We start from the raw sequence: 57,671 nt of genomic DNA, 5'->3' as shown, positions 1-57,671 counted from the left end.
CAGGGTGGTCGTCAACGGCTTCCACTTCGTGCAGGTCAGCGGGCGCGTCCCCGGCTGACGGCCGACGGGGGCCGGTCGCCGGCCGGTCCGCGCCCGCCGGATCCGGGTCGAGGTGGACCGGGCCGCAACAAAGAATTTACAATGGTCACTGTTAGCGCTCACAAACCGTCCCGTGCCGAGGCGGCGCCGACCATGCCGACGTGGCTGCCGGCGTGTCCCGGCCGGACCCGGCAACCGATGGCCGCCGGGTTCGGCCGCCCACCCCCGGACGTGCCGCCGGCCCACCCCGGCGGCCGTCCGCCCGGCCCTCGTCCTCGGCCAGCTCCACCGATCCAGGGAGAGAACCATGCGAACGAGGACAAGATGGCTCGCGGCGCTCGCCGCGTTCGGTGTGCTGGTCACCGGAGTGGTGACCCCCACCGGCCCGGCCCGGGCGGAATCCAACGGCGGGACGCGGGTGATGCCGCTCGGCGACTCCATCACCGAGGGCACCCAGGTGCCGGGCGGCTACCGGATCGGCCTCTGGCAGCGGCTGGCCGGCGGCCGGTACACCGTGGACTTCGTCGGCTCGCAGTTCAACGGACCGGCCAGCCTGGGCGACCACGACCACCAGGGGCACCCCGGCTGGCGCATCGACCAGATCGACGCGAACATCGTCGGCTGGCTGAACACCCAACGGCCGCAGAGCGTCCTGCTGCACATCGGCACCAACGACATCCTCCAGAACTACAACGTGAGCACCGCGCCGAACCGGCTCTCCACCCTGATCGACCGGATCACCACCACCGCGCCCACCGCCGAGGTGTTCGTCGCGCAGATCATCACGCTGTCCAACAGCAACCAGGCGGCAGCCGCGCGCACCTTCAACGCGGCGATCCCGGGCATCGTGCAGAGCAAGGTGAACGCCGGCAAGCGGGTGCACCTGGTCGACATGCAGAGCGCCCTCACCACCGGTGACCTGATCGACGGCATCCACCCCACCGCCGGCGGCTACGACAAGATGGCCGCCCGCTGGTACAGCGCCCTGCAGGCGGTGCCCGGCAGCATCGGCAACCCCGGCAGCGGCGACGGCAGCGGCCAGGCCACCGCGATCGTGGGCACCCGGTCGGGCAGGTGCGTGGACGTGCCCGGCTCCGCCACCACCAACGGCCTCCAGCTGCAGCTGTGGGACTGCCACGGCGGCACCAACCAGCAGTGGACCTACACGTCCGGCCGGGCGCTGACCGTCTACGGCAACAAGTGCCTCGACGCCGCCGGCTACGGCACCACCCCCGGCACCCAGGTCACCATCTACGACTGCCACGGCGGCACCAACCAGCAGTGGACCGTCAACGCCAACGGGACCATCACCGGCGTGCAGTCCGGACTCTGCCTTGACCCCTACAACCAGGGCACCGCCAACGGCACGAAGCTCGTCCTGTGGACCTGCACCGGTCAGGCCAACCAGCAGTGGAGTCGTCGGTAGCCACCCGGCCGGCGACGGCCCGCCCGCCGGCTACGGCCCGGCTGATCGAAGGAGAAACGCGACATGAACGTACCGACAGCGCGTCCCCCGGCACCGGGGGACGCACCCCGGACGCGGTCCGTCCGCCGGACCGGCCCGGCCCGGTGGCTGACCGCCGGACTGGCGGTGGTCCTCGGCCTGACGGTGTCCGCGACGACGCCGCACGCGGCGGTGGCGGACAGCCCGTACCAGCGCGGTCCGGACCCGACCCTGGCCAGCGTGGCCGCCACCCGGGGGCCGTTCGCCACGACGCAGGCGACAGTGCCGGCGGGCAACGGCTTCAACGGCGGGTTCGTCTACTACCCGACCGACACCAGCCTCGGCACCTGGGGGGCGGTGGCGATCGTCCCCGGCTACTCCGCCCTGTTCGCCAACGAGGAGGCCTGGATGGGCCCCTGGCTGGCGTCCTTCGGCTTCGTGGTGCTCGGGATCGAGACCAACAGCCGTACCGACGGGGCCGACGCCCGCGCCACCCAGCTCCTCGCCGGGCTCGACTACCTCACCCGGACCAGCCCGGTGCGCAGCCGGGTGGACGCCAACCGGCTCGGCGTGATGGGCCACTCCGCGGGCGGGGCCGGGACGCTCCTGGCGGCGCTCCGGCGGCCGTCGCTGAAGACCGCGGTCGGCCTCGCCCCCGGCACACCCGGCAACAACCTGAACATGTCCACCACCCAGGTCCCCACCCTGCTGCTGTCGGGCCAGAACGACGGCACCGTCACGCCCTCCTACGTGCAGGGCATCTACAACACCCTGCCCGCCAACGTGGAACACGCCTGGGCGGAGCTGGCCGGCAACGACCACCTCTCGTTCACCCGGTCGAACCCGACCGAGATGCGGCTGCTGATCCCCTGGCTCAAGATCTTCCTGGACAGCGACACCCGCTACACGCAGTTCCTCTGCCCACTGGCGGACAGCACCGGTGTCTCGCGGTACAGCTCCACCTGCCCCCTGGTGCCGTCGGGCGGGCCGACCCCGCCGCCCACCACCACCCCGCCGCCGCCCACCACGACCCCGCCGCCCACCAGCACGCCGCCGCCGCCCACCACCACCCCGCCGCCGCCCACGACCACCCCGCCCGCCGGTACCGCGTGCACCGCGACCTACCGCACCGTCAACTCGTGGTCCGGCGGCTTCCAGGCCGAGGTCACGGTGACCGCCGGCACCACCGCCACCGACGGCTGGACCGTCCGCTGGAACCTGGGCGCCGGCCAGAGCGTCAGCCAGGTCTGGAACGGCACACTGAGCACCAGCGGCACGACCGCGACCGTCCGTAACGCCGCCTACAACGGCACGCTCGCCCCGGGTACCTCGACGACGTTCGGGTTCCTCGGCACCGGAACCCCGAGCAGCCCGTCGCCGACCTGCACCAGCCCCTGACCGCAGGCCGCCGGTCGACCACCGACGGGAGGCCGTCCACCTGGCGCAGGTCAGGTGGACGGCCTCCCCGGCGTCGGGCGGGTAGCCGCAGGCGTCGGGCTGGCCGGCGTCGTGCCCGCGGGACCGTCGTGCCCGAAGTGACGCCGCAGGATGCGTCGCCAGCGTGCGGCGGGCAGCTCCGGGTCGAGGGCGGCCAGCCCGGTCGCGTACTTCGAGATCGCCACCGGGCGGTGACCCCGACGCCAGAGCATCCGGTCGACGTGCGAGGCGGTGGAGCCCGTCTTCGTCTCGACGATGGCCAGTTGGGGCAGTTCCAGTCGGCGACCGCCAGGGTCCTCCCAGTGCAGCGCGACGTCGATGGTCGCCCGGCTCCCGGTCGCCGGCAGGTAGAGCGTGCTGCGCAGGTAGCGGGTGGTGAGGGTGGGCGCGAACGCCAGCTCGGGGCCGGTGCGCAGGGGCGCGAGCACGCCGTCGACGAACGACCGCCCGGGGGTGAGGGTGCCGCTGTCGTCGGGACGGTAGGGCAGCCGCTCCTTGACGGTGCCGCCGCGGGTGCCCTCCGTCTTGACCTCCAGCCAGCAGAGGCCGGAGTCGAGGTACGTCCGAGTCCTGATCTTGAATCGGCGTCGCCGCCGTCGGGCGGTGAGCCGGAAGCTGACCAGGTCGGCGGTGTCGAAGTAGATCGACTCGTAGCGGAAGGTCCGTCGACCGTCGATCTCCAGCACCTGGTCGCCCCGGCCGAGCCCGGCGATCAGGTACGGCACCTCGGCGAGTGGGAGCAGGTACTTGCGGTCGAACCGGGTCTGCAGGCCGGCGCGCTCGGTCAGCTCCGCGAGGCCGATCGGCGTCAGGTGGGCCAGCGTCGTACCGGGAGGGGTCATCGGGCGGAACCCGTGTCGGCCGGGCGTCGCCCGCCGGTGGCGGTGACCCTCGGCCGTGAGTAGCGGACGTCCACCACCGTCGTGTCGTTGACCAGGTCGACCCGCTCGACGTTGACGTTGTGCACCCGCGCACCGAGCAACTGCTCCAGATGGGCGGTCAGGGCGACCGAGTCGGTGACCGCGCTGTCCAGCACGATGACGTGCCGGCGGTACCGGCGCAGCAGCCGGGGATGGTCCCCGACGAACATCACGGCGAGGATCAGCGCCGTCAGCGCGCCGACCATCCAGACCGAGGTGCCGGAGAGCGGACCGAGGATGCCCAGCGCGAGGGCGGAGAAGTAGTACGCCACCTCGTGCTGGTCGAGCTCGGTGGAGCGGAGCCGGATGATCGACAGTACGCCGAAGAGACCCAGCCCGAGGCCGGCGCCGACGGTGCTGCTGCTGAGCGAACTGGCCACGGCGAAGACGCCGACGTTGACGCCGAGGTAGGCCACCACGAGGTCCCGCCGCCGGTGGCGCGGAAAGTACAGCGCGAAGACGAGCAGGACCACGGCGACCAGGTCCATTCCGGCCAGTACCAAGCGCGTCATTATCTGCTCCTTCGGGTGGCCCTCCGCCGGCTCTCCCGCCATACGGCGTTCGACGGACGGGCCTCGGGTCGACGATGGTGCGTGCACGGGTCCGGTGCCGCCGGTGGGGGCCGCGGTGGCCCCGACCGGCGGCACCGGAGGCTCAGAACCGCCCGTACCGGCCGGCGGTGACGCCGGTCAGCACCCGGGTGGCGCCGGTGATGCTGCCGCCGGAGTAGAGACCACCCACGTTGGTGCCGCTCACGCTGCCGCCGGTGTAGATGTCGTACCGCTGGCCGTTGACGATCCGGTTCGACGAGAAGACGACCTCCCGGACGGTGGCCGAGGTGCGGTACGAGGCCAGCACCGTGCTGCCGGAGACGACGTGCACGGTGGTGTTGGCGGCCAGGTTGGCGTTGAACCGGGGGGCGACCCAGCCCTGGCCGTTGTTCGGCACCGCCTGGAAGACGGCCAGCGAGGTCAGCGCGGCGCCCACCACCGTGCCACCGGTGAAGGCGATCGGGCCGTCGGCGTCGATCGCGCCCTCGCCGCCACCCCGGGTGCTGGAGCCGCGGGCCACCACGGTGCCCCCGGCGAAGGTGAGCGACCCGTTGGAGTCGAAGCCGTCGGTGCCGCCGGTGGCCACGACCGTGCCGCCGGTGACCTTGATGAACGCGATCGCGGAGGGCTCCATGTGGCCGAGCCCCTCCTCGGCGGCGTTGACCGCGTCGTCGCTGGCCACGACGGTGATGTTGCCGCCGCTGATGGTGGTCCGGAGCCCCTCCAGCGCCTCGTACGACCGGGTGACGTTGATGGTGCCGCCGGAGATGTTCAGTACGTTCTCGCCCTTGACGGCGTCGTCGGCGACCGAGGCCGTGATCGTGCCGTTGGTGATGGTGAGCACGCCCTTGCCGGCCTCGGTCTCGTTGGACTTGAGCCCGTCGCCGCCGGAGGAGGTCACGTTGATCGTGCCGCCGTTGACGGTGAGCGAGTCCTTGCCCCGGATCGCGTCGTCCACCGCGGTGACGGTGATGGTGCCGGACTGGATGACCAGGTCGTCCTTGCTGACGATGCCGTCGGCGTGGTTGGCGCGTACGGTCAACGCCCCGGTGCCGGCGATGGTCAGGTCGGCGGCGCTGAACAGCGCGGAGTCCGGCTCGCCGGCGTTGGTGTAGGTCGCCGCGTCGGTGAGGGTGTTGCTGGTCCCGGCGGCGAGCGTCACGGTGACCGCGTCGGCGTCGGTGACGTAGAGCGGCGACGAGGTCGAGTTGGTGATCGAGGTGCCGGCGAGGATGAGTTCCACGGTGCCGGCGGCGGCGCTGTCCACCCTGACGTAGCCGTTGTTCAGCGTGCCCCTGATCTCGTACGAACCGGGGGCGGTGATGGTGACGGCGCTGCCGGCGACGGTGACGTTGCTGCCGGAGACGCTCGCTCCGGTGCCGTTGAGGGTGATCGTGGCGGTCGGCGCGGCGGCGACGGCGGCGACCGCGAGCGGGCCGGTCAGCAGGGTGGCGGTGAGCCCGGCCAGGACGGCGGTACGGCGTGCGGTGGCTTTCATGGCGGTCCTGCTCCTGTTCCTCGGTGCGGGCGGGTGGGGTGCACGGAGCCCGGGTGCGGTGCGGGTGCCTCGAAGGCCGGCCGTCGACGAGGTGAACGGCGGATGAACGAGACCTTGCATTGACGATGTTAAATGAGAGTCGCCTTTCGTCAACAGTGCTGGAGCGCGAAATCGAAGCGCTTCCGCTATTGACAGCTCATTGACAGTTGATATTGGGAGACTTCCCACCGAGGGCTGTCGAATGGCTGGCGGGTCCGCCGGACCGTCGGTGGGTCAGATGATGACGACCACCTTCGCGCGGGCGTGTCCGCCCTCGACGTGGGCGATGGCCCGGGCCGCCTCGTGCAGCGGATAGGTCCGGTCGACGATCGGGGTGACGCGGCCGGCCTCGGCGTGGGCGCGCAGCGTGTCGAGCTGTGCCCGGTCGGGGGCCGCGGTGGGGGCGAGGATGCGGTGCCGGACGAAGGGCGCCAGCAGCCGCCCCCGCAGGAGGAGCCGGACCGGTCCGAGGAGACTTCCGCCGTGGTACCCGCCACCGCCGGAGAGCACCAGCGTCCCGGTGGGGGTCAGCGCCCGGCGGAGCGCGGTCAGGGAACGGTTGCCGACCAGGTCGAACACGACGTCGTGGCGGGGGCCGCGGGTGAAGTCCGCCCGGGTGTAGTCGACGACGTGGTCGGCGCCGAGCGAGCGGACCAGCTCGACGTTGCGGGTGCTGCACACCCCGGTCACGGTCGCGCCGAGCGCCCTGGCGAGCTGGACGGCCAGCGTGCCGACACCCCCGGCCGCGCCGTTGACGAGGACCCGGTGCCCGGGGCCGACCCGGCCGGCGTCGCAGAGCCCCACCAGGGCGGTGCTGCCGGCCAGCGGCAGGGCGGCGGCCTGCTGTGCGGTCAGGTTCGCCGGCCTCGGCGCGACCCGGGTGGCCGGCGCGCAGACGTACTCGGCGAACGCCCCGTCGGCGTCCCCGAGGTCGCCGAAGACCGCGTCGCCCGGACGGATTCCCCGCACGTCGGCGCCGACGGCCTCGACCCGGCCGGCGAAGTCCCGGCCCCGGATCCGCGCCCGTGGCCGCGACACGCCCAGTGCCAACCGCGCCATCCGCGGGTCGCCGCGCATCACGTGCCAGTCGTACGCGTTGACCGACGCCGCCTCGACCCGGACGAGCACCTCGCCGGCGCGGGGAACCGGCACGTCGACCTCGGCGAGGGTCAGCGTCTCCGGCGGCCCGTATCGATCCTGCACGATCGCTCTCATCGTCTCCCCTTGGTCGGTGTACGGCGTACACTTCGCTGTCCAATACGGTAGGTGTACGCCGTACACCTGTCAATGCGGATAGGGTTTCCCCACCGACCGAGGACGGGAAAGAGAGATGGCCGAGCAGGCTGGGACGCTGCGCCGGACGCCGCTGAGCAGGGACCGGGTGTTGCGGGCCGCCGTCGCGCTGGCCGACGACGCCGGAATCGCCTCGCTCAGCATGCGCAACCTCGCACAGGAGCTGGGCGTCGTGCCGATGGCCCTCTACAAGCACGTGGCCAACAAGGACGAACTGCTCGACGGCATGATCGACGTCATCGTCGGGGAGATCGATCCGCTGCTGCCGGAGCCCGACTGGCAGCACGCCGTCCGCCGCCGCATCCTCTCGGCGCGGCGGGTGCTGCGCCGGCACCCCTGGGCGCCGCTGGCGATCGAGTCGCGGAACATGGCGACGCCCGCCGTCCTCGGCTACCTCGACTCGATGATCGGGGCGCTGCGGGCCGGCGGGCTCTCCGTCGATCTCACCCACCACGTCATGCACGCGCTGGGCAGCCGGATCCTGGGCTTCAGTCAGGAGCTGTTCGACACCTCCCGCCGGGCCGGTCGGTCCGGTCCGACCGATCCGGAACCCCCGGCGCCGATGCCGCCGGAGGTCGCCGCCCGGTTCCCGCACGTCGCGGAGATCGCCCGCGCGGCCGCCCACGAGGACGCCTCCGTCGTGGGGTCGGGCTGCGACGACCAGTTCGAGTTCGAGTTCGCGCTCGACCTGCTGCTGGACGGCATCGAGCGGTTACGCCGGCAGGGGTGGACGTCGGCCCGCTGAACCACCCCCGCCACTGCCGGACTCCGCGTGCCCGGGTTGAGGCCGTCGACGGCGCGCCGGGCTGGCGTGCCGGTTGAGCGTCGGGCGGGCAGGCCGATGGTGCGTCGGGTCGGCGTGTCGGCGGTGCGTCGGGCGGGTGCCTCGGCGGTCCGTCGGGCGGGCGTGCCGGTGTGGCCCGCCTCAGTCGAGCCGGATCGCGTCGGCCGGGCAGAGGTCGGCCGCCCGCTGGAGGCGGTCCCGCAGCGCCGCCCGTGGTGCGGGATCGCGCAGCAGCACCAGCCCGTCGGTGTCGTCCTGGTCGAAGACCTCCGGCGCGGCGAGGACGCAGTTGCCCGACCCGCAGCAGCGGCCCCGGTCGACGCTGACCGCCACCGTCGTCGCCCCCTTCGTCGGCCGGGGCGTCACCAGGCCACCGGCAGTGCGTCCAGGCCGAAGACGATGGAATTGTCGCGGACGGCCAGCTCCTGTGGGGCCGCCGTCACCCGCAGGTCGGGGAAGCGGCGGGCCAGCTCCACCAGCGCGATCCTCAGCTCGGCGCGGGCGAGGGGCTGCCCGATGCACTGGTGCATCCCGAACCCGAAGGCCAGGTGCTGGTGCGCCTGCCGGTAGGGGTCGAACCCGTCGGGATCGTCGAAGACCCCGGCGTCCCGGTTGGCCAGCGAGAGCAGGACGACGGCGCCCTCGCCGGCCCGGATCCGCCGGCCGCCGATCTCGACGTCCTCGGTGGCCACCCGGAGCAGCCCGGTCCGGACGATGCTCAGGTAGCGCAGCAGCTCGTCGACCATTCCGGCGGCGAGCTCGGGCCGGTCCCGCAGGAGCGCGTACTGCCCGGGGTGGCGGGTCAGCAGCAGGACGCTCAGGCCGATCATGTTGGCGGTGGTCTCGTGGCCGGCGACGAGCAGCAGCAGCGCCATCCCGACCAGCTCGTCGACGCCCAGCTCGCCCGGCTCGACCCGTTCCCGGACCAGCCGGCTGAGCAGGTCGTCCGCCTCCTCGGGACGGGCCCGTTTGCGGTCGACCAGCGCCCGGAGGTAGCCCCGCAGCTCCTGCGCGGCGTGCTGGACCTCGTCGGCCGGCAGCCTGCGGTCGAGCAGGAGGCGACTGCGGGACTGGAAGAAGTCGTGATCGGCGTAGGGGACGCCGAGCAGGTGGCAGATCACCTTGGACGGCAGGGGCAGGGCGAACGTCGACACCAGGTCGGCCGGGGAGCCGGCGGCGGCCAGGTCGGCCAGGGCCTCGTCGACGGTCCGGTGGATCAGTGGCTCGATCCGGCGGACATTCTTGATCATGAACTCGGCGGTCAGCATCCGCCGCAGTCGCAGGTGGGCCTCCCCGTCCATCTGGATGAACGTGCCCCGCAGATCCCTGTCCGCGTCGGAGGGCAGCGGACGGAGCAGGGGAAAGCCGGGACGCTGGAAGTCGGAGCTGAACGCCGGATGCCGGAGCAGTTGGCGGACGTCGGCGTGCCGGCTGACCAGCCAGGCGGCCGCCCCGGTGGGCAGCAGCACCCGGGTCACCGGGCCGACGTACCGCTGCCGCTCGGCGTCGTCGAGCGGGGTGAACGGGCTGCGGGCGGCGTTGACCGGCGGCCAGTGGGGGAGTTCGGTCTCCATGGTCCGTGTCATGTGGACATCTCCTGCCATGACCATGAGTAGTTGTATCGATGCATTACGTTACCGACGGGTGGGGGTGGACACAACCCCGGAGCGCCGCCGGCCCCGCGGTCCCGCACCGACGAATCGGCGCGGGACCGCGGGGCCGGCGGGGTGGCCGTCGACTCACCGGCCGCTCAGTTCGCACAGACGGCGTACGCGCGCACCTTCCAGTTGCCGCTGAAACCGTTCTCGTCCTCCGTCGCGCGGACGGTCGCCGTGGTCGACGAGGTGGGCCGCATCTCGGTCAGCCGCACCTGTCCCTCACCGCCGACGATCTCGCCGCCGACACCGTGCAGGAACTTGCCGGCCGGGCAGGTCGCGGCGACCGTACGGCTGGTCGTCGAGTTGTCGGCGCTGTCCACGGTCACCCGCTGCTCACCGGGGAGCGGGTCGACGCAGATCACCGAGGCGTCCACCGACCAGTTGCCCGCGAAGGCGTTGCCGGCCTCGACCCCCGCCACCGTCACGCTGCTCTGGTTGATCCGCAGATCCTCCAGCAGCACGTCACTCGCTCCCGAGCCGACGGCCGCGCCACCGCCGCCGATCGCCCGCTTGCCCACCGGGCAGAACAGCTCCAGGAACTTCGGGTTGACCGAGTTGACCGCCGAGTGCCCGGTGACCACCTCCAGGCCCGAGGGCGCCGGGGCGCAGATCGCGCTGGCGGTGAGCGCCCAGTTCCCGGCGACCCCGTTCGGGTCCTCGCGACCGGTCACCGAGTAGAGGTCGGCGTTGGCCAGCGGCTGCACGATGTCCATGCCCACCTGGCCGAGACCCGACCCGGTGACCGCCCCGCCGCCGCCGATGACCGTGGTGCCGGTCGGGCACACCGCGTTCTGCGACTTGGCGATGCTGTTGCTCGGCCCGACCGTCGTGCGGAACAGCAGGCCGGGCACCGCCGCCACCGGTCCGCTGAGTGCGACCTGACCGAGCACGACCGCGCTCAGCAGCGCACCGCCCAGGGTGGCCGTCCGTCGCTTCCACTCTTGTCCACGCATGATGTTCTCTCCTCGTGTCGTACGGTCCCGGGACCGGTCGGCCCCGGGCCTCGTTCGGATGGGGAAACCGGCCGTCAGGGGGTGACCCGCCGGATCCGGACCGGCACGGAGTCCGTGCCGACCAGCCCCGACGCGTCGAAGACCTCCAGCCACACCGACCAGGTGCTGGTGTCGGTCCCGCTGGTGAGCTGGGGCAGCGCCGCCGTGAAGGACGCGCAGTTCTTCGGCGTGACCTTGTCGTCGACCGGCTCGCCGGTGGGCACCGCGCTGCCCTGGCACAGCACCTGCTTGACGCCGCCGTCGCCGTACGCCGTCCACCGGAACCGGTTCCCGGCGACCACGCCGTCCTCGGCGTCGAACCCGGTCCCGACGAACGCGACCGACTTCGGCCCGGCCTCGATAGTGGTCAGCTCCAGGGCCGCCGCCGGCAGGGTGATCGTGGCGACCGGCCCGGACTGCCCGGCCGGCGCCGAGGTGACCGAGAACGCGCGCTGCACGCTCGCCCCACCCGCCGCGAACGTCACGGTGTACGCCCCCGGCGTGACCGCGTTCGCCGGCAGCAGGGCCTGGTGGCCGGTCTTCTCCAGGACCACCGTGTTGCCGCGCCGCACCGTCCAGGACACCTTCGCGTCGGGGAGCTGCCCGAAGATGTCCGGATCGTTCGAGGTGCCGAGCAGTCCGACCGACTGCCCCGCCGGGAGGGTCAGCCCGGCCGGCGGCGAGATGATCCCCACCGTCGTCGGGCTGTCCACCACCGTGACGGTCACCGACGCCGAGCCGGTACGCCCCAGGCTGTCGGTGGCGCTGGCGGTGATGACGTGGCTGCCGGCCGACAGCGACGGCACGAAGGTCTGCGACCCGGTGGCCAGCTCACCGTCGAGGCTGCTGGTCCAGGTGAGCGGGATCTCCTTGCCGAGGAAGTCGGTGGCGGTGCCCCACAGGTCCACCGACTGGTTCACCGCGAACTTCTGCTTCGTCTTCGGGGTGCTGATGGTCACCGCGGGCTTGCCGACGGTCACCCCCAGCGCCTCGGCCACGGCGGCCAGCGCGTCGACCCGGCGCTGGCTGCCGGTCACCTTGTCGCCGAGTCCGCCGACGTGGGCGGTGTCGTTGAGGATGGTGCGGACCTGCTCGGAGGTGAGTGTCGGGTCGGCCGCCATCACCAGGGCGGCGACCCCGCCCACGAACGGCGAGGCGACACTGGTGCCGCAGGTGGTCTTCGTGGTGTTGACCGCCGGCGTGCCCGGGTCGGTCAGGCCCGCCACACACATCGGACCGTAGATCTCCACCGACGTGGTGAGGTCCTTGGTGCCCCAGTTCGACCCGCCGGCCACCGTCGCGTTCGTGTTCATCCCGCCCACGCACATGACGTGGGTGCTCTCGCAGGGCACCCAGAGGGTGTCGCCGTCGACGTTCGTGCCGTTGTTGCCGGCGGCGGCGACGATCAGCGCCCCGGTGTCCCGGACGTGCTTCATCCGCCGGTCGGTCCAGGTGCGGGCGTGGCTGACGCCGAGGTTCACGTCCCGGGTGAAGCTGAGGTTGACCACGTCCGGGTGGGTCGACTCGGCGGCCTTCTCCAGCCGGCGCAGGACCGTCCAGTAGTCGATGCCGTTGCGGACGGCGACCAGTTCCTGGACCACCGGCCCGGCCGGACCGGCGGTGCCGTAGTCGTTGTCGACCCGGCCCATCCCGGCGAGGACCACGCTGGAGGCGTGCCACGGGCAGGGCGTGCCGCCGGTGCAGTCGTTGGTGTTGGTCTCGCCCCACTCCACCTTGTGCAGCGAGACCTTGCTCGGGAAGTCCGAGTTGAACTGGAACCCGCCGTCCTGCACCAGGTACTTCACCTGCTTGGTCAGCCGGCCCTTGCTCTCCAGCAGCTGCCAGGCCGGGGCGACCCCGATGTCCATCGCGCCACCGGCCCGCATGAACGTCCAGTCGAAGACGTTCTTGCCGATGTCCGGGGCCTCGAACACCTGGCCGTCGGCGATGCCGGACGGCTCCACCAGCCAGTCGAGGACCAGTTCGGTGCCCGTCCGCCACTCGGCGGCGGCCAGCGCGAGCAGCCGCAGCGCCCGCTCGTCGCCGACCCGGTACCCGCCGGACTGGCGCGGCTCGGCGGCGAGCAGGTCGGCGACCAGCCCCGCCGGGTCGGCCCGGTTGGCGTCCACCCGGACGAGGTGGTCCTGTCCCTGCTCGTCCGGCGCGAACGAGTCGAGCACCTGACCACCCCAACGGGCCAGGAAGGCGTCCAGTTCGGCCTGGTCGGCGACCCGCACCATGACCTCGTCGAGCACCAGGCCGGCGGGCTTCCCGTCCGGCCCGGCCACCACACCGGTCTCCCGGTCGGTGCCGACCCGGCCGACCGGGTCGAGCGACAACCGGGGCGCGGACAGCCCCGGGTCGACCTGGAAGGACAGCGGCTCGGTGGCGGTGGCGCCGGGCACCCCGGTCGGGCCACCGGGGACGGTCGCGGCGGCGGCGTCCACCGAGGTGGTGGCGACGAGTCCGGCGGCGAGTGTCGCCACCACTACGGTGGCGAGGTACCGGTGTCTGCCGGTGACCGGTCGATGGGTTGCGGAACGTGTCGTGGTCATGGGGCTCTCCCGGGGTCGGCGGTGTGATGACACCGGTGGGAGCAGCGACGGGTCGGTATGCCAACAGAAAGTTCCCGGGAAATTTTTTCTTCGCTCTACTGGAGCGGTGGACGAGCGGTGGGGGCACGGATGGACGTGACGACGCTGGACGACCGGGCGCTCGTCGAGGCGCTGCGACGCGGCGACCGGGTCGGCCTGGAGGGCATCTACCGGCGGTACGCCGACCGGCTCTACACGTACGCCCGGGTGCTGCTGCGCGAGCCGGAGGCCGCCGCGGACGCCGTCCACGACGCGTTCCTCCTCGCCAGCCAGCGGATCGACCAACTGCGCGATCCGGACCGGCTGCGGTCCTGGCTGTACGCGATCGTGCGGACCGAGTGCCTGCGGCAGCTGCGGGAGCGGTCCCGCTCCGAACCGCTGACGGAGGTGGCCGAGCCGGTCGCCGACACCGCCGATCCGGCCGCCGCCGTCAACGCCGACCAGGTACGCGACCTGGTGCACCTGGCGGTCGCCGCGCTCAATCCCGGTGACCGTGAGGTGGTGCACCTGGCGATCCGTCACGACCTGTCCTCCGCCGACATCGGCGCGGCGCTCGGGGTGCCGGCCAACCATGCCCACGCCCGGCTGTCCCGGGCCCGGTCCCAGCTCGAACGGGCACTGGGCGCGCTGCTCGTGGCCCGGGGCGGGGCGCGGGACTGTCCGGCCCTGGCCGACCTGCTCGACGACTGGCAGGGCCGGCTCACCCCGACTCTGCGCAAGCGGGTCGCCCGGCACATCGACGACTGCGCCCGGTGCGGGCTGCTCCGGCGCGAGCAGTGCAATCCGGCGGCGCTGCTGACCGCGTACACGGCCCCGGGTTTTCTGGTGGTCGCCGACGCGGTCTGGCCGCGACTCGCCGACGCGGACCCCGCCATCGGCCAGGCCGCCGGCCCCGACCCTGCCGCCGGCACCGGCTCGGCCGGCGACGACTCTGCCGCCGGCCCCGACCCGGCCGCCGGGGGCTCCACCGACGCGGGTACGGCCGACGCGGGCGGTTCGGCCGATGCCGCCGGCCCGGGTGAGATCCCCGACCCGGCCGGTCCGGTCGGGGCGTCCGACGGCCGGGCCGAGACGCCGCCGTCGTCCGAAACCGCTGCGCCGCCGGCCGACTCCGTCGTCGCGCGGGATGCCCCGCAGGCCGCCGCTGGCGGGCGGGTCGTCCACGCGGTGCCGGTCGCCGCGTCCGTGGCGGCGGTGACCCCTGGTGACACGGCGGCTGCGGGCACCGCTAACGGCCCGGGGCGGCCGGTCGCGGCCACCGCCGGCCCGTCGGCCCGTCGGCGCGACCGGCGGCGACTCGCCGGTCTGCTGGTGCTGCTGTTGTTACTGCTCCTCGGGGCCGGTACCTGGGCGTTGTCGACCGGCGGGCCGACCGCCGAGCAGGCGGCGGTGACCTCCGGCGAGCTGTCCGGTGGCGCGTCGTCGCCGACCGCTCCGACGGGCGGGGCTGCCCCGCAGCGGAGCGCGTCGCCGTCGGGTCCGGCCGGCGCCGGTGCGCCGGCCACGGCGGTCCCGCCACCGACCGGATCCGGGCCGCCGACCACCGCCGTGCCGCCCGCGGGTGCGCCGCCGGTCCCCGCCCCGACCGGATCGCCGGCCGCGCCGCACCCACCGGCCGCGTTGCCGCTGGCCGTGCCCTTCACCGTGACGGCTAAGGCGCACGTGCGGTGCGGCGCGGATACCTGGAGCCTGGTCGTCCGGGCCACCGGCAGTGCCACGCTCGGGACGGCACGGATGCGCTGGACACCTGCGGGTGGCCGGGCGGCGAGCCGGGCGATGACCGTGGACGGGGCGTCCGCCCAGCTGACGGTGGGTGGGCTCGGTGCCTCGGCGGTGACCTGGTCGGTGCGGGTGACCGGCACCGACGGCCGTACGGCGGACAGCCCGTCGACCACGACCACCGACCCGTGCGTCCGGCCCGGCTAGTCGGCCAGCCGTGCCCCCTCGGCGGGGTCTGGTGCGCGGATCCCGGCGAGCAGCACGGTCAGGTACAGCTCGTCGCGGTGCCGGGGTGTGCCGGCGATCCGGGCGGCGAACGCGGTGCCGCAGACCAGGTGTTGCAGGTCGTCCAGCGTGAGGCCGGGGCGCAGTCGACCGGCCCGGGTCGCCTGCTCCAGCACGGTCGCGGCCAGCGCGCCCAACTCCGCGCGGCCGGCGGTGGTCGGTGTGGTGGCGTCCTGTTCCGCCGGGGTCGCGAGCACCTCGGCGAGGGCCGGATCGTCGAGTTGGCCGCGCAGGAAGGCCCGTAGCAGCAGCTCCACGCCGTCCCACGGATCGTCCTCGTGGGTCGCCGCCCGCGCCTGGTCGAGCAGCGTGGCGAAGGCGTCGGCGGCGAGCGCCTCCAGCAGCGCCCGTCGGGTCGGGAAGTGCCGGTAGACCGTGCCGACGCCGACCCCGGCCCGCCGGGCGATCTCGTTGAGCTGCAACGACAGGTCGCCTTCCGCCACCGCGGCACGGGCGGTGGCGAGCACCCGTTGCCGGTTGCGGGCGGCGTCCGCGCGCAGTGTCGTCGTCACCGGGCCAGCCTAACCCAGCGGATGATCCATCCGATCGGATTGACAATCCGTTTATCTCCGAGTTCAATCGGATAGGTAATCCATTTCATCCCTCGGTCGGAAGGGCACCCCATGGACAGCGCACCCGGTTGGACCGTCGCCGATCTCACCGACCAGTCCGGCCGGACGTTCGTCGTCACCGGCGCCAGCAGCGGTCTCGGCGTGGCGATCACCCGCCACCTGGCCGCCCGCCACGGCCGGGTGGTGATGGCCGTCCGGGACACCGCCAAGGGCGCCCGGGTCCGGGCCGGGATCCTGCGCGAGCACCCCCGGGCCGAGTTGATCGTGCGTCGGCTGGACCTGCTCGACCTGGACTCGGTCCACGCGTTCACCGAGGACCTGGGGCGCGAGGTCGACGTGGTGGACGCGCTGGTCAACAACGCCGGCATCGGTACCGTCCCCCGACGGTTGAGCCCGCAGGGGGTGGAGAGTCAACTCGCCACCAACCACCTCGGCCACTTCGCCCTGACCGGGCGGCTGCTGCCCGTGTTGACCGCCGGCCGGACGCCGGTCGTGGTCACCGTCTCCTCGGGTCTCTACCCGTTCGGTCGGCTCGACCTGACCGATCTGGCCGCCGAGCGCCGCTACTCCGCAAGCGGGGCGTACGCCACCTCGAAGCTGGCCAACGTGCTCTTCGGGCTGGAACTCGACCGGCGGTTGCGGGCCGCCGGCTCGCCGGTGCGCAGCCTGCTCACCCACCCCGGGATGGCCAGGACCGACCTCTCCCGGGACCTGCCGTCCCTCGCCCGTCGGGTCGAGACCGTCGTCCTGGGGCCGCTGCGCCGTCCCCTCGACGAGGCCGCCGCGCCCATGCTCTTCGCGGCCACCGTGCCGACCGCGCCCACCGGCCGGCACATCGGCCCCGGCCGGCTGTTCCGCCGCGCGGAGCCCACTTTCGCGCCGCTGCGTGGCGTCGCCACCGACCGCCGCCTCGCGGCCGACCTCTGGACCCGCTCCGAAGGCATCACCGGGGTACGCCCGCTGCCGGCCCCGCAGCGCTGACCCACCGGCCGCTGCGGCAGACCCGTAACCGATGGGTTACGCTTTTCCCGTGGACGACGTGGCGGCGGCGATCGCCGATCCGATTCGCCGCAGCATCCTTGAGCTGCTGCGCGACGGTGACCTGCCGGCCGGGGAGATCGCCGACCGGTTCCCGGTCAGCAGACCGGCCGTCAGCCGGCACCTGCGGGTGCTCCGGGACAGCGGCCTGGTCCACAGCGAGCTGGTGGGCCGGCAGCGGCGCTACCGGCTCGACACCGACCGGCTCACCGAGCTGGTCGACTGGCTCACCCGGTTGCGTCGTCCGCACGGTTGGGCACAGCGCCTCGACGCGCTGGAGACGGAGGTCCACCGCACCCGCCGCGAGCGGCGCACCCGCGACGCCGCACCCCGAGCAGTAGGAGAGACCGCATGACCGGCACGCCCACCGGGCAGTTGTTCCGCACCCTCACCGGCACCGACCTCGTGCTGGTCCGCACCTTCCGCGCCCCGATCGAGGACGTCTGGCGCAGCGTCACCGAACCCGACCGCACCGCCCGCTGGTTCGGGCGGTGGGAGGGGGACGCCGCCCCCGGCCAGACGATCCGGTTGCAGATGGCCTTCGAGGACGGCACCCCCTGGACGGAGCTGCGGATCGAGGCGTGCGATGCGCCCCGGCACCTGTCCGTCTCGGCGGCCGACGAGTCGGGCGGCTGGCGGATCGAGCTGCTGCTGACCGAGACGGGCGGCACCACCGAGCTGCGGTTCACCCACCACCTCGACAGCGAGGAGCACGTCGGCGAGATCGGCCCCGGCTGGGAGTACTACCTCGACCTGCTGGTGGCCGCCGGTCCCGACGCCCCGGCGGTCACCGGCTCCGCCCCGGGCGCTGCCGGCTCGACCCCGGGTGCTGCCGGCTCTGTCCCGGGAGCTGAAGGCTCGGCCCCGGGGGTCGACTTCGGTGACTACTACCCGGCGATGAAGCCGTACTTCGAGCAGCTCCGTACCCCGACCACCTGACGGCCCGCCCACCCCGGAGCCGCCCGGCGGGTCAGGCGGGGGAGGTGCGCCCGCGCCCGAACGGCCCCGTGGGTCGCGCTGGTGAGGTGCGCCCGCAGTCGAGCCCCGGCGGCCACGCTGGTGAGGTGCGGCCGCGCACCGGGCCGGTCGGCGGCGGTACCCCGCGAGCGCCGACCGGCCCGGCACGCCGGCTCAGGCCGATCCGGCCGCGGCCCGACGTGCCCGCTCGGCCCGCCGCCGGACCTGCTGGTAGGCGGCGGTCAGGCCCATGGCCCGGCGGACCTCGACCAGGGTGGCCCGAACCCGTTCCCGGGTTCGCTCGGTGCCCTCGACGATCACCTGGTCGACGAGCCCGGGTTGCGCCTCGATCCGGGCGCGGCGCTCCCGGATCGGGTCGAGGAACCGGTTCAGCGCGACGGCCAGGGCCTCCTTGACCTCGACGTCGCCGATCCGTCCGGCCCGGTACCGGGCCGCGAACTCCGCGACCTGCGCGCGGTCCGGATTGAACACCGCGTGGTACGCGAACACCGGGTTCCCCTCCACCGTCCCCGGCACGTCGGCCCGGACCCGGTTCGGGTCCGTGTACATCCCCATGACCTTGCGGCGGACCGTGGCCGCGTCGTCGGAGAGCGCGATGGCGTTGCCCCGGGACTTGCTCATCTTCGCCTGGCCGTCGGTGCCGACCAGGGTCGGCGTCTCCGACATGATCAGCTCAGGTACCGGGAAGACCTCCCCGTAGAGGTGGTTGAACCGTCGGGCGATCTCCCGGGTCACCTCGACGTGTGCGGCGTTGTCCTTGCCGACCGGTACCACGTGCGCCCGCACACACAGGATGTCGGCGGCCTGGAGTACGGGGTAGCCGAGGAGACCGTACGGGATCTCGTCGCGTCCGGCGTCCCGGGCCATCTCGCGTACCGACGGCACCCGTTCCAGCCGGGGCACGGTGACCAGGTTCTGCAACAGCGTGTTGAGGTCGCCGACCTCGGGAATGGCCGACTGGAGGTAGAACGTCGCCCGCCCGGGGTCGACGCCGCAGGCGAGGATGTCGGTGACCATCTGCCGGGCGTTGCCGGACACCGCGGCGATGTCGTCCCGGCTGTTGCGGGTGGTCAACATGTGCAGGTCGGCGATGATGAAGTAGCTCTCGTGCCGGTGGTGCAGCGCCACCCGGTTGGCGATGCTGCCGACGTAGTGGCCCAGGTGCAGTCGCCCGGTGGGGCGGTCGCCGGTGAGCATGCGGGGAACGGACATGGTGATACGCCTCTTCTGCCGGAGGAACGTGCGGGGCGCGCGGGTGCGCGACCGACCCGGGCCGTACGGCCACGAGGTCGGGAGGGTCAGCTCGTCAGGACGCGAGCCGCCATCGCCCGCCGGCACGGAACCGCAGCCCGCCGGCACGAAGGAGGTCGAGGGTCCGTTCCCGGCCGAAGCCGCGCCGGAGTGGACCGGGCACCGACGGGCCACCCGGGAGGCCGGTCGCGGCCTCCGGCACGGGGGGAACCGGTCGGGTCATGGTTCCACGGTAGACGGCGGCGGCCGTTTTCGTGGGGTCGCACCGCAGGAGAGCGGGCGCGGGGATACTCGTCGACCATGGTCCTGTCGCGTGGTTGGTCGCTGTTCCTGGTCGGCGTAGGGGTGTGGAGCTGGGTCATCTGGCCCAGGTTCGGGCTCGCCATCTGGAACGACCCGCGCTCCTGGGCCGGTGGCACGGTCGGTGCGGGAGCACCCACCGGATTCCTCTGGATCCACGCCCTGTTGATCGCCGCCTCGCTGGCGATCGGCACCGTCGTCGGGGCGCTCGGAGCCCGGGGATGGCGGGCCGGTCGACAAGCCAAACCGCGCTGAGCTGGCGATTTGACGATCAAACCCGAAACCGCGTAACTTTCTCTCTGCCAGCGCGGAACGGGGCAAACAGGACGAAAGTCCTGAAGGTCAGGTTCCGAGGTTTGGCACCGGATCGCTCGGGGCACGATGTACGAGCGATACGGGAGCGGGCGGGGCTGGTCGGGACGCCGTAGGGCGGATTTGGCCGAGCGAAACCGACCGGGTAGTGTTGTCGACCGGCAGGGCACCGGGCGAGCGTGCGGGAGACCGCAGCGGCCGGTTCTGCCAAATCCGATGATCAAGCGCGGTGTAGGTTGCTGCGTGCGCTCATCGGAGCAAGCCGTGCGAAGCGTGACACACCGGGACACACCGGTTGACACGGGGAAGACGGTGAGGTAACGTAGTAAAAGTGCCAAGCGCGGGAGCGTGAGGCGCGGTGGATGAGATACCTCAGGTCGGGGCTCTGCGGTTGCGGGGTTTCGGGTGGTGTGTGGTTGTTCTTTGAGAACTCAACAGGGTGCTTGATAAGCCAGTGCCAATGATGATTTATACCCCGGGTTGGCTGAATCTTCGGGTTTGGTCGGCTGGGATTCCTTTGGCAACATTTGTTTGTTGTCAGGATGTGCTGTTCGACAAGGTTTTTGTTGGAGAGTTTGATCCTGGCTCAGGACGAACGCTGGCGGCGTGCTTAACACATGCAAGTCGAGCGGAAAGGCCCTTCGGGGTACTCGAGCGGCGAACGGGTGAGTAACACGTGAGTAACCTGCCCTAGGCTTTGGGATAACCCTCGGAAACGGGGGCTAATACCGGATATGACCTTCTTCCGCATGGTGGGGGGTGGAAAGTTTTTCGGCCTGGGATGGGCTCGCGGCCTATCAGCTTGTTGGTGGGGTGATGGCCTACCAAGGCGACGACGGGTAGCCGGCCTGAGAGGGCGACCGGCCACACTGGGACTGAGACACGGCCCAGACTCCTACGGGAGGCAGCAGTGGGGAATATTGCACAATGGGCGGAAGCCTGATGCAGCGACGCCGCGTGAGGGATGACGGCCTTCGGGTTGTAAACCTCTTTCAGCAGGGACGAAGCGCAAGTGACGGTACCTGCAGAAGAAGCACCGGCCAACTACGTGCCAGCAGCCGCGGTAAGACGTAGGGTGCGAGCGTTGTCCGGATTTATTGGGCGTAAAGAGCTCGTAGGCGGCTTGTCGCGTCGACCGTGAAAACTTGGGGCTCAACCCCAAGCCTGCGGTCGATACGGGCAGGCTAGAGTTCGGTAGGGGAGACTGGAATTCCTGGTGTAGCGGTGAAATGCGCAGATATCAGGAGGAACACCGGTGGCGAAGGCGGGTCTCTGGGCCGATACTGACGCTGAGGAGCGAAAGCGTGGGGAGCGAACAGGATTAGATACCCTGGTAGTCCACGCTGTAAACGTTGGGCGCTAGGTGTGGGGGGCCTCTCCGGTTTCCTGTGCCGCAGCTAACGCATTAAGCGCCCCGCCTGGGGAGTACGGCCGCAAGGCTAAAACTCAAAGGAATTGACGGGGGCCCGCACAAGCGGCGGAGCATGCGGATTAATTCGATGCAACGCGAAGAACCTTACCTGGGTTTGACATGGCCGCAAAACTTCCAGAGATGGGAGGTCCTTCGGGGGCGGTCACAGGTGGTGCATGGCTGTCGTCAGCTCGTGTCGTGAGATGTTGGGTTAAGTCCCGCAACGAGCGCAACCCTCGTTCGATGTTGCCAGCGCGTTATGGCGGGGACTCATCGAAGACTGCCGGGGTCAACTCGGAGGAAGGTGGGGATGACGTCAAGTCATCATGCCCCTTATGTCCAGGGCTTCACGCATGCTACAATGGCCGGTACAATGGGTTGCGATGCCGTGAGGTGGAGCGAATCCCAAAAAGCCGGTCTCAGTTCGGATCGGGGTCTGCAACTCGACCCCGTGAAGTCGGAGTCGCTAGTAATCGCAGATCAGCAACGCTGCGGTGAATACGTTCCCGGGCCTTGTACACACCGCCCGTCACGTCACGAAAGTCGGCAACACCCGAAGCCGGTGGCCCAACCCTTGTGGAGGGAGCCGTCGAAGGTGGGGCTGGCGATTGGGACGAAGTCGTAACAAGGTAGCCGTACCGGAAGGTGCGGCTGGATCACCTCCTTTCTAAGGAGCACCATCCAGTGAAAGCTGGTATGGAGCCCGCGGTCCGCAGAGTGTCGGGTCGGGGTGCTCGGATGGCGGAGACACTGGTGAGTTTTTTCTTGGCAACGGCCGTGATGATCTAGTACAGCTACACCTGGTGTGGTGGGAATGGTCGGGTCGGTGCGGCTGGGAAGAGATGGAGAGCACCCTGTTGGGTCCTGAAGGAACAATCCTTGTGGTTGTTTTTTCGGAGCCTTTGGATGAGCGGAAGCTTGTTGAAGGTTGCCAGGCATGGCCTGGCCTTGCATACCGGATTCTGTTCTGCCTGTGGGTGGGGTGGGGTTGCTGGTGTGGGGCTGTTGGGTTGTGGGTTGGTTGTTTGTTGAGAATTGCACAGTGGACGCGAGCATCTTTGTGGTCAAGTTGTCAAGGGCGAACGGTGGATGCCTTGGCACCAGGAGCCGATGAAGGACGTGGGAGGCCGCGATAGGCCTGGGGGAGCTGTCAACCAAGCTGTGATCCCAGGGTGTCCGAATGGGGAAACCTGGCACCAGTCATGTGGTGTCACCTGCATCTGAACACATAGGGTGTATGGGGGGAACGCGGGGAAGTGAAACATCTCAGTACCCGTAGGAAGAGAAAACAATTTAGTGATTCCGTGAGTAGTGGCGAGCGAAAGCGGATGTAGGCTAAACCGGTTGCGTGTGATACCTGTCAGGGGTTGCGTGGTCGGGGTTGTGGGACCCTGCTGGACAAGCTGACACTTGTCCGAGGAGTTATCAAGTCAGTGGCTAGCCGAACAGTCTGGAATGGCTGACCGTAGGCGGTGAGAGTCCGGTAGGTGAAAGTTGCTGACCTTCTGTGGGTGTTCCCGAGTAGCGGCGGACTCCTGAAATCTGCCGTGAATCTGCCAGGACCACCTGGTAAGCCTAAATACTTCCTGGTGACCGATAGCGGACGAGTACCGTGAGGGAATGGTGAAAAGTACCCCGGGAGGGGAGTGAAATAGTACCTGAAACCGTTCGCCTACAATCCGTCGGAGCCTTGCGGGGTGACGGCGTGCCTTTTGAAGAATGAGCCTGCGAGTTAGTGGCATGTGGCGAGGTTAACCCGTGTGGGGTAGCCGTAGCGAAAGCGAGTCTGAAGAGGGCGTTGTAGTCGCATGTTCTAGACCCGAAGCGGAGTGATCTAGCCATGGGCAGGCTGAAGCGCGGGTAAGACCGCGTGGAGGGCCGAACCCACCAACGTTGAAAAGTTGGGGGATGATCTGTGGTTAGGGGTGAAAGGCCAATCAAACTCCGTGATAGCTGGTTCTCCCCGAAATGCATTTAGGTGCAGCGTCGTGTGTTTCTTGCCGGAGGTAGAGCACTGGATGGTCTAGGGGGCCTACAAGCTTACCGAAATCAGCCAAACTCCGAATGCCGGTAAGTGAGAGCGCGGCAGTGAGACTGCGGGGGATAAGCTTCGTAGTCGAGAGGGAAACAGCCCAGATCACCAGCTAAGGCCCCTAAGCGTGTGCTAAGTGGAAAAGGATGTGGGGTCGCATAGACAACCAGGAGGTTGGCTTAGAAGCAGCCATCCTTTAAAGAGTGCGTAATAGCTCACTGGTCAAGTGGTTCCGCGCCGACAATGTAGCGGGGCTCAAGCACACCGCCGAAGCTGTGGCACTCACATGATACTTCGTCAGGCATTTTGGTGTCTGGTGCAGGTGTGTGGGTGGGTAGGGGAGCGTCGTGCCGGGGGTGAAGCAGCGGGGTGACCTAGTTGTGGACGCGGCACGAGTGAGAATGCAGGCATGAGTAGCGAAAGAAGGGTGAGAAACCCTTCCGCCGGATGACCAAGGGTTCCAGGGCCAGGCTAATCCGCCCTGGGTGAGTCGGGACCTAAGGCGAGGCCGAGAGGCGTAGTCGATGGACAACGGGTTGATATTCCCGTACCCGCGAAAGAGCGCCCGTGATGAACCCTGTTGTGCTAACTGTCCGAGCTGTTGGCGGTCTTCGGACCAAGAATGGTGAGCGCAGGAACCTGGTGGGTAGTAGTCAAGCGATGGGGTGACGCAGGAAGGTAGCTGAGCCCGGCCGGTGGTTGTGCCGGGGTAAGCGTGTAGGCCGTGCCGTAGGCAAATCCGCGGTACACAGGGCTGAGACGTGATGCCGAGCCGATTCAGGTGAAGTCAGTGATCCTATGCTGCCGAGAAAAGCCTCTAGCGAGTTCTTAGCGGCCCGTACCCCAAACCGACACAGGTGGTCAGGTAGAGAATACCGAGGCGATCGGGCGAACTGTGGTTAAGGAACTCGGCAAATTGCCCCCGTAACTTAGGGAGAAGGGGGGCCGGAGACGTGAAGCCCCGTGCGGGTGGAGCGTTGTATGGCCGCAGAGAGCAGGGGGAAGCGACTGTTTACTAAAAACACAGGTCCATGCGAAGAAGTAATTCGATGTATATGGACTGACGCCTGCCCGGTGCTGGAACGTTAAGGGGACCTGTTAGCTCCTTTGGGGCGAGGCGGAGAACTTAAGCGCCAGTAAACGGCGGTGGTAACTATAACCATCCTAAGGTAGCGAAATTCCTTGTCGGGTAAGTTCCGACCTGCACGAATGGCGTAACGACTTCCCCACTGTCTCAACCACAGGCCCGGCGAAATTGCAGTACGAGTAAAGATGCTCGTTACGCGCGGCAGGACGGAAAGACCCCGGGACCTTTACTATAGCTTGACATTGGTATCTGAATGGGCTTGTGTAGGATAGGTGGGAGCCGGTGAAACCTGTACGCCAGTATGGGTGGAGGCAATCTTGAAATACCACTCTGGTTGATTTGGGTATCTAACTTCGGACCGTTATCCGGTTCAGGGACAGTGTCTGGTGGGTAGTTTAACTGGGGCGGTTGCCTCCTAAAGGGTAACGGAGGCGCCCAAAGGTTCCCTCAGCCTGGTTGGCAATCAGGTGTTGAGTGCAAGTACACAAGGGAGCTTGACTGTGAGACTGACAGGTCGAGCAGGGACGAAAGTCGGGACTAGTGATCCGGCACTTGCGTGTGGAAGCGGTGTCGCTCAACGGATAAAAGGTACCCCGGGGATAACAGGCTGATCTTCCCCAAGAGTCCATATCGACGGGATGGTTTGGCACCTCGATGTCGGCTCGTCGCATCCTGGGGCTGTAGCAGGTCCCAAGGGTTGGGCTGTTCGCCCATTAAAGCGGTACGCGAGCTGGGTTTAGAACGTCGTGAGACAGTTCGGTCCCTATCCGCCGTGCGCGTAGGATACTTGAGAAGGGCTGTCCCTAGTACGAGAGGACCGGGACGGACGAACCTCTGGTGTGCCAGTTGTCCCGCCAGGGGCACGGCTGGTTAGCTACGTTCGGAAGGGATAACCGCTGAAAGCATCTAAGCGGGAAGCCTGCTTCAAGATGAGGTATCCCATCCACCTTTGGTGGGGTAAGGCCCCCAGCTAGACGACTGGGTTGATAGGCCGGAAATGTAAGCTCGGTAACGGGTTCAGTTGACCGGTACTAATAGGCCGAGGACTTGACTACGAAGCTGCTACGCGTCCACTGTGCAACTCTGAACAAATACCAGACAACCCCCCACACCGGGTGAGTGGTCACGGGTGTGGGTGTGTGTGTTGTTTGATATGTTCATAAGGTTACGGCGGTCATGGCGGAGGGGAAACGCCCGGTTACATTCCGAACCCGGAAGCTAAGCCCTCCAGCGCCGATGGTACTGCACTCGGGAGGGTGTGGGAGAGTAGGACACCGCCGGACAATCATTGTGGAATGCCCACCCCTTATGGGGGTGGGCATTCTGCATTTCCGGCCGGCTATCCGACACCGACCCGCCATGAACCGGCGGGGTCCACGTATCCCGGTCGCGAGTCGCACCGCCATGCCGTGGATACGCCCGGCGTCGAGGCACCCGGCTAATCACCCACCCCGCTGGCCCGCCACCAACCAACGCGCCGCCAGCCAGCCCCGCCAGCGCACCAGCCCGGCGCACCGCTAACCCGCCCGCCAACCAGCGCCCAGCCAGTCCGCAGTTCCACCAGCCCGGCACCCGGCCGCCCATGCCAGCTCGCCCTGCCAGCCCGCGTTCGGTGAACCGCCCCGGGCAGCGGCCGTCACCTCGTACCGTCGATGCGGTACCGGTTTTTCCCGGCGTCCTCGCACCGTCCGGCGAAACGTGACGTGGGGTATGCCTCGTCCGCAATCGGAGCGGACCAGGCGGGGTACCTGCTGAGCGGAGAACCGGAACTGACCGTCGGAAGCGGCGGAGGCAGGAGTGGTCATGAAGATCGGAATCATCGGCTCGGGGCACATCGGCGGCACCCTCACCCGGCGGCTGCGGTCCCTCGGGCACGACGTCACCGTCACGAACTCGCGGGGGCCGGCCAGCCTGACCGACCTGGCCCAGGAGACCGGGGCGGTCGCCGGCACCCTGGAGCAGGCCGTCCAGGACGCGGAGCTGGTGGTGGTGGCGGTTCCGCTGCTCGTGGTGCCCGAGCTGCCGGCCCCGCTCTTCGACGGCAAGATCGTCGTGGACGCCGACAACTACTACCCGCAGCGCGACGGCGACATCGCCGAGCTGCTCGACCGCAGCCTCACCTCCAGCCGGTGGACGGCCGACCACCTCAAGGGTGCCCGGGTGGTGAAGACCTTCAACAACATCCAGGCCGCGCACCTGATGGACCGGGGGCGGCCCGCCGGTGCCGGCGACCGGATCGCGTTGCCGGTGGCGGGTGACGACGCCGAGGCCAAGCAGCTGGTCATGCAGCTCGTCGACGCGCTGGGCTTCGACCCGGTGGACGCGGGCACCCTCGACGAGAGTTGGCGGCAGCAGCCCGACACCCCCGTCTACGGCACCGACCGGGACGCCGAGGGGGTCCGTCAGGGACTCGCCGAGGCCCGCCCCTGACGCAACCCACAACCACCCCGACCGCCGCAGGGCGTCGGAATCCCGCCCGCGGCACCACCGGGCGTACCCGGAGAGCACGGAGCCCCGTCGGCGATCGGCCGGCGGGGCTCACGCGTGCGTCGGGACTCGGGGCGGGGCCGACCCCGGGTCGTGGCGGTCGGGTTCAGGAGGGTTTGGGACCGCAGACGAAGTTGGGTTCCGGGTCGTACGTCCAGCTGAACTTCTCCCGCTTGACGACCTTGCCGTCCTTCTTGATGACCCGGTAGGCGTCCTGGCTGAAACCGTTGCTGCCGGCGGCGGCGATGCACGTCGGGCCGGCCTCCAGGTGGACGGTCTTCGGCGCGGTGATGTTACGGCGTGGGCCGTACTCGGTCTTGACGCTGTCGTAGATCTTCGTGCTCCACATCGACACGGTGATCGTGTCCGAGGTGTACGCGGTGTCGATCAGCACCCCGTGCGGGGTGTTGTTGCGGAACTTGAAGTCCAGGTCCGGCCAGAAGATGGTCGACTCGATCACCGCCGGGTAGCGGCTGAAGTAGAACGAGTGCGGCTTGTGCTCGACGTCCTGGAGACCGGCGTAGTAGCTGGCGTTGAAGAGCGTGGTGGTGAACTGCGAGACGCCGCCGCCCACCCCGGGCACCAGCTTGCCGCCGACGATCACCGGGGCGTCCTTGTAGCCCTGGGCGTAGCCGCGCTCGCCGGTGTGCGCGTTGAGCGAGAAGGTCTCCCCCGGCTGCACGATCGTGCCGTCCACGTCCTTCGCGGCCTGGATGATGTTCTGGCTGCGCGGCGAGGAGAGCCCGCCGGGGAACTTGGTGGAGAAGGTGGAGACCCGTTCCTTGATGCCCAACTCGGCGAGCTTCGCCTCGGTCAGCTCCGGCTCGGCCGCCTTCAGCTCCCCGGTGACCGTCCGGCCGTCCGTCTTCGGCAGCACCGCGAGCAGGTCCCGGCCGAGGGCCGCCGAGTCGAGCTGCTGCCCGGCCCGGCCCGGCACCACCTTCGGCTTGCCACCGGAGATGGTCAGGCCGGCGTCCTTCGGCGTGGACTCGATCGCGGCCAGCTTGCTGCCGAGCGCCGTCCGGAGCCGCTTCACGTCGATCTTCGGGGTCAGCTTCCCCTCGTCGTCGGCCGAGAAGCGCAGCGCGCGGGCGATCGCCGCCGGCGGGACGCTGACCGACCCCTTGCTGGAGGTGATCGTGACCGGAGCGGCGACAGCCGGCTTCGCCAGCTCGGCGACCATCCGGTCCACCTCCTCCCGGGTGGTCGCGGGGTTCTTCTCCACCACCGGCACGGTCACCGGCTGCCCGGCCAGCCAACCCGCGCGGACCACCCGGGCGGACTGCTCCGCGTCCAGCGTCAGGCTCGGCTTCGGGTAGACCGGTTTCGGGGTGGTGTCGGTGAAGATGATCGCCGGCATCGTCATGTCCCGCCCCTGGCTGCCGAGGACCGTCCGTAGCGCCGCGTCCAGCTTGGCGGCGTCCACGGTCACCACCGGCTCGACCGACCGGGAGCCGAACAGCCGGTCCACCGGGTGCGCCTGCGCGGAGGTGGCGGCGGCGACGGTGGCGTCCACGTCCACGGCCAGGCCGACGTCGGCGGGGTTGATCTCCGCCCGGTTCTCGCCCACCAGCACGGTCAGCGGGGCGTTCAACGCACCGGCCCGCTTCTCCAGCTCGGCCCGGAGTTCCTTCGCCGCCTCGGTGCGGCTGCGACCCCCCAGCTCGGTGCCGAGCACGCTGGTGCCGCGGGGGACGTCCCCGGCGTACGCCCAGGCGCCCGTGCCCACCATCCCGGCCAGCACCGCGGCGGTCACCCCACCGGCGAGCAGCACCCGCCCGCGTCGCCACCACGGCCTGCCGCCGGCTGGGCCGGGCGAGCCCGCGGCCCCGCCGGCCGTGGTGGGCTCCTCCTCGCCCGGCCAGCTCACCGCGGTGACCTGCACCGTGGGGCGGTCGTCGGAGACCTGGTTGTCGCCGTACAGCGTCACAGCCACCTCGATCGGACGTACCACGCGGGGGGTTGCGGCCCCCGGGGACACCTACGGTAGCCAACCGGACGGTCAGCCGACAGCGTGCGTCCGGCCATCCTCACCACCGCGTGTCGTCGCCGGTCACACGGTGTATGGCTGTTCGTGGCACGGTGTCCGGGTGGAGGGACCTGGCTGGCCGGCACGGGCGTGCGGGCGAGCCGTACGGGCGGTGGTGCCGTGCGGTGGGACACGGCCGGCCGTGTGTCATGAGGCCGGGCGCGCCGAAGCCGGCCGATGCAGCGCTCCGTGGTTGAGGCGGCACGGTCCGGCGTGCTCCTGGCGGATTCCGACAGCGCTGGCGGACGTGTTCACGAAGCGCACCGGTCGGTAAACGGTCTGCTGACCAGGGCATCCCTGCCTCGTTGTCGATCGGCCGTTGGTGCGGAAATGACGACCGCTGCGCGTCTGGTCGATCCGCCGGGCTCTGCCATGCTCGTGATCATGAATATCCACGGGGGATCTTCGTCTGTTGCCATGCTCACAAGACGCTGGCAGGCGGCGATCACAGCGGTACTGATCATGCTCGGTCTGGCCTATCAGGCCGAGCCGGCCCGAGCGGCGGTCACGACCATGACAGCGGCACAACTCAACACGGCGTTCAACGTCTACGGAGATGCCGGCAACCACTGGACCGGCGCCGACGGCACCACCTCGGTGGCCCTGCCGGACGGCCGGGTGATCTGGCTCTTCTCCGACACCTTCCTCGGTACGGTCAACACCGACGGCAGCCGTCCCGCCAACTCTCCGATGATCAACAATTCGGCGATCGTGCAGAGCGGCACCTCGCTCGGCGCGACCCTGACCGGCGGCAGCGCGGCCGCACCCACCGCGCTGGTCGTACCGGCACAGTCCGGAGAGTTCTTCTGGGTGGGGGACGCGGTCGTCGAGTCCGGCGAACTGCGGGTCATCTACAACCGCTACCGGCGCAGTGGCACCGGCGTCCTCGACTTCACCCTGACCGGGGTGTCGCTGGCCAGGTTCGCCCTCCCCGCCCTCACCCTGACCGCGGTGACCGACCTGCCGGTCGGCTCGGACGTCAACTGGGGCGCGGCGATCACGCCGGACGGGGCGTACACCTACATCTACGGCACCTCGACCGCCCCCGGGCGCATGAAGTTCGGCCATGTCGCCCGGGTCAGCACCGGGGCGCTCGACGGCCCCTGGCAGTTCTGGACCGGCACCGCCTGGTCGGCGGACCGCACCACCGTCGCGCGGCTGCTCAGCGGGGTCGGCACCAGCTACTCGGTGCAGAAGGTGGGCAGTGAGTACGTCCTGGTCACCCACGAGAACAACCTGCTCTTCGACCCGCAGATCGTGGCCTACCGGGCCACCTCACCGACCGGCCCGTGGACCGGGCCGGTCCCGCTGTACCAGGCGCCGGAGATCACCGCCGGCGGGAAGAAGATCGTCTACGACGCGCGGCTGCACCCCGAACTCGCGACCACCGGCAAGCTGCTGATCTCGTACAACGTCAACAGCCTGGAGTTCGCGGACACGTTCGCCGACGCCCGGCTCTACCGGCCCCGGTTCGTGGACGTCAGCTGGCCCCCACCGTCGCCCGGCACCGGGCTGCCGGCCGCACCGACCGGTCTCACCGTTACCGGGCAGGACGACCACGCCGACCTGACCTGGGCGGCGGCCAGCGGAGTCACCTCCTACCGGGTCTACCAGCGGGACGTGACCGGCGGTCAGACCCACTTCGCCCGGCACGCGACCACCGCGACCACCACCAGCCGCCGCGCCGGGCTGCTCATACCCGGGCACCGTTACGAGTTCAAGGTGGCCGGGGTGAACAACGCCGGGGAAGGACCGACCGGTGCGACCGTCTCGGTCACCCCGCAGAGCAGCCTGCCGGTGGCCGACGCGGTCCGGGGCGCCAACCGGGCCGACTCCGTCCCGGGCAGCTACCTGGTCCGGCTCAAGGAGGGCGCTGCCCAGCCGGAACGGGTGGCCAGCTACGCCGCGCAACTCGTCGCGCAGGCCGGCGGCACCCTGGGGCCGGTGCTGCCCCGCACGCTGCGCGGCTTCGGTGCGACGCTGACCCAGGCCCAGGCGGTGAACCTGGCCGCCCACCCGGACGTGCTGGACGTCGAGCAGAACGCCACCTACCGGGCCAGTGGCGAACAGGCCAATCCCTACTGGCACCTGGACCGGATCGACCAGCGGGAGGCGACTCCGGACAAGAAGTACGTCTATCCGAACGACGGAGCGGTGCGGGCGTACGTGGTCGACTCCGGGATCCGGGCGACCCACGAGGAGTTCGGCGGCCGGGTGGACACCGGCTTCAACGCCTTCGACGGAAGCACCAGTACGCCGGACTGCGGTCAAGGGCACGGGACGGCGGTGGCCAGTCTGCTCGGCGGGACCGACTACGGTGCGGCGAAGGCGGCAGGGCTGGTGCCGGTCAAGGTCTTCACCTGCACCACCACCGGTGAGACCGTCTCCGACACCCTCACCATCGTGCGGGGGATCGACTGGGCGATGGGGGACGCCGAAGACCACCGGCCGGCGGTGATGAACCTCAGCCTCACCAGTGACGCCGGCCACCCCTACGCGGACAGTCTCGACCACGCCACCAGGGCGGCGGCGGGCTCCGGCATCGTGGTCGTCGCCGCAGCAGGTAACCAGGGCGGAGACGCCTGCGACTACTCCCCGGCCCGGACCGGGAAGGACTCGGCGGTCATCACCGTCGGCGCCAGCGACCTGGACGACTCCCGGCTCTCCACCACCCAAGTGACCAGCAACCTCGGGCAGTGTGTCAACCTCTTCGCGCCGGGGGCGGACATCGTGGGAGCCGGGATCGGCGACGACCTGGACGTCTCGTACAGCTTCGGCACCTCGATGGCGGCGCCCCTGGTCGCCGGTGCCGCCGCGATGCTGCTCCACGCCCACCCCGACTACAGCCCGGCCGACGTGAAGACGGCCCTGACCCGGGCGGCCACCGCCGGCAAGCTGTCCAACATCGGCACCTCGCCCAACCTGTTGCTCTATGTGGAACGGCCGCCGACGGTCGCGCCGGCCAACCTCACCGCCACCGCCCGCGACGATGGCACCATCGCCCTGGACTGGGCACCGGTCGCCGACCAGAATCTGCACTACCTGGTCTCCCAGCGTGATGTCACCGCCGGGGAACCCGCCGCCACCCGCTGGCCGTCACCGGTCTTCGACGCCACCGACGCCGTCGCCCGCAACCTGATCGAGGGGCACCGGTACGAGTTCACCGTGGCGGCGGCGAACAGCGCCGGCACCGGGCCGGAGTCGAACGTCGCCGCCGCGACCACCCATCTGGCGGTGCCGGCGGCACCCACCGGCCTGGTGGCGTCCCCACAGGCCGACGGCTCGATCAGCCTGACCTGGAACTCTCTCGGCACCGACGTCTCGTACTGGGTCCACCAGCGGGACGTGACCACCGGCGAGACCGATTTCACCCGGCTCGACCTGCCGGTCACCGACTGCTGCACCCACACCGCCGGGTACCTCCTGCACGGGCACCAGTACGAGTTCAAGGTCAGTGGGCTCAACGCGGGCGGGGAGGGGCCGACCTCGACCCCGGCACGCGCGACCTCGACCTATCCGAAGCCGGCCCCACCGACCGGGCTGACCGCGGCCCCCGGTGCCGCCCAGGTGGTGCTGAACTGGACGGCGAGCACCACACCCAACGTCTGGTACCTGGTCAGACAGCGGGACGTCACCGCCGGGGAGACCGATTTCACCACCCTGGAGCTGCCGGTCACCACCTGCTGCACGTTCACCGCCGGCCTGCTGGCCAACGGGCACACCTACGAGTTCACGGTGACCACGACCGGCCAGGGCGGGGAGTCGACACCGTCCAACCTGGCAACCGCCAAGCCGATGCCACCCCTGCCCCCTCAGGTCACCGGTCTGACCGCGACGCCCCGGTCCGACGGCGGGATCACCCTCACCTGGGCCGCACCGGCCGGCGGCGACTTCTTCTACGACGTCTACCAGCGGGACGTCAGCGCCGGACAGGGCTTCAGCAAACTACCGCTGCCGATCACGACCTGCTGCACGATGACCGCCGGCCTGCTGGTCCACCAGCACGTGTACGAGTTCAAGGTGGCGGCCACCAACGCGGCCGGCGCCGGGCCGCAGTCGACGGTGGCCAGCGCCACCTCCCGCTACACCGTGCCGGGCGCTCCGGCGAACCTGCGCGGGACCACCGGCGGGGACGGCACCGTCGATCTCGACTGGGACGCGCCGGGACCGGCGAGCAACCTCTACTGGATCTACCGGCGGGACGTCACGGCGGGGGAGGCGTTCGTCAGGCTGCCGTACCCGACCGAGGACACCCACGCCTCCATCGGCCTGCTGGTGCACAACCATGTGTACGAGTTCAGGGTGGCGGCGGAGAACCAGGGCGGCCAGGGGCCGAACTCGAACACCGTGCAGGTGACGGCCAAGGGCGGGCTGCCGGGTGCGCCGAGCGGGCTGACCGCCGGCGCGGGGGACGGGAAGGTGACCCTGAGCTGGACAGCCAGCGCGACGTCCGGGGTCAGCTATCAGGTCTACCAGCGGGACAGGACGCAGGGGCAGTCCTGGCAGAAGCTGCCGCTGCCGGTGACGGGCACCTCGTTGACGGCAAACTATCTGGTCAACGGGCACACCTACGAATTCAAGGTCGCCGCCTCGAACGTGTCGGGGGACAGCGTCGCGTCGAACGTGGCGAGTGCGCGGCCGATGCCGCCGATGCCGCAGGCGCCGACGGGTCTCACGGCGACGGCTGGCGATGCGAAGGTGACCCTGCGGTGGACGGCGAGTCCGACGGCGAACGTGTCGTACTGGATCGAGTCGCGGGCCAGGGGTGGTAGCTGGACGACGCTGCCGGTGGCGGTGGGGTGTTGTGCGTACACGGTGAACCTGTTGTTCAACGGCACGACGTACGAGTTCCGGGTGCGGGCGACGAACCTCAGCGGCGACTCACCGGCCTCGAACGTGGCGAGTGCGCGGCCGATGCCGCCGACGCCGCAGGCGCCGACGGGTCTCACGGCGACGGCTGGCGATGCGAAGGTGACCCTGCGGTGGACGGCGAGTCCGACGGCGAACGTGTCGTACTGGATCGAGTCGCGGGCCAGGGGTGGTAGCTGGACGACGCTGCCGGTGGCGGTGGGGTGTTGTGCGTACACGGTGAACCTGTTGTTCAACGGCACGACGTACGAGTTCCGGGTGCGGGCGACGAACCTCAGCGGCGACTCACCGGCCTCCAGCGTGGTGAGTGCGCGGCCGTGGCCGCCGCTCCCACAGGCCCCTACCACCCTGAAGGCCACGGTGGGGCAGAACTCGGTCCTCCTGACCTGGCTGGCCAGTCCGTCGCCGCGGGTCACCTACCGGGTGTACATGCGGAACGTCACCCGGGGCGCGGGATGGGGCACCGAAGCCGCCTACCTGACCGGCACCTCGGCCCACGTGCCGATGCTGACCGGCGGGAACCGGTACGAGTTCAAGGTCGTGGCGGAGAACGTCGCCGGCCAGAGCAGCGCCACCAACACCGTCAGCGTCCGGGTGCACCATGTCTTCGCCACCGTCACCTGCACGGACTACTACGTCCCGATCAAGGACGTCCCGGTCGGCTGGACGTCGGTGAAGTCCAGTGCGCTCGGTGTGGCGGGCGGGGAGAACCAGCGGATCAGGGTGCAGCTCCGGGTCTGGAAGAACGATGTGCTGTGGACCTGGTCGGACTACTGGGTGACGACCGGGAGCGACGGATCCTGGGGTGTGCCGGTGAACGAGCACGAGAGTAACGGGGTCGCCGACTACGACCTCTTCGCCAGCGTCTACGGCCCGAACGGTGAGGACTGGGGCCGTGCCAGCGACTCCGACCACTGCGACGGGGGACAAGGCTAGGAGTGCCGGTTCCGGTGCCGGCCGGCGGTTCGCGGAGGACCGTCGGCCGGCACCGGGTCCTTCCTGCGCCAGGCCCGGCGGCTGCGTGTGCGGCGTGACGACCGGTGCCGCTGTGCGCCACGATCGTCACCCACAGACAACCCTCAGGTCAGCGTTATCAAAAGGTGATGTTTGTGGGCGTGTGTCTACCCAGGGTGGCGGGATCGAGTTCGGCCGCTGCGTTCTGGGCGAATTGAGGGAGCTTGCCGGCTCGTCGATGTTAACCGTCGGTAACATTCGGACATCCCCAAGATTTTTGCCCGTTACCCGCCGGTAGCAAGGGGTCTTGTGAGGTAGGTCGCTTCGCGGGAACATCCAATCCGCGTACTGCACGCGACCACCCCCGGTGGCAGCCTGCACGCGGCCACCGGACCGGTGGCAACCGCAGCACCCTCCACCTCTTCCCGAACCGCGACCGCGTTCGGTGCTGACCCCTCGTCAAGGAGAACCCCGTGAGTGAAACGGAAGGCCGCCAGCACGGCGGCGGGACACGGTGGCGTCGCTTCGCCGCGATGATGGTGCCGGCCACCGCGGTGGCCGGGGCGATCGTCTTCGGCATGTCCAACGGCGCGATCGCCGCGTCGTTCGCCGTCTCCGGACAGACCTTCAAGGTCGGTGCCACCAAACTGGAGGGCACCGGCTTCAAGCAGTACGGCGGCTTCGTGAAGGAGAAGGACGGGACCGCGCACCCGGTGGCCGTCTCCGAGATCACCAACGCCAAGCTCTACGACCTCTGCCAGTCGGTGAAGGTGCCGGACATGCCGATCGTGCTCACCATCAACGCCGGTGGCGACGGCAAGCCGGCGACCGCCGAGGGCCTGCTCATCGACATGGACTCGCTCGGTGGTGACGCGGAGTTCACCAACATCAAGATCGGCCGGGACGCCACCGACCTGAACGCCGGGGCCACGCCGAAGTCCTTCGGCCAGAGCGCCGACAAGGTCGTCATCAAGGACCTGGAGCAGGTGGCCCGCTCCACCAGCGCCGGTGTCTTCACCCTCAACGGCCTCAAGTTGAAGATCAACGTGGGGGCCGCCGCCAAGGAGTGCTTCTGAGCTGAGGACCGGGCCCGTGGCGGCCACCCGCGACGGGCCCCGGCCCGGTACCACCCACGTCAGCATCGCCAGGAGGACACGTGACATCCGCCCACCAGCGGCCCGCCCCACAGAGCCGGATCGGCCAGGCCTGGCGCGCCTTCCGCCGGTGGCGGCGGTCGCGGCCGTTCTGGGGCGGCCTCCTCACCGCGCTGGCCGGTCTGGAGATCTTCGCCACCACCCAGATGAGTCTCGGTGGTCTGACCTTCCAGATGGGGCCGACCGGCTTCCTGTCCTGGCTGATCCCGGTCATCCTGGTCACCTGCGGGATGCTGATGTGGTTCACCCCGCAGCAGCGCCTCTTCTACGCCGTCATCGCGGCGGTGACGGCAGTCTATTCGCTGATCGGGGTCAACCTCGGCGGGTTCTTCATCGGGCTGCTCCTGGGCATGGTGGGAAGCGCGCTGGGCTTCGCCTGGGTTCCGGCCCGCACCCCGGCATCCCCACCCGCCGGGAACGGCACCGCGGCGGGCGAGGAAGCGGCGGCGGAGGAGGACACGGCCGAGGCGGAGCCCCTCGTCGACGAGCTGATGCCGCCGTGGCAGGAGGAGCACACCACCGGTCCACTGACCGACACGCTGCCCCCACCGCGCAATCCGCTCCGGGAGCCGGTCCGGGGTGACCGGGCGGGAGCCGCCGACACCACGCGGATCCTGCCGACCGTCGACCCGGGCGCTGGCCCCTACCGCCCGGACCATCGAGACCCGCGGTCGTACGCGATCCTGCTGGTGCTGACCATCACCGCCATGGCCGCGCTGCTCGCGGCCCGGGGAGCGCAGCCGGCGCTCGCGGAGCCGGCCTGCCCTGGGCCGACGAAGACCGCGACCGCACCCTCCGCACGTCCGTCCGTCCCGGCCGGTCCCAGCCCCACGCCGTCCGCGACGCCCGACGGCAACCTGCTCACCGACATCCTCGACGGCATCACCGACCTGTTCACCGGCGACGACGACACCGCGCCGGCGGCGGCGTCCCCCACGCCCGAGCCCAGCGCCAGCAGGGCGGTCATCGGTTCCGGGGTCCGGCCCGGGCCGAGCGCGACCGCAACGGCCACCGGGTCCACCCCACCGTCCCCGACGGCGTCCGCCCGGCCCGGCCGGGGAACCTGCGGGAAGCCGGTGCCGCGCGCGGCCAAGCGGGTCGAGGTCGGCAAGCCCCTGCCGAGGATCGCCCCCGAGCAGGGGCAGCCGACGGTGGCCCGGCAGCCGTCCAAGCTGACCGGCACCAAGGTCACCATGACCGGGCTGCGGTTCGAGGGGATCGTCGACCTGCCGACCGCGGACGGCACGCTGACGACGCTGAAGTTCAGCATGGCCAAGGCGGTCACCGCCGACTTCACGCTGCTCGCCGACGGGCCGGCGGGCCGCCACCAGCGGTACGTCACCGACGAGCTGACGGTACGGGGCGACGTCGCGTTCTACGCCACCCGGTTCGTCGGCAAGCTGCTCGGCATCACGATCACGCTGACTCCGGACCTGCCGTTTCCCGACGGCATCCCGATCACCTCACCGGTCCCGATCACCTTCACCGACCCGGTGATCGACCTGGCCTTCGTCGAGTCCGACGCGCTGACCGCCCGACCCGCACTGGACCTGAGCCTCTCCTGACCTCACTCCACCCCCGGGTGCGTCGGGGGCGGGCATCCGCCCGCCCCCGACCACTGATCCCGAGCCGCCTCAGAGGCGGGCCAGCGCCCGGCGCAGCGGGTCGAGCCCGAGCGCGCCCAGGTCGAGCGCCTGCCGGTGGAACTCCCTGAGGTCGAAGTCGGCACCCCGGCGGGCCTTCGCGTCCTCCCGGGCCTGCAGCCAGATCCGCTCGCCCACCTTGTACGACGGCGCCTGCCCCGGCCAGCCCAGGTAGCGGTTCAGCTCGAACCGCAGGTTCTCCTCCGGCACCCGGCAGTGTGCCCGCATGAACTCCCAGCCCAGTTCCGGCGTCCAGCGCTCGCCCGGGTGGAACCCGAACGGGTTGTCCCTCGGGATCTCCAGCTCCAGGTGCATGCCGATGTCGACGATCACCCGGGCCGCCCGGAACGCCTGCCCGTCGAGCATGCCGAGCTTGTCGCCCGGGTCCTCCAGGTAGCCCAGATCGTCCATCAGCCGCTCCGAGTAGAGCGCCCATCCCTCGCCGTGGCCGGACACCCAGCACAGCAGCCGCTGCCAGCGGTTGAGCAGCTCCGCCCGGACGGCGGTCTGGGCGACCTGGAGGTGGTGGCCGGGGACACCCTCGTGGTAGACCGTGGTCACCTCGCGCCAGGTGGAGAAGTCGGTGACCCCCTGCGGCACCGCCCACCACATCCGGCCCGGCCGGGAGAAGTCCTCGCTCGGCCCGGTGTAGTAGATCGCCCCGTCACTGGTCGGGGCGAGGCAGCACTCGATCCGACGGACCTGCTCGGGGATGTCGAAGTGGGTGCCGTGCAGCTCGCCGATCGCCTTGTCGGCCAGCGCCTGCATCCAGTCCCGGAACGCCTCCTTGCCCTGGATGGTCCGGGCCGGGTCGGCGTCCAGCACGGCCACCGCCTCGTCGACGCTGGCGCCCGGCCCGGCGATCCGCCCGGCGACCGTCCGCATCTCGGCCTCCAGCCGGGCCAGCTCCGCGAAGCCCCAGGCGTACGTCTCGTCCAGGTCGACCTTGGCACCGAGGAAGTACTGCGAGGCCAGTTCGTACCGTTCCCGGCCGGCGGCCTGCTTGTCCCGCCCCCGGGGGACCAGTTCGGTGCGCAGGAACTGGGCGAACTCCGCGGTCGCCGCGGTCGCCGCCGCCGCACCCCGGCGCAGCTCGGCGCCGAGCGTGCCGTCGGCGTCCAGCCGCTGCACCAAGCCGTGAAAGAAGTTGTCGCCGTGCGGGTCGGTCCAGGTGTCGCACTGCTTGGCCACCTCGGTCAGCTGCACCTTGGAGCTGACCCGGCCGGTGGCGGCGGCCTCGCGCAGCGTGGTCTTGTAGCCCTCCAGCGCGCCGGCGAAGCGGTTGAGCCGTGCGGCGACGTCGGCCCGCTCCTGCTCACTCCCGGTGGGCATCAGGTCGAAGACCAGGCGGATCTCGTGCAGGCCGCTGGCGATGACGTTCACCTCGCTGGTCAGCTCGCCCGCGTCGTGCCGGGCCAGCTCCAGGCCGAGGCGTTCCTGCATGGCCTCCTTGGCGGTCCGTTCCGCCTCGGACTCCGGCGCGGTGACGTCCAGCTCGGCGAGGGTACGGCGGGTCAGCTCGGCCCGTGCCTCGTAGCCGGCGGGGGAGAGGTCGTCGAGCTGGTCGTCGTAGCCGGTGATGCCGACGTAGGTGGCGCCGGTCGGGCTCAGCGGTGCCCAGTCGGCCACGTACCGGTTCGCGAGGTCATCGATTCGTCCCACGATGCGACCCTACGTGATCGTCGGGTCGGGTTGTCCACCGTCTTTGCCGGGCTAGGGGCGGCAGGTCACCGGGGCGGGGGTCGATGGGGACGGATGGCTGGTGTGGCCGTGGACACGGTGGCCGGAATTCCGGCGACGTCGGCGTGCCGCTACGGCAGAGTGCAAGGGGTGACACGGCCTACCACTCCTGACCAGCCGGCGCTGCGTAGCTGGTTGCCGGGCTTCCTCGCCCTGGCGGCGATCTGGGGATCCAGCTTCCTGTTCATCAAGGTCGGCGTCGCCGAACTGCACCCCCTGCACCTCACCCTCTACCGGGTGGCGACCGGCGCGGCGACGCTGCTGGTGGTGTTGGTGCTGTTGCGGGACCGGCTGCCCGGCGGAGGCCGGGTCTGGGCGCACCTGGCGGTGGTCGCCACGTTCGGGGTGACCATCCCGTTCACCCTGTTCGGCTACGGCGAGCAACGGGTCGAGTCGATGCTCGCCGGCATCTGGAACGCCACCACACCGCTGTTCGTGCTGCCGCTGGCGGTGCTGGTGTTCCGTACCGAGCGGTTGACCGCGCGGGCCGCCGTCGGGCTCGGACTGGGCTTCCTCGGGGTGCTGGTGGTGCTCGGCGTCTGGGCGGGGGTGGGCGGGGCGCACTTCACCGGCCAGTTGATGTGTTTCGGCGCGGCGGCCTGTTACGGCGTGGCCATCCCGTACCAGAAGAGGTTCGTCGCCGGCAGCGCCCACTCCGGGCTGTCGCTCTCGACGGCGCAGCTGCTGGTGGCCACCGCCCAACTGGCCGTCGTCGGGCCGCTGGTGGCCGGAGCCCCACCGGCACCGGCCAGCCTGTCGGTGCCGGTGGTCGGCAGCGTGCTGGCGCTCGGTGCGCTCGGCACCGGGCTGGCCTTCGTGATCAACCTGCGCAACATCCGGGTGGTCGGGGCGAGCACCGCCGCGACGGTGACGTACCTGGTGCCGATCTTCGCGGTGCTGCTCGGTGCGCTGGTGCTCGGCGAGCGGCTGACCTGGCACCAGCCGGTCGGCGCGCTGGTCGTGCTGCTCGGCGTGGCGGTCGCGCAGAACCTGGTCGGCCCCCGCCGGACGCGTGCCGCCGGAGCGCCGCCCGCCGACGCCGCCCCGCCCGCCACGGGGGCGGTGGCGGGAGCCGCCGTCCGCTGAGCCGGCTCCGGCGGGGTCAGGCTCGGGCGCGGGTCCAGTCGACCAGGCGGTCCGCCGGCCAGGTGTTGACCACCCGGTCGGCGGGGACGCCGCACTGCGCGGCCCGGACGCAACCGAACCGCTGCCAGTCCAGTTGCCCGGGGGCGTGCGCGTCGGTGTCGACGGCGAACCGGCAACCGGCCTCCAGTGCCCGGCGGATCAGCCGCTTCGGGGGGTCCTGCCGCTCCGGCCGGGAGTTGATCTCCACGGCCACGTCGTGTTCGGCGCAGGCGGCGAAGACCGCGTCCGCGTCGAAGTCGCTCTCGGGGCGGGTCCGCGCCCGGTGCCCCTTGTCACCCGGGCCGGTCACCCCGGCGGGCCGGGACGACACCATCCGCCCGGTGCAGTGGCCGAGGATGTCCAGGTGCGGGTTGGCGACCGCGGTGAGCATCCGCCGGGTCATCCTGGCCCGCTCGTCGCGCAGGCCGCTGTGCACCGAGCCGACCACCACGTCGAGCCGGGCCAGCAGCTCCTCGTCCTGGTCGAGGGTGCCGTCGGCGAGGATGTCCACCTCGATCCCGGTGAGGATGCGGAACCCCCGGGGCAGCGCCGCGTTCACCGCCGCCACGTGGTCGAGCTGCCGGCGCAGCCGGTCGGCGGTGAGGCCCCGGGCCACCGTCAGCCGGGGCGAGTGGTCGGTCAGCACCACGTACTCGTGGCCGAGTTCGACGGCGGCGAGCGCCATCTCCTCGATCGGTGACCCGCCGTCGGACCAGTCCGAGTGGGTGTGGCAGTCGCCGCGCAGCGCGGCCCGCAGCGCACCGGCCGCCTCGTCGAGGTCGGTGCCCTCGGTGGCGACCAGCCGGCGCAGGTAGACCGGCTCCTCACCGGCCAGCGACTCGGTGACGCACCGGGCGGTGACGTCACCGACCCCGGGTAGGTCGGTGAGGGTGCCGGCCCGGGTCCGCTCGGTCAGCTCCGCCGCCGGCAGCGCGGCGAGGGCCGCCGCCGCCGAGCGGAACGCGCGTACCCGGTAGGTGGCCTCGTTGGCCCGCTCCAGCAGGAACGCGATCCGGCGCAGGTCGGCGACGGGGTCTCTGGCGCTCATGCCTGGCAACCTACGCGCCTGCGCCGCCGGTCGGGTGACGACCGGCGGCGCGGGGTTGGCGGGGGTGGACCGGATCAGGAGTACGGCAGCCGTACCACCGACTGGTTGCCGATGCCCAGGGTGGACGGGTTGACGCCGATCGCCGACCACACCTCCACCCGGACCGTGCCCCGGGAGAGGTTGCCCAGCGTGCCGGTGGCGGAGAACAGGCCGGCGTTCTGGGTGTAGTGCTCGTAGCCGGGCACCGGATCGGTGGCGAAGTACCGGTACGTCTCCACCCGGTCGAAGGTGCCGTCCCCGGTCAGGTCGTAGGAGATCCGGGCCTGCACCCCGTTGCCGACCGACTGGCCGGCGTCGAGGAACAGGTCGAACCCGGTCTGGCCCCCGGTGTGGGTGAGGGTGAGGCCGGTGGCGGTGAAGACCACCGGGTTGGCCGGGGTGCCGTCGTGGTTGACGCCGCCGCTGCCGGGCACCGTGGCCGTCGCCGCGCTGCCGGCCGCCCCGAGTCCGCCCCCGGCCAGCAGGAACCGGGTCGGCGAGCCGGCCGGCGGGGTGGTCGGCGGCGGGGTCGGGCTGGTCGGGGTCGGCGACGGCCCGGTCGGCGTGGGGGTCGGGGTGGGCGAGGTGGTCGGGGTCGGGCTCGGGTTGGTGCCGCCGGCCGCGTTGCCGCCACTCCAGGTGTACGCCCCGCTGGTGGCGGTCTTCCCGGCGGCCACGGTGAGGCTGGTGCCGTCGGAGAACCGCACGGTCAGCGGCGCGGCGGTGATGTTGCTGGCCACGTAGGTGCGGACGCCGTTGCGGCTGAACACGGCGGCCAGCGGGTGGCTGGCGGTGACCGTGGTGTCCACCTGGCCGAGCGCGGCGAGGTTGCGGACCCAGTGGAAGGTGTGCGCCCGGCTCTCCCCCTCCTCCGGGGTGTAGCCGGGGTTGGCCCGCAGCTTGGCCAGTGCCGCGTCCGGATCAGCGAGGGCGAGGAACTGCCAGTGGATGTCCTGCCACACGGTGGGTTCACCGCCGTTGTTGCGGACCAGCTCGGCGTAGTTCGCCCTGGTGTAGGCCGGCCGGTAGCCGAGGTAGAGGTGTCCGCCGGTGACGGGGAGCATGTTGATGCCCTGGATCATCTCCGGTTCGGCGCTGAACCAGGTCGCGTACGCCCCACCGTCGCCCCAGACCATGCCGACGGTGGAGTGCCCGAACGTCTCCGGGTAGTTCTCGTCGTCGACGTCGAACCAGTACTCCTGGATCGCGGCGGCCTGGGTGGTGTAGATGAACACGCCCGCGTCCCGGACGGCGGTGTTCCCGGTGGCCTGCCCCCACTGGATCAGTGCGTTGGCGAAGTTCATCCCCTCGGACGAGGACTCCTGGTTGTTGCCGGCGTTGAACGAGCCGTGCCCGGAGGCCCAGTCGTGCCCGGCGTAGATGTCGAAGTCCCGCAGGTAGGGGAAGCGGGTGTCGGAGCGCTGGTAGTTGTTGGCGTCCCGGATGAGCAGGTCGACCATGCCGCCGTACTGGCTCTGCGCGGCCCACGCCGGGTCGAACTTGGCCAGCGTCGCCGCCGCCGCGATGAAGTACCCGTAGTGGAAGTGGTGGTCGTTGAGTTCCTGGTCGGACCCGTACGACGCGGGGTAGCCGATCAGGGTGCCCCAGTTGCGGTCGTAGTAGAAGATCTTGGCGGTCTTGCCCGGGGTGGCGGTGAACCAGTCGGTCAGGGTGCCACGGATGGCGTTCAGCGCCGCGTTGCGGGTCTCGGTGTCGCCGACCTGGTCGGCGATCTCGGCGATCCGGGCGGCCCGGCCGAGGCCCTTGCCGGTCCAGTAGGTGTCGCCGCCGCGCTGGTCCATCGGGTTGCCCCGGACGGCGGCGAGCTGCTCCCTGAGCTGGGCGAGGTCGGTGCCGGATCCGGTGGCCACGGCGGGCACCTCGGGCAGCACGCCGTGGAACCTCATCGCGGTACGGAAGGAGGACACCCCGGTCAGCACCTTCATCCGACCGCGCGCCGACGGGTAGGTCTGGCCGAGCGGGGTGCTGCCGGCGAGCGCCTTCCACTGGTGCGGGTAGAGGCTGACCACGGTCTGGCCGGCGGTGCCCTCCCGGGCGGTGGTGGTGAACGAGTAGGTGGTGTTCACGGTGCTGGTCGCCGGGTCGTAGGTGTAGCCGACCCGGGTGCCGGTGACGTGCGCGTGGGCGTACCGGCCGTAGCTGGTGGCGAGGGTGGCGCGGGCGGTGGCGTCGGCGGTGGGCGGCAGCAGGGCGAGCGAGAAGTAGCCCTTGCCGGCCAGGGTGGAGGTGATCCGTCCGTTGGCGACGGTCCAGGTCGCGCCGGTCGGGGCGTACCCGACGTAGTCGTGGCCCCGGACGGTGAAGCCGATGGTGCCGCCGCTGTTGGACCAGACGGTGGCCGCGCCACCGGTCGGGTTGATCTGGGCGTTCCCGCCGCTGGCCTGGAAGTAGGCGAACGGCAGGCCGTGGCCGATGGTGGCGCGCAGGGTCCGGGCGCCGTCACTCCAGTACGGGGTGACCGTCCAGTCGGACCAGTCGTCGACCTTCACCACCGGTGCGCCGAGCGCGGCAACGCCGACCCGGATGTCCTCGGTGTAGGTGTACTTGAACTCGCCCACGCCGGTCGGGCTGCCGGAGACGGTGGCGGTGGACGGCGCCGAGAAGCCGAGCCCGTCGGTGAAGGTCTGGTACGACAGCGGGTGGGCGTGCAGCGGTTCGCTGTAGGAGCAGTTGGTCTTCTTCCACAGCAGCGACGACCACCAGTCGTTGGTGGGGACCGGCCCGGCGGGGGCGTTGGCGGTGGCGTACTGGCGGGGGTTGGTGGACAGGTCGCCGCAGCCGACGGGGAGCGGGCCGACCGGGTCGGTGGTGTAGCTGCCGGCGCCGACGCTGGCGGCCTCGGCGGGGGTGCCGGCGGTGCCGAGGGTGAGTCCGCCGACGAGGACGGTGATCGCGGTGGTGGTGGCGAGCACCCAGGGGGTACGGCGCCGGGGGACGGGAGGTGTCATCGGGCCTCCTCCGCGCGGGGCCGCCGGGACGACCAGCTACACGCGGTTCGTCGGAATTAGGGAGGATAGTTATTCCAGAGAGCGCTCTCTCATTCCGGGACGTTAACCGACGAGTAATACCTACGTCAATGCGTACCGTCGGTCAGCCGGCGTTCGACCCGCGGCCGGGCGCACGGGGGCAGCCGTGCTCCCGCTCCCAGGCGGTCACCGCCGCGACCGGCGACCGGTTGCCCTTGCCCCGCCAGGAGTCCAGGTACTTCGCCGGCCACACCACGCCCCGCCGGATCCACCAGTCGTCGTGCCCGGTGCACTTCGGCGACAGCCCGAAGTGCAGGTGACAGACGTTGTTGGCGTTGCCCGTCCGGCCCACCTCGCCGAGCTGCCGCCCGGCGGACACCCGGACCCCCGCGTCGATCCCCGCGCTGACCACGCTGAGGTGCGACCCGTAGTACCGCACCCCGTCGTCGCCCAGCAGCGACACCGACAGACCACCGTTGTACGGCCCCAGCGGCCCCTTGCGGTCGAACCGGTCCACCCGGCTGACCTCCAGGATCGTCCCGTCGGTGACCGCCACCACCGGCTCGCCGCAGTCGGCGAAGATGTCCGTGCCCGGGTAACCCGAGTGCGTCGGGTGGTAGGAGACGTTGCCCGCCCGTACCGGAAAGACCCGGCGCAGGGCGGCGGGGGCCGGGGTGGCCGACGACGGCGACCCGGTCGGGGCCGGGGTGGCCGAGGGCGAACCCGTCGGGGTCGCCGGCACCGTCGACCCGCCGCTCGCCGTTGCCGTCGGGTCGTCCCAGACCGGGGGCGCGACCGGTCGGTCCGTCCCGCAGCCACCCAGCAACGCCGCCACGAGCAGCAGAACGGGGTACGCCGGACGGGTGCGCCGTCGGTCGGGCCGGAGCGAGGACATTCGGCCATCCTGGCAGACGGCTACGGTGGAGGTCACACCGACAGCGGCCCCGGCCGACCCGCCGGCCCGGCCCGGCGTCGCCGGTGCGGCGCGGTCCGGTCGGCCGGAGGGGGAGCAGTGACCACGACGAACCAGCAACCCGGACCCCTGCCGCCCCGGCTCCCGTACGTCCCGTCGGGCCTCTTCCCCGCCGGGCCGCCCCGCCGGCCGACCTGGCGGGAACCGCACCCGGTCACCGGCGCGGCGGTGGCCGCGGGGGGCGCGCTCGCCGCCGCCTGGCTGGCACTCTTCGGCCTGCTCGGCCGGGACGTCAGCGGGTACGCCTGGTGGACGTTCGTCGCCGGCGCGCTGGCCTGGCTGGTCTCGCTGGCCCTGATCCGGTACGGCGACCGGGGGGCCGGCACCGGCGTCGCGATCGTCACGGCGGGTGGTTGGAGCATCGCGTTCGCGGTCGTCGTCACGCGGTGGGCGGTGAGCGCGGACTGGCCGATGTGGTGACACCGTGTCATCGCACGGCTTCGTTTGCCGCACCATCTTGACGTACTCGCTGTGACTGGGGACGCTCTTGGTATGGCCTGGAACACCCCGCGGCTCGACTCCGAGCGGAGCCGCCGCCGCCTGCAGATTCTCGCCGAGCTGGCGGGAGCCCGCGCGGTACGCCAGCGGGAACGGCCGCAGCGGGAACGCACCGAGCGGCTGCGCCAGCTCATCGCCACCCGCCGCCGCGTCGCCGGCTGACGAATTTCCCGGATTGCCGGCCCTTCGGGGCGTTGACCGCTCGGCTGCCGACCCGACCGGTTAACGTGCACGCGTAACGAGTCGGCTGTGCCGAGGTCTTTTTTGGGGGAACCATGTCGTACTTCGCTGCCGCCGCGGTGCGCGTCGAGGGCGGCTGGAGCGCCGCCGAGGTGAACCTGCGCGGCGCCACCGACGTCGACGAGGTCGCCGACCGGCTGCGCGACGTCGCGCCGGACGCCGAGGTGTCGCTGCTCTTCGTCGAGGCCGACGACGCGTACCTGGTGCTGCTGCGCCTCGACGAGGGGGAGGACCTGCGGGTCTTCGGCTCCGACTCGGCGTACGCGGAGGAGTCCCGGCTGGGCGCGCTGCTCGTCGGCGACCTCAAGACCTCGGTCACCGACCTCGACGACGTCGACGAGCCGCCGTCGACCACCGTCGGCGGGGGCGACGAGGAGAGCGGGCAGCAACCGGTCGTCGACCCGGAGGCCGACCCGGTGGGCGAGGCCGACATCCTCGCCGACCTGGGCATCTCCGCCCAACGTCTGCTCAAGCTCTGCGCCCACGAGGGGATGCTCCCGGCCGACGTGACCGCCGAGGTGTGCCAGGTGCTCGGCTGCGCCGACGAGGTCGAGGAGCTGCGTGAGGTCTGACCGACCTCCCCCCTCCCCGGCCGCCGACGACCCGGCACGGCCGTCCGACCCCGACCCGGCTCGACTGCCTGACCCCGACCCGGCCCCGCTGCCCGGCCCCGGCCCGGCGCGGCTGATCGACCCCGCCCCGGCTCTGCTACCCGACCCCGCCCCGGCTTCGCTCGCCGACCCCGGCCCGACCGATCGCCGTCAGCGGCACGAGCGGTGGATGCGCCGCGCGCTGGAGATCGCCGTCACCGGCCCCGAACCGCCCACCGGTGGCCCCGGTGACGGGATGACGCAGGACGACGTGCCGGTGGGCGCGGTCGTCTACGGCCCGGACGGCACCGAGCTGGCCGTCGGCCGCAACGAGCGGGAGCTGACCGGCGACCCCACCGCGCACGCCGAGGTGCTGGCGCTGCGCCGGGCCGCCGCCCGGTTGGGCCGGTGGCGGCTGGACGACTGCACGCTGGTGGTGACGCTGGAGCCGTGCACGATGTGCGCGGGCGCACTGGTGCTGGCCCGGATCTCCACAGTCGTCTTCGGGGCGTGGGAGCCCAAGACCGGGGCCGCCGGCTCGCTCTGGGACGTCCTGCGCGACCGTCGCCTCAACCACCGGCCCGAGGTCTACGCCGGGGTCCTGGAGACGGAGAACGCCGCCGTCCTGCGCGCCTTCTTCCGCTGACCCCGCGTCGGGCCGACGGGACCGGGCGGGTCGGGTTGGGTTGGGGCGACGGGGCCGATGTTGCGGTATCGCCGGGGTGGGACACCGCAACATCGGCCCCGTCGAGCCGTCGAGCCGTCGAGCCGTCGAGCCGTCGAGCCGTCGAGCCGTCGAGGCGTCGAGGCGTCGAGCCGTCGAGCCGTCGAGGCGACGGTCAGCGGGTGACGGCGGTGTCCAGGGCGATCTCCACCATCTGGCCGAAGGTCTGCTCGCGTTCCTGCGCGGTGGTCTTCTCGCCGGTCTTGATGTGGTCGCTGACCGTCAGCAGGGTCAGCGCGCGGGCCCGGAACCGCGCGGCGATCGTGTAGAGGGCGGCCGACTCCATCTCCACCGCCAGCACGCCGTAGTCGGCCAGGGTGTCGTACAGGTCCGGCCGGTCGGTGTAGAAGGCGTCGGCGGCGAGGATCGGACCGACGTGCATGGTGATGCCGCGCCGCTCGGCCACCTCGACCGAGGTGCGCAGCAGCCCGAAGTCGGCCACCGGGGCGTAGTCGATCAACCCGTCGAAGCGCATCCGGTTCATGTTCGAGTCGGTCGACGACCCGATCGCCGCGATGACGTCGCGTAGCCGGAGGTCCTCGGTGAGCGCGCCGCAGGAGCCGACCCGGATCAGGGTCTTCGCCCCGTACTCGTTGATCAGCTCGTGGGCGTAGATGGACGCGGACGGCATGCCCATGCCGGACCCCTGGACGGAGACGTCCACGCCGTTCCACCGCCCGGTGAAGCCCAGCATGCCCCGCACCGTCGAGTAGCAGGTGGCGTCCTCGAGGTAGGTCTCCGCGATCCACTTGGCCCGCAGCGGGTCGCCCGGCATCAGGACCCGCTCGGCGATCTCGCCCGGCTTCGCGCCGATGTGCGTACTCATGGCAAAGATCCTGCCAGGCCGCCCGGAGCGATACCGGTGCGGCATCCGAACCGGGGTTCCTGTACCCTCGTCGGCGGTGGCGTGTCCGAGTGGCCTAAGGAGCACGCCTCGAAAGCGTGTGAGGGTTTACGCCCTCCGCGGGTTCAAATCCCGCCGCCACCGCTCTGTAGCAGGCGAAACGCCCGGGCGATCCGTGAGGATCGCACCGGGCGTTCCGCTTGTGGTCCCAGTCTCCGGCCCCGCCTGTACGAGCCGGACCGGTCCGGGCGCCCTCGTGGGCCGGGACTACCGGTTGTCGGGCCGGTGGTCGGTCAGCCGGTCCAGCACCGCGTAGACGGCGACGGCGGTGAGCATCGGGTTCACCGTCCCCGGCACCTGCCAGGCGAGCATGCCGAGCAGGGCGGAGACCGCCAGGATGACGAGAATCCGGAGCGGAAGGTCCGGTGCGGAGTGCGGCGTTCCGGCGGGCTGACGTAGCCTCATCTGCGGATGTCCTTTCTGGTGGGAGATCCCTGACGGCACCCGTTGCAGCGGGTGCCGTCGCGCTTTCGGGCCTTCCTCGGCGCGACGGACAACGTTTCGGGACCGTGCATATGCACGTGCAGATGCACGTGCATATTGATGATAGGGCACCCGGCGTCACAGTGGGATCCCCCGTGCGTGATCGACACGAAGCAGGCCGGCGGAACCGGGCGCGCCGGCCCACCACGCGGGGTCACCCGGCCGGCGCGTGGGTGAGCCGGTAGGTCGCGTCGAGCGCGTCCGACTCCAGCAGCACGGTGACCGGTCCGGCCGGCAGCGAGCAGGTGATCGTCCGCCCCACCGAGTAGCCGCTCGGGCCGCAGTAGCGGACTCCCTGGGCGTCGAAGACCGACAGCCGCGCATCGCCGGCACCGGCCGTCCGGGACCAGGTGAAACTCTGCCGGGCGGCGTGCTGGTCGGCCGGCACCGAGAGGCAGACCGCGAACCGGTCCGGGCCGGTGGTCACCGTGGACCCCGCCGCGTCGCCGGCCAGCACCGGGCAGGCCGGCGGGCCGTCCACCCGGGCCACCCCGAAGGTGTACGAGGTGGAGGGGTAGCCGTCACCGGCGCTCAGCAGCACCGAGTGCGGGGCCGGCCCGGTCAACGCGCAGGCGTACTGGCGCAGCGAGTAGTAGTCGCACACCTCGTCGCCGGTCGCGTCGACCACGCTCATCTCCGGCGTGGTCGCCTCCGTCGCGTCGCCCGGCAGCAGCCCGACCACCCGTGCCCCGGCCGGGCTGGGCAGCCGCAGGCAGCGGTACTGCGCGGGGGCCTCGAAGGTGCCCTGCTGCGGTGCGTCCCGCCAGCCGGTGTCGGAGACGGTCGGGCAGCCGGTGACCTGCCAGGGTAGTAGCGCGAAGGCGTGCTGGGCGTCGTTGTCGATCACCGTGTGGATCATGCTGCCGTCGAGGACCAGGGTGTACCGTCCCGCCGCCGGCACCGCGCAGGAGATACCGGTGCAGAGCTTGTGCCCGGTGGAGTCGTAGACGTTGCCGTACCGCCGGTAGTTGTCGTCGGTCATCGCCTTGACCCGGTAGGTGCCGGCGGCGGGCAGGTCGAGGATCCGGCACCGGATGCCGCCCAGCGCCCCGGCGGGCGCGGCGTCGTACTCCCCGGGCGTGATCGTCGGGCAGCCGGCCGGGTCGGAGAGCCGGCGCACCTGCAAGCGGTACGTCAGGTCGACGCTGTCGGTCTGCCACCAGCTCAGGTACGTGATCACCCGGTAGGTGCCGGTGGCGGGCAGCACACAGCCGTCCTCCTCCTCTTCCGAGGACCCGGTGCAGATCGCCGTGCCGGTGGAGTCGACCAGCCAGGCCCAGGCGTCGTTGTACCTGTCGGGCGCGACGTAGGTGACCATCCGCTGACCGGCGGTGCCGGTGAACGGCTGGCAGTTGGTCTGCACCTGGGAGGTCTGGTGCAGCCGGAGGGCGGCCTGGTCCCAGGACGTGCCGGTGGTCGGCGCGCAGCCGTCGGTGCCGTCGAGGCGGGTCACCGCCACCTGGTAGTCGATGGCGGTGCCGAAGTCGTTCCGGTTGAGCATCAGCAGGGTGTACGACCCGGCGGCCGGGACCGGGCAGGCCCGGCGGGAGTCGTACTCGGAGCAGACCTGGTCGCCGGCGGCGTCGTACATCGTCCAGGAGAGGTACTGGTCGTGGTACTGGTTGAGCCGGACCAGCAGCGGTCCGGCGGCCGGCGTGGTCACCACGTGGCAGCCCACCTCCTCCTGCTGGCTCACCGTCCCGCTGCCCACGGCCGCGCCGGGATCACCGAACGGGGCCAGTGGCACGGCCGGGCAGCCGACCGGGTGCGACAGCCGGGGCATCCGCAGGGTGTACGCGCTGGCGGTGCCGTACTGCTCCCGCAGGAGGAGCCGGTACGGGCCGGGCCGGTCCAGGGTGCACCGGTCGACGTACCGCACCTCGCACAGCGGCTGGAGGTGGGCGTCGAGGACCTCCCCCCGCACGTCGAACTCCCCACTCGGGTCGTACGTCCGCAGCACCGAGTGCACCGGCTGGTCGAAGCGGAAGCAGTGGGCCGCCGTGCCCGCCGCCAGGGTGCCGGTGACCCCGGGGGAGGCGAAGGAGAAGAACGACTCGGGCAAGTCCCGACACGTCGACGGGGTGCGGGTGGACTCGACGGCCAGGGTGTAGTCGCCGCGGCCGGTGGGGTACGACAGCTTGACGGTGACCGTGTAGGTGCCGGCCGGGCCGAGCTGGCAGCTGTCCGAGTCGACGCCGAACCAGCAGACGTGCGCGCCGGCGGAGTCGGTGACCCAGCCCTGGGCGTGGTCGCCGCTGCCCCGAGTGAGCTGGGTGACCAGGACGTCCTGGTCGGCGGAGGTGGTGACCGTCCACCGGTGCTGCTGCGTGTCGATGATCGCCGCGCACGTCACCACGGTGCCCAGCGGCAGGACCCCGCCGCAGGTGCGCCCGGGGCGGGGCGCCTGCGGTGGCGCGGTGCGGGTGGCGGTGCGTACCGGCGGCTCGGTTTCCTCGGCCGCCGGCGTTCCGGCGGCTGCCGGACGCCCGGCCGTCACCCCCGGCGTGCTCGCCGCCGAGGCGGGGCGACCCGCCGCCGTTCCCGGCCCGACCGGTGCCGTTCCCGGTGCGGCGGGCGCGGGGGCCGGCGTCGGCGCTGCCGGCCGCGCACCGGTCGCGGTGTCGCCGCCCGACGGGTTCGTCGTCGGTCCGGCCGCCAGGGTGGCCGATGGTCCGATCAGGATGGTCGCGGCGACGGTGGCGCCGACCACCAGCCACCTCGCGCGCGGTCGGCGGTACGGGCGTGTGGACAGCTGCGTTCTCACCATGACTCCCCCGTGGGCTACCGCGCCGCTGCGCGGGCGAGCAGATGATTCCACGGTGGTCGATCATGAGCCATCGGATACTCGGCTGGTCCGCCGGATACCCGCCCGGTCCGCGACGTCTGCTCAGCAGGGACCGTCGGCTCAGCAGGGACCGTAGCCCTCGTCGAAGAGGCGGCGGGCCCAGTCGGCGTACCCGGCGATGATCTCCCGGACGGCCGTGCCGTCGTGCAGGAAGAGGTAGCCCCGCTCGCCGTCGCGGGCCAGCAGCCCGTCGAACCGGTACGTCCGTGGTGGCGCGTGCAGCCGGACCGCCGACGGGTAGCGGCTCAGCACCTCCCCGACCGGGGTGCCCACGGTGATCCCCTCCGGGGTCCTCATCGGGTCGTCGAGCCAGAGCAGCACCAGCCGGTCGTCGACGAAGATCGGGCTGGCCGTCCCGTGCCCGGCCAGCGTCGTACCGCAGGTGTCGGCGGCGGTACGGAGCATCCCGCGCCGGGTCAGCTCCGTCTCGCTGTCGCCGAACTCGGCCCCGGACAGGCCGTGCAGGCCGACCACCTGGCCGGGGCCGATCGGCCGCGCCGGGATGTCGGGTCCTGACGGATGGGTGCCGCTCCCCGAGGCCGAGGCCGCCACCAGTAACGCCGCGAGCACGGCGAATTGTCGCAATTTCATAGAATCCCCCAGTCCACAACGGGACCGGGGCGTTCAGGTTGCTGGTCGGCCGGGAATTGCCGTTCCTCCCATTCCTCGGCCAGCTCGTCCCAGTAGTCGGCGGTCAGCCCGCGCCGGCCGTGAGCCAGCCAGCCGGCGGTGTTCCGCTCCAGGTGCAGCCCCAGCTCGGCGAACGGGTCGAGCCACCGCCCCGGCTCCACGCCGAGCTGGACCAGCGCCGCATTGATCGGCCACTCCCCGCGCGGCAGCGTGAAAGCGTGGTCGAAGCGCGGACCCCAGCTCAACCGGCCGCCCAGCCAGACCGCCGACGCCTGCCGGCCGAGGCCCCCGGCGAACTCCGCCTCCAGGTACGCCACCGGCCCGCGCCGGGACCAGCTGTCCAGCAGCGCGCCCAGGGCCGGCGAGAAGACCAGCTCGAACGGCTGCTCGGCGGTCGGCTCCCCGGGGTGGAAGTCCGGCAGCGCGCCGGTCAGCTCCTCGACCAGCTGCGGGGTCACCGGCAGCAACGCGAAATCCTGCCGCAGCGCCGCCAGCACCGCGTGATCCAGGTCGACGGTCTGCTCACGCAGCAGCTCGACGTCCGCGACGACCGCGCTGAGCTGGTAACTCATCCGATTCCTCCGCCGTCCACAGCCTGTGGATAGCACATGTGTACGACGGATCCGGGGCCGCCGCGAGTGCCCGTACGGTACTGGTTCGGTGCGGGAGGCGTGCCGTTGTCCTGCCTCCGGTGAATGCCCTGCCCTCGATGGGGTGGTCGGGCGGCTACTCGTCGTCTTCCGCAGGCGGGCGGGGAGGGCGGTGGTGGCGTGCCCACTCGTCCACCTCGTCCGCGTCCCAGACCGTGGTGCCGATCAGGCGGGCGAGCGGTTCGGGGAACCCGGGTCTGCGGGTGATCTGTAGGACCCGTTGCCGCGACACGTTGAACAGGGCGGCCAGTTCGCCCGGTCCGTACAAGCGCGGTCGCTTCACCGCTCGACCGTAAGCACAGCGATGTCTTGACTATCGCTCCTTGCTGATTGACAAGTGCATGTCAGATGGGGTGAGGTAGAGATGGCCTCCGGCCCGGTGGAGGAGCTTCCCGGCGGGTCGGGGGTGCCGTGAAAGTCCGACCCCCGTCTCGGAGGCGACATGCAGAGACACGCGCCGCTCAGACCGCTCTGGATCTGCACCGCCGATGCGCTGCCCTGGCCCTGTGGGCAGGCTCGGCTCGATCTGGTAGCCGAGTACGCGGGCGAGCGGGTCAACCTTGCCGTCGACCTTGCCGAGTTGTTCGTGGAGGCAACCGCCGACCTGGCCCGGCTTTGCCCTGAGCCGCCCGACCCGATCGCCACCTACCAGCGCTTCCTGGGCTGGGTGAAGACTGTGCCAAGGCCTGAACCGGCCCGCACGGCCTGTGCGGCATGTCCCGGGACGGCTTCGGGAAACCACGAATGGTTGACTCCCCACCCGGGCCGCCCTTCGCGCTGGATCGGCCCATTCCACCTTCCCGGCCGGTGAACGGTATGCGTCCCACGCATACGTCGTCAGTCGTGTTCGGCGACGATCTCCCGCAGCAGCGCGGCGAGCGGCTCCGGGTGGGAGAGCATCGGATGGTGCCCGGTGGCCAGCTCCACCGTCCGTCCCGCCCGTGCCGCCTGGGCGCGCTGCACCTCCGGCGGGGTGGCCCGGTCCCCGGCGCAGACCACCGCCGTCGACGGGATCGACCGCCAGCCCGCGTACCGGACCGGGGTGGTGAGCACGGCGGCGTCCTGCCGGATCAGCCGGGCCAGCGCGCCTTCCACCGCCGCCGCGTCACAGTCGTGCAGGAACAGCGGCGGGACCAGCTCGGCCTGGGCCGCGAACGTGCCGTCGGGGGAGAACTCCAGGTGGGGCGCGGGTCCGGCCGGCCCGAGATCGGCCAGGGACTCACCCACGTCGGGTAGGAACGAGCTGACGTAGACGAGATGCCGGACGTCCCCGGCGTCGGCCGCCGCAGTGGCGACCACCCCGCCGTAGGAATGGCCGACGAGGATCGTCGGTCCGCCGTCGCGCAGGACCCGACGGGTCTCCTCGACGTCGTCGTCCAGCCCCGCCGGCCGGCGCGTGTCCGGCAGCTCGCCGCAGCTCGGTAGCCGTACCGCGACGCTCGCCGTCCCGCCGGCCGCGAGCAGCGCGTCGACCCGGGACCACCACCACGCCCCGTCGCGTACGCACGCCCCGTGCACGAAGACGATCCGCATCGCTGGCTCCTCACCGGGCGCCATGCCCACCGGCCCACCTGCGGCGACCCTAGCGACCGGGGCGGGGCGCGGTACGCCCGTTCTGCCACGGGCAGAGCGCAGCGGGGCCGGGTGCTGCCGGCGGGCGGGGGTCGCAGGAAACGGCGAAGGGCCGACCCTCGCGTTGGTGCTGCTCAAAAGAGCGGGGGATGCGAGATTCGAACTCGTGAGGCTTTTATCCCAATACGCTTCCCAAGTCTTCTATTCCGCGTCCGCCTAGGGCTGCCGCCGTACGGAGCTTCAGCGCTATAGCCTCGAACAAACTGGGCGGATAGCCTTGAACGTGGTTAGGCGAGACGACAACTGAGGCGGTTCAGTCGCGCAGCCAAGAGCGGACATCAGCTATGGAGTTTTTCCGTCGTCTGGAGAGTCGTCCTCGGGTCCGTCGCTGTCAGCACTTGAGCCATTCGAGACGGGTTCTACGCTGCCACCACCCGACCATATCGCCTGCTGCTCAAGCTTGAGAGGGTACAGGACGGCCGGTTGCACGACGCCCGGCAAACCGTCGCCACTGTGCTCCTGGTCCTCGGCATCTCCAGCCAGGCCGCTATGGGCATGATGGGCTGGTCCAACTCGGCGAAGGCTGTCCGGCGCCAGCACTTGACTGACCAGATGCGTCGGGGCATCGCGCAGTAACTTGACCGGCTGATCTGGGAACAGGATCAGGTGGATGCATTAATGGCGAGCGGCGCTCGCCTACCCGCCATTAATGCATTATTGATTGTTCTAAAATAGGTGAATTTCTCTGGTCTGCCCGTCTGGGCCAACTACCCTGAGTGATTCGCCGGAATCGAGCATTCGCTGCACCCAGGAATAAAGCTGAACGGCCCGGTTTATCGTGTCCGTCTTGCTGTCGCCCGTTAGATCGCTTGCTTGCTCCAGTGCGGCGACCGTCCGGGGGAGTAGGTTCACAGTTACCTTGGTGAGTGAGCCTCCGTTTCCGCGGCTCATCGGAGGTGCTGGTGGCGCGAGATTGCCTTCTGGCTGTTTTGGTTCGCGTTCTTGTGACCGGTCATCTTGGACTGGAGCAACGGCGGTCGCGGATGGCATTGCCTCTCCCTTTTGTGATCCTCTCCCTTTGGGTGGCTGTTACCGCAGCCGCCCGGGGGCGAGGCCTCTGCTGCGAGGCTGCTGGTCTCTTCGTCTCAGCGCCTGATGATCGTTCTTGTGGCGGCGGTCATCTTGGGCGCCGTCTACCTTGCCGGACGCATGCCCGGAAGGCAACCCTATAGCCATATGATGTATGGCTCTTTGATGTTCTGTACTTCGGGCAAGCTTCGTCGACTGAGGTCACTATCCGAGGTCAGAACCGGACGGGGGGTGGGGATCGGGGCGGTCGGGGTCACATGTTACGTTCGGCGTCCTGCGCGTAGCGGAGGTGAGACCAGCTCTTACGGGTACACGAGCTGGCCGATACGGTGAGCGTAAGTCCCGCAAGTGCCCCTTGTGTACCTTTTGAGCAGAAGGACAGGTGCATGCCGAGGAAAGACAACAGCAGGTCGGCGCAGACGGAAGTCGACTTCACCGTCACCGAGCCGCAACCTGACCCCTCAGATGAGCGTCGTGCGCGCCTCAAGATCCACCAGAAGGGAGTTGAGTGGGAGGGGCGTGACCTTCCCGCGGCTGCGGTCACGGGAGTGGTTGGCCTCTTCCTGATGACCATGATGGCCGTTGGCACCGTTGCTGCTGCGCAGCTCGTGGTCGAGAGCGTATGGATGGTCCTGGTGGGGGGCGGCATCCTCACGGTGTTGATCGGCGTGTTCACGGTGATCCTCGCCAGGGCGCAGCGCGACAGTCGGCCCGCTCAGGCTTCGCAGCATCATGGCCAGCAGCCTGCTGTGCGCGGCCGCCCTCGCTCTGGCAGTCGCGGTGGCACTGCTGGAAAGCGGACTCCCCGTCCTCGTCGGTGACCGCCGGGGTGAAGCGTGGGTTCTGCCAGCACGAACCGAGACGACAACTGAGACGAGAGCGACGGTAGAGACGACTCAGGACCGGTCCCGTGGGGACCGGCCCTGTCGTTGGTGCTGCTCAGACGAGCGGAGGATACGAGATTCGAACTCGTGAGGGTTTTATCCCAACACGCTTTCCAAGCGTGCGCCCTAGGCCTCTAGGCGAATCCTCCGCGAGCCAGGATACAGGTCCCCGCCGGCCCGGCCACCCCACCACCCCCCGAAGATCCACCAGGGGTCGGGTAGGGTGGTGCCTACCTCCCGTGCGGCGGTATCTCGTGAACCTCCCCAGGGCCGGAAGGCAGCAAGGATAAGCGAGCTCTGCCGGGTGCACGGGAGGCCTTTTCGTCTCCCCCCACCGGTACCGTACCTGCGGGTCTGGTCCGGGGTGGTGGGTGGTCACCCGCGCCCGACCGGCGCAGAATGGCTCGGTCGAGAGGAGGCGGGGCGAGTGACGCTGGCGCTCTACCGCAAGTACCGGCCGCGCACCTTCGCCGAGGTCATCGGCCAGGAGCACGTCACCGAGCCGTTGTCGCAGGCGCTGCGCAGCGGGCGGCTCAACCACGCCTACCTCTTCTCCGGCCCCCGGGGCTGCGGCAAGACCTCCAGCGCCCGGATCCTGGCCCGCTCGCTCAACTGCGAGCAGGGTCCGACCCCGGAGCCGTGCGGGCAGTGCGACTCCTGCCGGTCGTTGGCCATCGACGGGTCCGGCTCGATCGACGTCATCGAGATCGACGCGGCCAGCCACGGCGGTGTCGACGACGCCCGTGAGCTGCGGGAGAAGGCCTTCTTCGCGCCGGCCCAGAGCCGCTTCAAGATCTATGTCATCGACGAGGCGCACATGGTCTCGTCGGCCGGCTTCAACGCGCTGCTCAAGCTGGTCGAGGAGCCGCCGGAGTACGTCAAGTTCATCTTCGCCACCACCGAGCCCGAGAAGGTCCTCGGCACGATCAAGTCGCGGACCCACCACTACCCGTTTCGGCTGATCCCGCCGAAGGTGCTCCGGCCGTACCTGGAGCAGCTCACCCAGGCCGAGGGGGTGAAGGTCGACCCGGCGGTCTTCCCGCTGGTGGTGCGTGCCGGTGGCGGCAGTGCCCGGGACAGCCTCTCTGTGCTCGACCAGCTCATCGCCGGTGCCGGCCCGGAGGGGGTCAGCTACCCCCGGGCCGCCGCGCTGCTCGGCGTCACCGACGCCGCGTTGATCGACGAGATGTGCGACGCGCTGGCCGCCGGGGACGGCGCGGCGGCGTACGCCACCGTCGACCGGGTGGCCGAGGCCGGGCACGACCCGCGCCGCTTCGCCG

42 protein-coding genes, 2 tRNA genes, 3 rRNA genes, 1 other RNA gene and 1 pseudogene (2 of these 49 running past the window's edge) are annotated in these 57,671 nt (G+C 70.7%); 25 read left to right on the top strand and 24 right to left on the bottom strand.

Translation table 11 applies throughout. The features are described 5' to 3' along the window. From O7625_RS05695 to O7625_RS05685, 3 genes are all read left to right on the top strand, one after another. Nucleotides 1–58, top strand: the final stretch of a protein-coding gene (locus tag O7625_RS05695) for a methyltransferase domain-containing protein (RefSeq protein WP_282344843.1). The gene continues 716 nt to the left of window position 1, outside the view; only the last 58 of its 774 coding nucleotides appear in the window; the start codon falls outside the window, past its left edge; it ends in the stop codon at nucleotides 56–58. A 288-nt stretch (nucleotides 59–346) separates the two neighbouring features. Beyond that, entirely contained in the window at nucleotides 347–1,465 is a 1,119-nt protein-coding gene (locus O7625_RS05690; RefSeq protein WP_282344841.1) for a ricin-type beta-trefoil lectin domain protein, read from the top strand. 63 nt (nucleotides 1,466–1,528) lie between these two features. Further along, complete coding sequence (locus O7625_RS05685) at nucleotides 1,529–2,881, top strand: cellulose binding domain-containing protein (RefSeq protein WP_282344840.1); 1,353 nt, start codon at nucleotides 1,529–1,531, stop codon at nucleotides 2,879–2,881. A gap of 50 nt (nucleotides 2,882–2,931) precedes the next feature. Here the strand turns inward: O7625_RS05685 and O7625_RS05680 are convergent, their stop codons facing one another. The 4 genes from O7625_RS05680 to O7625_RS05665 form a co-directional block, all read right to left on the bottom strand. Continuing rightward, on the bottom strand, nucleotides 2,932–3,762 hold the full coding sequence (locus tag O7625_RS05680; protein ID WP_282344838.1) for a polyphosphate polymerase domain-containing protein: 831 nt from the start codon (nucleotides 3,760–3,762) through the stop codon (nucleotides 2,932–2,934). Next, nucleotides 3,759–4,352 (bottom strand): DUF4956 domain-containing protein, encoded by a 594-nt coding sequence (locus O7625_RS05675; RefSeq protein ID WP_282344835.1) that lies wholly within the window; start codon nucleotides 4,350–4,352, stop codon nucleotides 3,759–3,761. Before O7625_RS05675 ends, O7625_RS05680 begins: the two co-directional genes overlap by 4 nt. Before the next feature lie 142 nt (nucleotides 4,353–4,494). Then, nucleotides 4,495–5,889, bottom strand: coding sequence for a carbohydrate-binding domain-containing protein (locus O7625_RS05670; protein WP_282344833.1), 1,395 nt, complete (start codon nucleotides 5,887–5,889; stop codon nucleotides 4,495–4,497). Between the two features lie 273 nt (nucleotides 5,890–6,162). Continuing rightward, entirely contained in the window at nucleotides 6,163–7,143 is a 981-nt protein-coding gene (locus O7625_RS05665) for an NAD(P)-dependent alcohol dehydrogenase (RefSeq protein WP_282344831.1), read from the bottom strand. 115 nt (nucleotides 7,144–7,258) lie between these two features. On the opposite strand from O7625_RS05665, the gene O7625_RS05660 reads away from it, so the two are divergent. Then, nucleotides 7,259–7,966, top strand: a complete 708-nt coding sequence (locus O7625_RS05660; protein WP_282344829.1) for a TetR/AcrR family transcriptional regulator C-terminal domain-containing protein — start codon at nucleotides 7,259–7,261, stop codon at nucleotides 7,964–7,966. A 180-nt stretch (nucleotides 7,967–8,146) separates the two neighbouring features. Here O7625_RS05660 and O7625_RS05655 read toward each other — a convergent pair whose 3' ends face one another. The 4 genes from O7625_RS05655 to O7625_RS05640 all read right to left on the bottom strand — a co-directional run bounded on the left by O7625_RS05655 (nucleotide 8,147) and on the right by O7625_RS05640 (nucleotide 13,210). Further along, complete coding sequence (locus O7625_RS05655; protein ID WP_282344828.1) at nucleotides 8,147–8,371, bottom strand: ferredoxin; 225 nt, start codon at nucleotides 8,369–8,371, stop codon at nucleotides 8,147–8,149. Beyond that, the gene (locus O7625_RS05650; protein WP_282344826.1) at nucleotides 8,368–9,591 is read right to left on the bottom strand and encodes a cytochrome P450; all 1,224 of its coding nucleotides are present in this window, start codon (nucleotides 9,589–9,591) and stop codon (nucleotides 8,368–8,370) included. The genes O7625_RS05655 and O7625_RS05650 overlap by 4 nt, the downstream gene beginning before the upstream one ends. A 164-nt stretch (nucleotides 9,592–9,755) precedes the next feature. After that, nucleotides 9,756–10,616, bottom strand: a complete 861-nt coding sequence (locus tag O7625_RS05645; protein WP_282344825.1) for a hypothetical protein — start codon at nucleotides 10,614–10,616, stop codon at nucleotides 9,756–9,758. 74 nt (nucleotides 10,617–10,690) lie between these two features. Continuing rightward, on the bottom strand, nucleotides 10,691–13,210 hold the full coding sequence (locus O7625_RS05640; protein ID WP_282344823.1) for a S8/S53 family peptidase: 2,520 nt from the start codon (nucleotides 13,208–13,210) through the stop codon (nucleotides 10,691–10,693). Nucleotides 13,211–13,339: 129 nt separating this feature from the next. Here O7625_RS05640 and O7625_RS05635 point away from each other — a divergent pair, with 129 nt between their 5' ends. After that, on the top strand, nucleotides 13,340–15,175 hold the full coding sequence (locus tag O7625_RS05635) for a sigma-70 family RNA polymerase sigma factor (RefSeq protein WP_282344821.1): 1,836 nt from the start codon (nucleotides 13,340–13,342) through the stop codon (nucleotides 15,173–15,175). Here the strand turns inward: O7625_RS05635 and O7625_RS05630 are convergent. Next, nucleotides 15,172–15,765: a TetR/AcrR family transcriptional regulator gene (locus tag O7625_RS05630; protein WP_282344819.1), complete on the bottom strand. Its 594-nt coding sequence runs from the start codon at nucleotides 15,763–15,765 to the stop codon at nucleotides 15,172–15,174. The two genes, O7625_RS05635 and O7625_RS05630, sit on opposite strands and share 4 nt — an antisense overlap. 111 nt (nucleotides 15,766–15,876) lie before the next feature. Between O7625_RS05630 and O7625_RS05625 the strand changes: the two genes are divergently transcribed. Genes O7625_RS05625 through O7625_RS05615 form a run of 3 tightly spaced genes read left to right on the top strand, consistent with a single transcriptional unit; the run spans nucleotide 15,877 to nucleotide 17,802 of the window. Beyond that, nucleotides 15,877–16,806 (top strand): SDR family NAD(P)-dependent oxidoreductase, encoded by a 930-nt coding sequence (locus tag O7625_RS05625; RefSeq protein ID WP_282344816.1) that lies wholly within the window; start codon nucleotides 15,877–15,879, stop codon nucleotides 16,804–16,806. Nucleotides 16,807–16,855: 49 nt separating this feature from the next. Next, nucleotides 16,856–17,218, top strand: coding sequence for a metalloregulator ArsR/SmtB family transcription factor (locus tag O7625_RS05620; protein WP_282344814.1), 363 nt, complete (start codon nucleotides 16,856–16,858; stop codon nucleotides 17,216–17,218). Beyond that, entirely contained in the window at nucleotides 17,215–17,802 is a 588-nt protein-coding gene (locus O7625_RS05615; protein WP_282344813.1) for an SRPBCC family protein, read from the top strand. Before O7625_RS05620 ends, O7625_RS05615 begins: the two co-directional genes overlap by 4 nt. 192 nt (nucleotides 17,803–17,994) lie before the next feature. On the opposite strand, the gene trpS is transcribed toward O7625_RS05615, so the two are convergent. Then, nucleotides 17,995–19,053 (bottom strand): tryptophan--tRNA ligase, encoded by a 1,059-nt coding sequence (gene trpS / locus O7625_RS05610; RefSeq protein WP_282344812.1) that lies wholly within the window; start codon nucleotides 19,051–19,053, stop codon nucleotides 17,995–17,997. 339 nt (nucleotides 19,054–19,392) lie between these two features. Between trpS and O7625_RS05605 the strand changes: the two genes are divergently transcribed. From O7625_RS05605 to O7625_RS05585, 5 genes are all read left to right on the top strand, one after another. Next, nucleotides 19,393–19,647: a hypothetical protein gene (locus O7625_RS05605; protein WP_282344811.1), complete on the top strand. Its 255-nt coding sequence runs from the start codon at nucleotides 19,393–19,395 to the stop codon at nucleotides 19,645–19,647. A gap of 620 nt (nucleotides 19,648–20,267) precedes the next feature. Continuing rightward, a 16S ribosomal RNA gene (locus O7625_RS05600) occupies nucleotides 20,268–21,782 on the top strand. Between the two features lie 395 nt (nucleotides 21,783–22,177). After that, nucleotides 22,178–25,289 (top strand): 23S ribosomal RNA (locus O7625_RS05595). Nucleotides 25,290–25,400: 111 nt separating this feature from the next. Beyond that, nucleotides 25,401–25,517 (top strand): 5S ribosomal RNA (gene rrf, locus O7625_RS05590). The 16S, 23S and 5S rRNA genes sit together here, the layout of an rRNA operon. Nucleotides 25,518–26,037: 520 nt before the next feature. After that, complete coding sequence (locus tag O7625_RS05585) at nucleotides 26,038–26,664, top strand: NAD(P)-binding domain-containing protein (RefSeq protein WP_067314953.1); 627 nt, start codon at nucleotides 26,038–26,040, stop codon at nucleotides 26,662–26,664. 163 nt (nucleotides 26,665–26,827) lie between these two features. On the opposite strand, the gene O7625_RS05580 is transcribed toward O7625_RS05585, so the two are convergent. Beyond that, nucleotides 26,828–28,657, bottom strand: coding sequence for a VanW family protein (locus O7625_RS05580; protein WP_282344806.1), 1,830 nt, complete (start codon nucleotides 28,655–28,657; stop codon nucleotides 26,828–26,830). A gap of 510 nt (nucleotides 28,658–29,167) precedes the next feature. Here O7625_RS05580 and O7625_RS05575 point away from each other — a divergent pair. The 3 genes from O7625_RS05575 (at nucleotide 29,168) to O7625_RS05565 (ending at nucleotide 37,292) form a co-directional block, all read left to right on the top strand. Continuing rightward, the gene (locus O7625_RS05575) at nucleotides 29,168–34,555 is read left to right on the top strand and encodes a fibronectin type III domain-containing protein (RefSeq protein ID WP_282344804.1); all 5,388 of its coding nucleotides are present in this window, start codon (nucleotides 29,168–29,170) and stop codon (nucleotides 34,553–34,555) included. Between the two features lie 551 nt (nucleotides 34,556–35,106). Next, nucleotides 35,107–35,649 carry a DUF6230 family protein gene (locus O7625_RS05570; RefSeq protein WP_084261376.1) on the top strand — a complete coding sequence of 181 codons (543 nt, stop codon included), beginning with the start codon at nucleotides 35,107–35,109 and terminating at the stop codon, nucleotides 35,647–35,649. Nucleotides 35,650–35,729: 80 nt separating this feature from the next. Next, nucleotides 35,730–37,292, top strand: coding sequence for a DUF6114 domain-containing protein (locus tag O7625_RS05565; RefSeq protein ID WP_282344802.1), 1,563 nt, complete (start codon nucleotides 35,730–35,732; stop codon nucleotides 37,290–37,292). Between the two features lie 69 nt (nucleotides 37,293–37,361). On the opposite strand, the gene O7625_RS05560 is transcribed toward O7625_RS05565, so the two are convergent. Continuing rightward, entirely contained in the window at nucleotides 37,362–39,032 is a 1,671-nt protein-coding gene (locus O7625_RS05560) for a DUF885 domain-containing protein (RefSeq protein WP_282344801.1), read from the bottom strand. Nucleotides 39,033–39,200: 168 nt separating this feature from the next. Here O7625_RS05560 and O7625_RS05555 point away from each other — a divergent pair. Continuing rightward, nucleotides 39,201–40,330, top strand: a pseudogene (locus O7625_RS05555) (DMT family transporter); the annotation flags it as partial. Here the strand turns inward: O7625_RS05555 and O7625_RS05550 are convergent. The 3 genes from O7625_RS05550 to O7625_RS05540 all read right to left on the bottom strand — a co-directional run bounded on the left by O7625_RS05550 (nucleotide 40,213) and on the right by O7625_RS05540 (nucleotide 45,204). Continuing rightward, nucleotides 40,213–41,283 carry a PHP domain-containing protein gene (locus O7625_RS05550; protein ID WP_282344798.1) on the bottom strand — a complete coding sequence of 357 codons (1,071 nt, stop codon included), beginning with the start codon at nucleotides 41,281–41,283 and terminating at the stop codon, nucleotides 40,213–40,215. The pseudogene O7625_RS05555 and the gene O7625_RS05550 sit on opposite strands and share 118 nt — an antisense overlap. Before the next feature lie 74 nt (nucleotides 41,284–41,357). Further along, nucleotides 41,358–44,291, bottom strand: a complete 2,934-nt coding sequence (locus tag O7625_RS05545) for a glycosyl hydrolase (RefSeq protein ID WP_282344795.1) — start codon at nucleotides 44,289–44,291, stop codon at nucleotides 41,358–41,360. A gap of 142 nt (nucleotides 44,292–44,433) precedes the next feature. Then, nucleotides 44,434–45,204, bottom strand: a complete 771-nt coding sequence (locus O7625_RS05540) for a M23 family metallopeptidase (RefSeq protein WP_282344793.1) — start codon at nucleotides 45,202–45,204, stop codon at nucleotides 44,434–44,436. A 117-nt stretch (nucleotides 45,205–45,321) separates the two neighbouring features. Here O7625_RS05540 and O7625_RS05535 point away from each other — a divergent pair, with 117 nt between their 5' ends. From O7625_RS05535 to O7625_RS05520, 4 genes are all read left to right on the top strand, one after another. Then, nucleotides 45,322–45,702, top strand: a complete 381-nt coding sequence (locus O7625_RS05535; protein WP_282344792.1) for a hypothetical protein — start codon at nucleotides 45,322–45,324, stop codon at nucleotides 45,700–45,702. Between the two features lie 72 nt (nucleotides 45,703–45,774). Then, nucleotides 45,775–45,942, top strand: a complete 168-nt coding sequence (locus O7625_RS05530) for a hypothetical protein (RefSeq protein WP_168222581.1) — start codon at nucleotides 45,775–45,777, stop codon at nucleotides 45,940–45,942. Nucleotides 45,943–46,055: 113 nt separating this feature from the next. Beyond that, on the top strand, nucleotides 46,056–46,592 hold the full coding sequence (locus O7625_RS05525; RefSeq protein ID WP_282344788.1) for a tRNA adenosine deaminase-associated protein: 537 nt from the start codon (nucleotides 46,056–46,058) through the stop codon (nucleotides 46,590–46,592). Between the two features lie 208 nt (nucleotides 46,593–46,800). Next, complete coding sequence (locus O7625_RS05520; protein WP_282346814.1) at nucleotides 46,801–47,256, top strand: nucleoside deaminase; 456 nt, start codon at nucleotides 46,801–46,803, stop codon at nucleotides 47,254–47,256. 193 nt (nucleotides 47,257–47,449) lie between these two features. Here the strand turns inward: O7625_RS05520 and deoD are convergent, their stop codons facing one another. Continuing rightward, the gene (deoD, locus tag O7625_RS05515) at nucleotides 47,450–48,160 is read right to left on the bottom strand and encodes a purine-nucleoside phosphorylase (protein ID WP_282344786.1); all 711 of its coding nucleotides are present in this window, start codon (nucleotides 48,158–48,160) and stop codon (nucleotides 47,450–47,452) included. Nucleotides 48,161–48,235: 75 nt separating this feature from the next. Between deoD and O7625_RS05510 the strand changes: the two genes are divergently transcribed. Further along, a tRNA-Ser gene (locus O7625_RS05510) sits at nucleotides 48,236–48,322 on the top strand. A 123-nt stretch (nucleotides 48,323–48,445) separates the two neighbouring features. Here O7625_RS05510 and O7625_RS05505 read toward each other — a convergent pair. From O7625_RS05505 to O7625_RS05485, 5 genes are all read right to left on the bottom strand, one after another. Continuing rightward, the gene (locus tag O7625_RS05505) at nucleotides 48,446–48,643 is read right to left on the bottom strand and encodes a hypothetical protein (protein ID WP_282344783.1); all 198 of its coding nucleotides are present in this window, start codon (nucleotides 48,641–48,643) and stop codon (nucleotides 48,446–48,448) included. 232 nt (nucleotides 48,644–48,875) lie between these two features. After that, nucleotides 48,876–51,431 (bottom strand): hypothetical protein, encoded by a 2,556-nt coding sequence (locus tag O7625_RS05500; RefSeq protein ID WP_282344781.1) that lies wholly within the window; start codon nucleotides 51,429–51,431, stop codon nucleotides 48,876–48,878. A 195-nt stretch (nucleotides 51,432–51,626) separates the two neighbouring features. Next, nucleotides 51,627–52,157, bottom strand: coding sequence for a hypothetical protein (locus tag O7625_RS05495; RefSeq protein WP_282344779.1), 531 nt, complete (start codon nucleotides 52,155–52,157; stop codon nucleotides 51,627–51,629). Then, the gene (locus O7625_RS05490; RefSeq protein WP_282344778.1) at nucleotides 52,154–52,768 is read right to left on the bottom strand and encodes a hypothetical protein; all 615 of its coding nucleotides are present in this window, start codon (nucleotides 52,766–52,768) and stop codon (nucleotides 52,154–52,156) included. The genes O7625_RS05495 and O7625_RS05490 overlap by 4 nt, the downstream gene beginning before the upstream one ends. Nucleotides 52,769–52,922: 154 nt before the next feature. Continuing rightward, nucleotides 52,923–53,129 carry a hypothetical protein gene (locus O7625_RS05485; protein ID WP_088646531.1) on the bottom strand — a complete coding sequence of 69 codons (207 nt, stop codon included), beginning with the start codon at nucleotides 53,127–53,129 and terminating at the stop codon, nucleotides 52,923–52,925. Between the two features lie 159 nt (nucleotides 53,130–53,288). Here O7625_RS05485 and O7625_RS05480 point away from each other — a divergent pair, with 159 nt between their 5' ends. Next, complete coding sequence (locus O7625_RS05480) at nucleotides 53,289–53,657, top strand: hypothetical protein (protein WP_282344777.1); 369 nt, start codon at nucleotides 53,289–53,291, stop codon at nucleotides 53,655–53,657. A gap of 26 nt (nucleotides 53,658–53,683) precedes the next feature. Here the strand turns inward: O7625_RS05480 and O7625_RS05475 are convergent, their stop codons facing one another. The 3 genes from O7625_RS05475 to O7625_RS05465 form a co-directional block, all read right to left on the bottom strand. Further along, on the bottom strand, nucleotides 53,684–54,379 hold the full coding sequence (locus tag O7625_RS05475) for an alpha/beta hydrolase (protein ID WP_282344775.1): 696 nt from the start codon (nucleotides 54,377–54,379) through the stop codon (nucleotides 53,684–53,686). 1,589 nt (nucleotides 54,380–55,968) lie between these two features. Continuing rightward, nucleotides 55,969–56,241, bottom strand: coding sequence for a hypothetical protein (locus tag O7625_RS05470; RefSeq protein ID WP_282344773.1), 273 nt, complete (start codon nucleotides 56,239–56,241; stop codon nucleotides 55,969–55,971). A 214-nt stretch (nucleotides 56,242–56,455) separates the two neighbouring features. Beyond that, nucleotides 56,456–56,540 (bottom strand) — tRNA-Ser (locus tag O7625_RS05465). 82 nt (nucleotides 56,541–56,622) lie between these two features. On the opposite strand from O7625_RS05465, the gene ffs reads away from it, so the two are divergent. After that, nucleotides 56,623–56,712, top strand: an RNA gene (gene ffs, locus O7625_RS05460) — signal recognition particle sRNA small type. A 106-nt stretch (nucleotides 56,713–56,818) separates the two neighbouring features. Then, on the top strand, nucleotides 56,819–57,671 hold the beginning of the coding sequence (locus tag O7625_RS05455; RefSeq protein WP_282344772.1) for a DNA polymerase III subunit gamma and tau. The gene runs 1,976 nt beyond the window's last position; only the first 853 of its 2,829 coding nucleotides appear in the window; it begins with the start codon at nucleotides 56,819–56,821; its stop codon lies beyond the right edge, outside the window.

This window comes from Micromonospora sp. WMMD714 (assembly GCF_029581315.1).
Classification (GTDB): Bacteria; Actinomycetota; Actinomycetes; order Mycobacteriales; family Micromonosporaceae; genus Micromonospora; species Micromonospora rifamycinica.
This window is presented reverse-complemented; position numbering and strand designations above follow the sequence as displayed.

Coding starts and splice junctions, on each gene's coding strand:
- O7625_RS05670 (WP_282344833.1), bottom strand. CDS start 5,889: ATGAAAGCCACCGCACGCCGTACCGCCGTCCTGGCCGGGCTCACCGCC.
- trpS (WP_282344812.1), bottom strand. CDS start 19,053: ATGTCCGTTCCCCGCATGCTCACCGGCGACCGCCCCACCGGGCGACTG.
- O7625_RS05585 (WP_067314953.1), top strand. CDS start 26,038: ATGAAGATCGGAATCATCGGCTCGGGGCACATCGGCGGCACCCTCACC.
- O7625_RS05495 (WP_282344779.1), bottom strand. CDS start 52,157: ATGAAATTGCGACAATTCGCCGTGCTCGCGGCGTTACTGGTGGCGGCC.
- O7625_RS05550 (WP_282344798.1), bottom strand. CDS start 41,283: ATGAGCGCCAGAGACCCCGTCGCCGACCTGCGCCGGATCGCGTTCCTG.
- O7625_RS05640 (WP_282344823.1), bottom strand. CDS start 13,210: ATGACCACGACACGTTCCGCAACCCATCGACCGGTCACCGGCAGACAC.
- deoD (WP_282344786.1), bottom strand. CDS start 48,160: ATGAGTACGCACATCGGCGCGAAGCCGGGCGAGATCGCCGAGCGGGTC.
- O7625_RS05575 (WP_282344804.1), top strand. CDS start 29,168: ATGCTCACAAGACGCTGGCAGGCGGCGATCACAGCGGTACTGATCATG.
- O7625_RS05650 (WP_282344826.1), bottom strand. CDS start 9,591: ATGACACGGACCATGGAGACCGAACTCCCCCACTGGCCGCCGGTCAAC.
- O7625_RS05615 (WP_282344813.1), top strand. CDS start 17,215: ATGACCGGCACGCCCACCGGGCAGTTGTTCCGCACCCTCACCGGCACC.
- O7625_RS05525 (WP_282344788.1), top strand. CDS start 46,056: ATGTCGTACTTCGCTGCCGCCGCGGTGCGCGTCGAGGGCGGCTGGAGC.
- O7625_RS05625 (WP_282344816.1), top strand. CDS start 15,877: ATGGACAGCGCACCCGGTTGGACCGTCGCCGATCTCACCGACCAGTCC.
- O7625_RS05505 (WP_282344783.1), bottom strand. CDS start 48,643: ATGAGGCTACGTCAGCCCGCCGGAACGCCGCACTCCGCACCGGACCTT.
- O7625_RS05520 (WP_282346814.1), top strand. CDS start 46,801: ATGCGCCGCGCGCTGGAGATCGCCGTCACCGGCCCCGAACCGCCCACC.
- O7625_RS05570 (WP_084261376.1), top strand. CDS start 35,107: ATGATGGTGCCGGCCACCGCGGTGGCCGGGGCGATCGTCTTCGGCATG.
- O7625_RS05540 (WP_282344793.1), bottom strand. CDS start 45,204: ATGTCCTCGCTCCGGCCCGACCGACGGCGCACCCGTCCGGCGTACCCC.
- O7625_RS05490 (WP_282344778.1), bottom strand. CDS start 52,768: ATGAGTTACCAGCTCAGCGCGGTCGTCGCGGACGTCGAGCTGCTGCGT.
- O7625_RS05680 (WP_282344838.1), bottom strand. CDS start 3,762: ATGACCCCTCCCGGTACGACGCTGGCCCACCTGACGCCGATCGGCCTC.
- O7625_RS05665 (WP_282344831.1), bottom strand. CDS start 7,143: ATGAGAGCGATCGTGCAGGATCGATACGGGCCGCCGGAGACGCTGACC.
- O7625_RS05660 (WP_282344829.1), top strand. CDS start 7,259: ATGGCCGAGCAGGCTGGGACGCTGCGCCGGACGCCGCTGAGCAGGGAC.
- O7625_RS05635 (WP_282344821.1), top strand. CDS start 13,340: ATGGACGTGACGACGCTGGACGACCGGGCGCTCGTCGAGGCGCTGCGA.
- O7625_RS05475 (WP_282344775.1), bottom strand. CDS start 54,379: ATGCGGATCGTCTTCGTGCACGGGGCGTGCGTACGCGACGGGGCGTGG.
- O7625_RS05545 (WP_282344795.1), bottom strand. CDS start 44,291: ATGACACCTCCCGTCCCCCGGCGCCGTACCCCCTGGGTGCTCGCCACC.
- O7625_RS05480 (WP_282344777.1), top strand. CDS start 53,289: ATGCAGAGACACGCGCCGCTCAGACCGCTCTGGATCTGCACCGCCGAT.
- O7625_RS05470 (WP_282344773.1), bottom strand. CDS start 56,241: ATGATGCTGCGAAGCCTGAGCGGGCCGACTGTCGCGCTGCGCCCTGGC.
- O7625_RS05605 (WP_282344811.1), top strand. CDS start 19,393: ATGGTCCTGTCGCGTGGTTGGTCGCTGTTCCTGGTCGGCGTAGGGGTG.
- O7625_RS05530 (WP_168222581.1), top strand. CDS start 45,775: ATGGCCTGGAACACCCCGCGGCTCGACTCCGAGCGGAGCCGCCGCCGC.
- O7625_RS05675 (WP_282344835.1), bottom strand. CDS start 4,352: ATGACGCGCTTGGTACTGGCCGGAATGGACCTGGTCGCCGTGGTCCTG.
- O7625_RS05685 (WP_282344840.1), top strand. CDS start 1,529: ATGAACGTACCGACAGCGCGTCCCCCGGCACCGGGGGACGCACCCCGG.
- O7625_RS05690 (WP_282344841.1), top strand. CDS start 347: ATGCGAACGAGGACAAGATGGCTCGCGGCGCTCGCCGCGTTCGGTGTG.
- O7625_RS05645 (WP_282344825.1), bottom strand. CDS start 10,616: ATGCGTGGACAAGAGTGGAAGCGACGGACGGCCACCCTGGGCGGTGCG.